The sequence below is a fragment of the Serratia sp. Je.1.23.a genome (assembly GCF_051129805.1).
GTDB classification, from domain to species: Bacteria; Pseudomonadota; Gammaproteobacteria; order Enterobacterales; family Enterobacteriaceae; genus Serratia; species Serratia liquefaciens.
The window spans coordinates 461,374-516,448 of record NZ_JBCPSR010000002.1 but is presented as its reverse complement, the minus strand read 5'-3'; the positions used below and the strand labels follow the sequence as shown (position 1 = coordinate 516,448).

Sequence of the window (55,075 nt, the reverse complement as noted above, 5' to 3'; positions counted from 1 at the left end):
GATCTCACCGTTGTGGTAAACCTCCTGCACGTCGTCGCAGTCTTCCAGCATGTCGATCAGGCGCAGCAGCTTAGGCGCGGTTTCTTCATCCATATCGGCTTTGGTCGATGGGATCATGGAAACTTCTGCCGACTCGGCGGTGAAACCGGCAGCGGTCAGCGCGTCTTTCACTTCACCCAGGTTTTCCCAGGCGGTGAAGACGTCGATAACGCCATCGTCGTAGCTGACGATATCTTCAGCGCCGGCTTCCAGCGCAGCTTCCATCACCACGTCTTCATCCAGGCCCGCTGCGTAAGTGATCACGCCCTTCTTGGTGAACAGGTAAGCCACGGAGCCGTCGGTGCCGAGGTTACCGCCACACTTGGTGAAGGCATGACGCACTTCCGCCACGGTACGGTTACGGTTGTCACTCAGGCACTCGATCATGACGGCAGTGCCGCCCGGACCGTAGCCTTCATAAATGATGGTTTCCATATTGGTATCATCATCACCGCCTACCCCACGCGCGATGGCACGGTTCAGGGTGTCGCGCGTCATGTTGTTGGACAGCGCCTTGTCGATCGCCGCACGCAGACGCGGGTTAGCCCCCGGATCGCCACCGCCCAGTTTCGCGGCGGTCACCAGCTCGCGAATAATTTTGGTGAAAATTTTACCGCGCTTGGAATCCTGCGCTGCTTTACGGTGCTTTGTGTTGGCCCACTTACTATGACCTGCCATAAAAAATCTCCGAAAAAAATTACTGGACTGAATTAATCACAAACTCTTCAATCGCCTGCTGATTGCTCCAGGACTTGGTCAACTTCACGGCTTCCGCCGCCTCAAGCCACTGGTAGGCGTGATGCTCGGTAATCACCGGATCGCGCTCTTCAGGCAAAGCCAGACAGAACCAGTGCTCTTTATTGCGCGTGGTTCCCGGGGCATAGCGATGTCGCAAATGGACAAAGAGTTCAAACTCCACACAGCGCTGGCAATCGAACAACGGCAGTTTCTCTGCTTCGATATCGATGCCGACTTCTTCCATGACCTCACGCCGTGCGGCATGCGGCGGCGACTCATCTTCCTCCAGGCTGCCGGTCACCGACTGCCAGAATTCGGTATCATCGCGCCGCTGTAACATCAGCACCCGACCACTGGATTTGGCATAAATCACTACCAGAATAGACTCGGGACGCTTGTAGTTCATTACTGGTTCTCTACATTTGAATCGTCAGTCGCTTTCTTTACCACGCTGATTGCCAGCTCCTGCAACGAAGCCGGGTTCGCGAAACTTGGTGCTTCGGTCATCAAGCAGGCCGCAGCGGTGGTTTTCGGGAAGGCGATCACGTCACGAATGTTGTCGGTGCCGGTCAGCAGCATCACCAGACGGTCCAGACCGAAAGCCAAACCGGCGTGCGGCGGCGTACCGTACTTCAACGCGTCCAACAGGAAACCGAATTTTTCGCGTTGCTCGTGTTCGTTAATACCCAGAATGCTGAATACCGTCTGCTGCATTTCGCTACGGTGAATACGCACGGAACCGCCACCCACTTCGTAGCCGTTAATCACCATGTCGTAGGCGTTGGCGATGGCATTGATTGGCGTGTTGGCCAGCTCTTCCGGGCTCATATCGCGCGGTGCGGTGAACGGGTGGTGCATCGCTGCCAGACCACCTTCGCCGTCTTCTTCGAACATCGGGAAGTCCACGACCCACAGCGGTGCCCAGCTGTCCAGCTTGGTCAGTTCCAAATCACGGCCCAGCTTCAGACGCAGCGCGCCCATCGCATCGGTGACAATCTTGAAGCTGTCGGCGCCGAAGAACAGAATGTCGCCGCTCTGCGCGTTGGTACGCGCCAGAATCGCTTCCAGCACTTCTGCGCTGAGGAATTTAGCAATCGGGCTCTGTACGCCTTCCATGCCGGCGGCGCGGTCATTGACCTTCAGCCAGGCCAGGCCTTTGGCACCATAGATGTTAACGAAAGCGCCGTACTCATCGATCAGCTTACGGGTCAGCTGCGCACCACCTGGTACACAGATCGCGGCAACGCGGCCTTTGGCATCGTTAGCCGGGCCGGAGAACACCTTGAATTCCACGTCCTTCACCAGATCGGCAACGTCCACCAGCTCCAGTGGGTTACGCAGGTCCGGCTTGTCCGAGCCATAGCGACGCATGGCTTCTTCGAAGGTCATGACCGGGAAATCACCCAGATCTACGCCCTTCACGTCCAGCCACAGTTCACGCGCCAGTTTCTCCATCACTTCACGCACCTGATCGGCGGTCATGAAAGAGGTTTCCACGTCGATCTGGGTAAATTCAGGCTGACGGTCGGCACGCAGGTCTTCGTCGCGGAAGCATTTGACGATTTGGTAGTAGCGGTCGAAACCCGACATCATCAACAGCTGTTTAAACAGCTGCGGAGATTGCGGCAACGCATAGAACTTGCCTTTATGTACGCGGCTCGGGACCAGATAGTCACGGGCGCCTTCCGGCGTGGCCTTGGTCAGCATCGGGGTTTCGATATCGAGGAAACCGTGGCTGTCCATAAAGCGGCGCACAAAGCTGGTGATTTTGGCACGGGTTTTCAGGCGATCGGCCATTTCCGGGCGACGCAAATCCAGGTAGCGGTATTTCAGGCGCGCTTCTTCGGTGTTGACCTGGTTGGAATCCAGCGGCAGTGGCTCGGAGCGGTTGATGATCTCCAGTGCATGGGCGAACACTTCTACTTCACCGGTAGCCATATCTTTATTGATCTGGCTGTCCGGACGGGCACGCACGGTGCCGACGATCTGGATGCAGAATTCATTGCGCAGGTCGTACGCCTTGTCGAACGCGGCCTTCTGGTCCGGATCGAAGAACACCTGCACGATGCCTTCGCGGTCGCGCATATCAATAAAGATCAGGCCGCCCAGATCGCGACGACGGTTGACCCAACCACACAAAGTGACTTCCTGGCCCACGTGAGACAGATTCAACTGCCCGCAATATTCAGTACGCATACGCTATCCTTTTGGCTTAAGCCGATGCCGCGCGGGCTTTTGGCGCCTGCCACGCGGCTGTTTTCTGATGAACTCAATACCCGTCATCTTTCAAGTTGCAGCGTTGTTATCTGCACTCTCTCACCCCAGTGACTTACTCAAGTAGGTGCCAGGGGTGAGATAGCTGGCTGGCTGCTACTCGAAAGCTATAGGGTATATTTACTTGCCCGGTTTGAAGTCGGTTGCATACCAACCGGTACCCTTTAACTGGAAACCGGTGGAAGAAATCAGCTTGGTTAACGCGGGCTGCCTACACGCCGGACAATCCGTCAGCGGCGCATCGGAAAATTTTTGCAACTTCTCTAACCGGTGGCTGCAAGCACCACATGCATATTCATAAATCGGCATAGGTCGTTGGAGTAAAGTGAGCTGAAAAAAGGCGATCATTATAAAGGAAATTCATGCGCCAGATAAGTGCGAACACAGCTTTGTTGCAGCACTAAATGGTGTGTTTTTGCCCGAAGTAACACATTGATTAACAAATTTCTCATTAACCGGTGATGCTTTTTTCACGTAGCCTGAATCGATGCTTGTTTAGCGCGCTATCTAAGCTGCGCGTATTTCATCCACCTTGTCACGAGATATTTCCATGTTGAAACTTGATGCTCATACCACCGCACTGGTGTTAATTGATTTGCAAAACGGCATCCTGCCCTTCGCCGGTGGCCCACACAGCGCCGAAAGCGTGGTGGCCAATGGCGCGCAGTTGGCGGCACATTTCCGTTCGCTGAGGGCACCGGTGATCCTGGTACGCGTCGGCTGGTCCGACTCTTTCGCCGAAGCGCTGAAACAGCCGGTGGACAAGCCGTCTCCCGCCCCTGCCGGCGGATTGCCTGCCAACTGGTGGGAATTTCCGGAATCCCTGGCGGTGAGCGACCGCGACATTCTGGTGACCAAGCGCCAATGGGGTGCGTTTTACGGCACCGATCTTGACTTGCAACTGCGTCGCCGTGGCATTAAATCGGTGGTGCTGGGCGGTATCTCCACCAATATTGGCGTGGAATCCACGGCTCGCGCGGCCTGGGAACACGGCTACGAGTTAGTGATAGCCGAAGATCTCTGCAGTGCGCAAAATGCTGAAATGCACCAGTTTGCTTTCGATAATATCTTCCCGCGGTTGGCGCGTGTTCGCAGCACCCGCGAAATTGTTGCCGCACTCGACCAGTAACGCTAACTTGTAGGGGCGCAGCCTGCTGCGCTCACCTTTGACTGCAGGGAAAATTAAGGAAGATGCAAGCTTGATGTATATCGGACTCCCACAGTGGCAACACCCGGCCTGGAATCGTATCGGGCTGCGCGATCTGGCGGATTACAGCCGCTATTTTAACTGCGTGGAAGGCAATACCACCTTCTACGCGTTACCTAAACTGGAAATAGTCCAGCGCTGGCGCGATATGACCACCGATGATTTTCGCTTCTGTTTCAAGTTCCCCGCCACCGTCAGCCATCAGGCTGCACTGCGTAATTGTGCCGCCGATCTGCAGGCATTTTACCACTGCCTGGGTCCGGTGCATCAGCGCATAGGCCAGCTGTGGCTGCAATTGCCAGCGGCGTTCGGCCCGGCGGAATTACCGGCGATGTGGCAGTTCTTCGACGCTTTGCCGAAAGAGTTTACCTATGGCGTGGAAGTGCGGCATCCGGCGTTTTTCGACAAAGGCGAGGAAGAGCTGCTGCTGAATCAGGGGTTACACCAGCGGGGTATCAACCGGGTGATCCTCGACAGCCGGCCGGTGCATCACGCCCTGCCCAACAGCGCCGCCGTGCGCGATGCCCAGCAGAAAAAGCCCAAGCTACCGGTGCATGCTCTGGTCACCGCCAACAATCCGCTGGTACGTTTCATCGGCGGCGATGTGCTGCAAGATAACCTGCGCTGGTTCGACGCCTGGCAACAGAAATTGCCCGTTTGGCAGCAACAGCACCAACCTTTTCTGTTTATACATACGCCGGATAATGGTGATTCCCCCCAGCAGGCACAGAAAATCTGGCAGCAGCTGTATCAGGCTATTCCGAATTTACCCCCACCGCCGGACTGGCCGGAGCAGGATGCGCTGTTTTGACCGATTAATCTGACCAATTACATCAGATTTTTCCTCGCGACAGTGATTGCAATGGCGGCTATGATGCTGGCTGCCAGTTTTGGTTAGGGAATGGAGTTAAAAATGGTAAGCGCGCTTTATGTAGTGCTCGGCGCATTGTTGTTGATCAAACTCTCTTATGACGTGGTTAGGTTAAGGATGCAATACCGTGTCGCCTACGGGGACGGCGGTTTTTATGAGCTGCAAACTGCAATCCGCGTTCACGGCAATGCCGTAGAATACATTCCTATCGCCGCAGTGCTGTTGGTGATCATGGAGATGAACGGCGCTGAAATATGGATGATCCATATTTGCGGTCTGATGCTGATGGCCGGCCGTTTGGTGCATTACTACGGTCTGCGTAACCGCGAGGTGCGCTGGCGTCGATCGGGCATGGCGGCCACCTACATTTCGCTGGTGTTAATGGTACTGGCCAATATTTTCTATCTGCCATGGGATCTTATTTTTAGCCTGCATTAATCCCCTGTTCGTCCTCAGGCGGCTACGCCGCCTGCTTCCGCTGCGCTTTTTGTCATTATCTGTTAGAATACGCCCCTTCGAATTCTGAACCGATTTTCCGCTATGCCAAACCGCGATACTCTTTTTTCTGCCCCGATCGCCAAATTGGGCGACTGGACCTTCGACGAACGCGTCGCTGAAGTGTTCCCTGACATGATCCAGCGTTCCGTTCCAGGCTATTCCAATATCATTTCCATGATTGGCATGCTGGCCGAGCGTTTCGTGCAGCCCGACAGTCGGGTTTACGACCTGGGATGTTCGCTGGGTGCAGCCACGCTGTCGATGCGGCGGAATATCAAGGTGGCGGGTTGCAACATCATCGCCGTCGACAACTCTCCGGCCATGGTCGAGCGCTGCCGCCGTCATATTGATGCCTTCCGCGCCGACACCCCGGTAGACGTTATCGAAGCCGATATCCTTGATATCAACATCGAAAACGCCTCGATGGTAGTCCTGAACTTTACCCTGCAATTCCTCGAACCCGCCGACCGCCTGCGCCTGCTGGAACAGGTTTACCGCGGTCTGCGCCCTGGCGGCGCACTGGTACTGTCGGAGAAGTTCAGCTTTGAAGATGCCGATGTCGGCGAATTGCTGTTCAACATGCATCACGATTTCAAACGTGCCAACGGTTACAGCGAGTTGGAAATCAGCCAGAAGCGCAGCATGCTGGAAAACGTCATGCTGACTGACTCCGTGGACGCCCACAAAGCCCGTCTGAAACAGGCCGGTTTTGAGCATGCGGAAGTCTGGTTCCAGTGCTTTAACTTCGGTTCACTGATCGCGTTGAAAGCGGGAGCCGCAGCATGATTGAGTTTGGCGATTTTTATCAACGCATCGCGAAAAGCAACCTCAGCCACTGGCTGGATACCCTGCCGGCACAGCTCAGCGCCTGGCAGCGCGAGTCACTACACGGTAAATTCAAGCAGTGGTTTAATTCGGTTGAACATTTACCGGCACTGACCCCCACCCAGCTTGATTTGTTGCACGGCGTCCGTGCCGAGATGGAACCCCCTTTGTCGCCGGGCCAGTTGGAAGGCATTGAAAAGATGCTGCGCACCATGATGCCGTGGCGCAAAGGCCCGTTCTCATTGTATGGCATCGATATCGACACCGAATGGCATTCCGACTGGAAGTGGGATCGCGTATTACCGCACATTTCGCCGTTGGCCGGTCGTACCATTCTCGACGTCGGCTGCGGCAGCGGTTATCACCTGTGGCGCATGGTTGGCGCGGGTGCGCATTTGGCGGTGGGCATAGATCCGATGCAGCTGTTCCTGTGCCAATTCGAAGCGGTGCGTAAGCTGTTGGGCGGCGATCAACGCGCCCACCTGTTGCCGCTCGGTATTGAGCAACTGCCTGAGCTGGCCGCGTTCGACACGGTATTTTCAATGGGCGTGCTGTACCATCGCCGCTCGCCGCTGGACCATTTGTATCAGTTGAAAAACCAGTTGGTTTCCGAAGGCGAGCTGGTATTGGAAACGCTGGTGGTGGAAGGCGATCGCCATCAGGTTCTGGTACCCGGTGATCGCTACGCGCAAATGCGTAACGTCTACTTTATTCCGTCAGCCGAAGCATTGAAATGCTGGCTGGAGAAGTGCGGTTTCGTCGACGTTAAAATCGCCGACATGTGCGTCACCAGCACCGAAGAGCAACGCCGCACAGATTGGATGACCAGTGAGTCACTGGCCGAATTCCTTGATCCACAAGACCCGAGCAAAACTGTCGAAGGCTACCCCGCGCCCTTGCGTGCCGTACTGGTAGCCAGGAAGCCCTAAAGTGAAAAACGTCATCACCTCGTACCTATCGGGGTGATGACGTTACGCCCGTTATTTTCGCCAGGCCTCCAGCAAGTCCTTTTCCAGCACGCCGCTGGATTTGCATTCAAAGGGTTTCACTTTGTCATTGCCATCCGCAGCCGTCAGCCCGGCAACCCCGCTAACCTGCACCATGACATGACTTCCCTCCCCGGCGCTATAAATCTGCACCAGTATTCGATATTCCTCCGTCAGATTTGACGGGGTCGCCTGGTCGGTGCAATCCAGATAAAGCCCCGCCAGTTCGGCCTCGCTCCCGGCAGCCCCGATAACGCCAAGGCGACTGTCGGTCAACGTTGGGGTTATCCCTTTCGCGCTTAAAATGGCCAGGGTGCGCGTGAACAGCTCATCCGGTTTTCGGTTACCGATCAGGCTGCCGTCATTGGCTGCGGAAGGAACAGATGCATCACCTGTCGTGCCCTCGGCGGGTTGATTACCGGCTTTTGTCGGCCCATACACCGACACGCAACCTGTCAGCATCAGCAATGCGATAGCGGTTAGTCTTCTCATCGTCATTCACCTGTAATACATAGAGGCGCAGGCACTTAAACAACAAATCAGCGATACAATCATCAGATAACGCATGCCACTCTCCTTAGCGGTAATAAGCTGCGACGCAGCCGGACAATGCAAGACAGGCCATCAACAACAAAATCAAATAACACTTCATGACTCCTCCATAACCGTACAAATCCCTGTGTTTTATGCAGCCATGCGAGCTGGCTGACGACAGAGGTTATTACACTTGTTATGGCGCCGTCATTGGACGCCATCAGTGCCAGCGCTGACAGGACAAGGTCGTCGGGGATCATGGAAATAAAAAAGCCCCGGCAGGAAAACCGAGGCTTGCGGGTTAGCAATTCGTTTTAGGCGCTTTGCGCCAGGGGATCAACCAGTGCCAACGAGTTTTTCATCGCCTCTACCATATCGCCGTCTACGCAATAGTGGCTGAACTCGTCAAACTCGCTGTCTGAACACATGGTGACACCGGCTTTGCGATAGCGCATGGTCGAAGGCACCGCGTGGCCGGAGGAGCTGTGCAGCTCCTGAATACCGATATCGACAAACTTGTGCAGGTTGCTGAGCCGCACGCCGGCACCGGCCATAATCACCGGTCCCTGGCTGGCCTGCACCAGATCGCGCAGCAAGGGCAATCCCAATTCCGCATTTTGCTGCTGGCCTGAGGTGAGTATCCGCGCCACGCCCAACTGCGTCAGTTGATCGAGCGCCACCAGCGGATTTTGGCACATGTCGAAAGCGCGGTGGAACGTCACCGCCATATTACCGCTCAAACGCATCACTTCTTGCATGCGCGGCAGATCGATATGCCCTTCTTCATCCAGCATGCCCACCACCACACCGGGAAAGCCCATATCACGGATCTGGGCGATATCATGCTTGATCACGTCAAAATCCACCGCACCGTAGCAAAAATCCCCACCGCGTGGACGAACAATAGGGTGCACCGGCACACCGATCCTGTCGCGTGCCAGACGTAAAGAGCCATAGCTTGGCGTCAAGCCGCCCTCACTTTGGCTGGCACATAACTCTATACGATCGGCACCTGCCCGCTCGGCCGTCAGCGCGCAATCGACGCTATAGCAGCAAACTTCCAGTTTAATCATTGTCACCCCCAGATGACGGCTAACTTGCGACGGCCATTGTTAAATTTTCAATTTCTCATTTAGGCTCATAGTAAGCATAAGCCAGCTCAGGGTAGTAACTATGGCATTCAATTTTGATCTATGGGTAGACCGCAGTCACAGTGACAGCGTTAAGTGGGATAAATATCGCGGCCGCGACGTTATTCCGCTCTGGGTTGCCGATACCGACTTCCCGTCACCGCCGGCAATTATTGATGCCTTGCAGCAGCGCGTCGCTCATGCCGTATTCGGCTACGGTCATCCCTCCCCTGAGCTGATTGAGGTTTTTACCCGCCGTATGCTAGAGCGCTACGGCTGGCATATCAATCCTGAATGGCTGGTTTTCCTGCCTGGCCTGGTTTGCGGCCTGAATTTATGCGTGAGGGCTTTTACCACCGAGGGAGAAGGCACTCTGGCCCCCTCGCTAATCTATCCGCCGTTCCGCAAAGCAGCGAAATTTGCCGGCCGCACACAGCTACCGGTGCCGTTGACGCTGCAGGACCGGCGCTGGCTATTGGATTTCAGCGCTGTCGAAGCACAGCTCAGCGGTGCAGAGAAATTATTGATGCTGTGCAACCCGCAAAATCCCGGCGGCACCGTCTACCGCAGACAGGAGCTGTTGCAACAGCATGAGTTTGCCAAAAAACATAATCTGGTTGTTTGTTCAGATGAAATTCATTGCGATCTGTTGCTTGAACCGGGTTGTGAACACATCCCCTTCGCCACGTTGAATGATGATGCCGCCCAGCGCAGCGTCACGCTGATGTCGCCGTCAAAAACCTTCAATATCGCCGGTCTTGGTGCCTCAATGGCAATTATTCCCAACCCGGAGCTGCGCAAGAAGCTGGTCCGTGCGCGCAGCGGTATTGTGCCGGAGGTGGATGTGCTCGCATTGGTTGCTGCGCAGGCCGCTTACCAACATGGGCAAGAGTGGCTGGACGAACTGTTGGTTTATCTACGCGCAAACCGTGATTGGGTGATCGAGCGTATTAATGCCATGCCAGGGCTGGCACTGCAGCCCATCGAAGCCACCTATCTGGCCTGGATAGACTGCAGCCAGCTGCCGGTCGATAACCCGCACGCCTTCTTTGAACAGGCCGGCGTAGGATTAAGCCCGGGTCTGGATTTTGGCAACCGGCGCTTTGTCCGGTTGAATTTTGGTTGTCGGCGCGAACTGCTCAGCCAGGCGCTAGACCGCATGCTGCTGGCCACCCGCTCGCTGCAGCCCAATTAACCCTGCTCGCTGGCGACAATGTCCCTGATGGAATAAGGATGGAATTTGATCGTCACGGTGCCGTCGGTGATCGCCAGCGTTGGGTTCGGTAAACGTTCGCCTTCTCCCTTTGGTGAGCTTTGTTTCAGTTTGATGCCCGGAGCCAGCAGCGCTTCATCCGGCAAGTGGGCCAACGCACGCGCATAAAGCGTGGCCGGTTCGCCGCTAAGCACCAGCTCTACGTGTTCCCAACCTTCGTGCGGATAGCGCTTTTCGCCGGGGTAAGGCAGTTCGACACAATCAATTAACCAAGGCCCCACCTTAAGTGGCTGCTGAAGGTCAAACAGGCAAATAGGACGGCCATTGATCATCGCCTCCGACAGCAGCGAACCACACTGCTCTAACCCCAGTCGCCAGCGTTCAGCGGTAGTGTTTTGATGGCAGCGCAGCGAAACGTGGTCTGCAGTGAATTCGGACAGATCCAGATGCAGTTTTTCAGCAAACTGGCTCAGCGCCTGCTCAAAACGCGGTAGATCCAGCGCTAAATCGTGAAGTTCGGCAATAGCCGGGAAGCTAGTCATAGGGTCCTCGAAACAACAAAAGCGGTTTTCAGGGGGGTAATTTACACGCCTGAGATGCCGCTAGCCACAGGGCCAGTCCAGCAAACTGCGTTTTTTTAGCAGAAGATGCCATCGCTGATTAACTTTTCGCTTTAGAAGACGTGAAAACGCACAAAAAATAACTTACCCTGTTCTTATTACTGCACGGGTTAGCATTTCCTGAATTTTAATTTCAGATAATGGCTATGGAATTAGTTTATAGTTTTTTCTTATGAACTGAACCATGAGAGTACTACTAACTTATTAAGCGCAAAAACACATCAAAATTGGCGTTAAAAAATGCTTAATAAATAGTTAATCCTCACGTAGTAAAAACCAATGAAAAACTTAATGGAATGAACATCAAAAAGACAATGCACTGTTATTATTAAAATTATCATAATAAAAGCATGAGAATCCTCCTAAACGAGGCATCGACAATTGCTTGAAAATATCAATTGAGCTACTTTAGTGAAAATTGAGCCAGAGATAATCAATCATGTTTCTTTTAATAATCTCCCTATTGCTGGTCGTTATTGCCGTTTACGCGATCTTTCGCCACTTTAAATCGCGCCGCAATAATACGTTGGACGCTGGCCGCCGAAACAAAAAACACTAACCCTGCTATTTTATTTTCCCACAGACATCGTCTTTTTCTCGTTTTTCCCTTCAGCTTTGCCTTCCGCAACATTGGCGCTTTGCGGCGCCAGGCATAATCAAACTGCGACTTTCGCCTTCCCCCGCGCCAACTGCTGACGTCACTCATCAGATCGGTTACAATTGCAGGCTGTTTTGTGGTGGGTCGGCGTGTTGACGCGTGGCCAGTAAAACCACCTTTGAATCCCACAGGGGCATGGCATACGGCCCCTCGTTCGTCATTAAGGTAACCCGGTGAATATTCAGGTTCTTCTTTCAGATAAAGTCAGCCAGGCGCTGATTGCCGCAGGCGCGCCAGCCGATTGCGAAGCGCAGGTCCGTCAGTCCGCCAAAGCGCAGTTCGGCGACTATCAGGCTAATGGTGTGATGTCCGTCGCCAAGAAACTCGGCATGCCGCCGCGCCAATTGGCAGAAAAAGTGGTGCAACTGCTTGATCTCGGCGACGTTGCCAGCAAAGTGGAAATCGCCGGTCCCGGCTTTATCAATATCTTCCTGAACAGCGACTGGGTCGCGCAGCAAACTGATTTGGTGCTTGGCGCGCCAAAACTGGGTATTGCGCCCGTCAAACCGCAAACCATCGTGATTGACTACTCAGCGCCCAACGTGGCGAAAGAAATGCACGTCGGTCACCTGCGCTCCACCATTATCGGTGACGCTGCGGCACGCACTCAGGAATTCCTGGGGCATAAAGTGATCCGCGCCAACCACGTGGGTGACTGGGGTACCCAGTTCGGCATGCTGATTGCCTATCTGGAAAAAATGCAGAACGAAAACGCCAGCGATATGGGCCTGTCCGATCTGGAGCAGTTCTATCGTGAAGCAAAGAAACACTATGATGAAGACGCCGAGTTCGCCGAACGCGCCCGTGCCTACGTGGTAAAACTGCAAGGCGGCGATCAATACTGCCTGAAGATGTGGCGCAAACTGGTCGATATCACCATGGCGCAGAATCAGCTGACCTATAACCGCCTGAACGTCACCCTTACCGAAGACGATGTTATGGGTGAGAGCCTGTACAACGCGATGCTGCCGGGCATCGTGGCCGATCTTAAGGCCAAGGGGCTGGCGGTAGAAAGCGAAGGCGCCACCGTGGTATTCCTCGACGAATACAAGAATAAAGACGGCGAGCCTATGGGTGTCATCATCCAGAAGAAAGATGGCGGCTACCTGTACACCACCACCGACATCGCCTGTGCAAAATACCGTTATGAAACGCTGGGCGCCGACCGCGTGCTCTACTACATCGACTCACGCCAGCATCAACATTTGATGCAGGCCTGGACCATCGTGCGTAAAGCCGGTTATATCCCAGACTCCCTCTCGCTGGAACACCACATGTTCGGCATGATGCTGGGTAAAGACGGCAAGCCGTTCAAAACCCGTTCAGGCGGCACGGTGAAACTGTCCGATCTGCTGGATGAAGCGGTCGATCGTGCAGGTAAACTGATCGCCGAGAAAAACCCGGACATGCCAGCGGAAGAGATGCAAAGCCTGGCCAATGCCGTGGGCATTGGTGCGGTTAAATACGCCGACCTGTCGAAAAGCCGCACCACCGACTATATCTTCGACTGGGACAACATGCTGGCGTTTGAGGGCAATACCGCACCTTACATGCAGTATGCTTACACCCGTGTGGCTTCCGTATTCAAACGTGCCGGTGTCGACGAAAGTAATCTGACCCTGCCGCTGGTGATGACCGAAGAGCGCGAAATTGCGCTGGCGACCCGCCTGCTACAGTTTGAAGAAGTGATCACCACCGTGGCACGCGAAGGTACCCCGCACGTGATGTGTAGCTACCTGTACGATCTTGCGGGCCTGTTCTCCGGCTTCTACGAACACTGCCAGATCCTGAATGCAGACAGCGAAGAAGCGCGCCAGAGCCGCCTGAAGCTGGCACTGTTAACTGCCAAAACGCTGAAAATCGGTCTGGATACGCTGGGTATCGAAACCGTCGAACGTATGTAAGTCATCACGCTGAATACGAGAAAGGGTCGCCGAGGCGACCCTTTTTATGTTCTGAAAGTGGGAAAGCCCAGTTACGCCACTCGCCGAGCAAAATCGCGTGGACGGAAACCCAAGCCTGCCAATACGCCGAAGTAAGCCACAATACCTGCGACCACAACCACTGCCAGACGCAGCAGGCGTGCCAGCATATTGCCCTGATCCCAGGCAGGCATCAGCCACATCACCCCGACCAATACTACCGACATCACGATCACCGCAATCACCAGTTTAGTCAGGAACAGAGCCCAACCCGGTTGCGGGTGGAAAATCTTCTGCTTGCGCAACTGCCAATACAGCAGCGAAGCGTTAATACAGGCTCCCAGACCAATCGACAGCGAAAGCCCCGCATGCTTTAACGGACCGATAAACATCAGGTTCATCACCTGGGTTAAGATCAACGTGATAATGGCAATCTTAACCGGCGTTTTAATGTCCTGACGCGAATAGAACCCTGGCGCCAACACCTTCACGACGATCAATCCCATCAGTCCCACCGAATAGGCCACCAGCGCACGCTGGGTCATGGCGGCATCGAAGGCGTTGAACTTGCCGTACTGGAACAAAGAGACGGTCAGCGGCTTGGCCAGAATGCCCAGAGCTATGGCGCTCGGCAGCGCCAGCAGGAAGCACAGGCGCAGCCCCCAATCCATCAAACGCGAATATTCATCGTGGTTGCCGCTGGAAAAACTTTTCGCCAGCGACGGCAACAGGATGGTTCCCAGTGCCACGCCCAGCACGCCGGAGGGAAACTCCATCAGGCGGTCGGCATAGTACATCCAAGACACTGAACCGGAGACCAGGAAGGAGGCGAAAATGGTATTGATGATCAGTGAGATCTGGCTGACCGAGACGCCGAAAATGGCTGGCCCCATCTGACGCATCACTCGCCATACGCCCGCGTCACCAAGTTTGAGGCGCGGCAGCACCAGCATGCCGATCTTCTTCAGATGCGGGAGCTGGTAGCCCAATTGCAGCACGCCGCCCACGACGACCGCCCAGGCCAGCGCCATCACCGGCGGATTGAAGTAAGGTGCGGCAAACAGCGCGAACCCAATCATGCTGACGTTAAGCAACGTCGGCGCAAACGCCGGGATCGAAAAACGGTTCCAGGTATTGAGGATTGACCCCACCAATGACGCCAGCGAGATCAGCAAAATATACGGAAAGGTCACCCGCAGCAGCGACGAGGTCAACGCGAATTTGTCCGGCGAATCGACAAAGCCCGGCGCGGTAATGTAAATCACCCATGGGGCGGCCAGCATCCCCAACACCGTCACCACGGCCAACACCAGCGTCAGCAGTCCGGAAACGTAAGCGATAAAGGTACGCGTTGCTTCTTCTCCCTGCTGGCTTTTGTATTCGGCCAGGATCGGGACAAAGGCTTGCGAAAAGGCCCCCTCGGCGAAGATGCGCCGCAGCAGGTTAGGCAGTTTGAACGCCACGAAAAAGGCGTCCGTTGCCATACCGGCACCAAATACCCGCGCCACGATGGCGTCACGGGCAAAGCCCAGCACCCGTGAAAACATCGTCATAGAGCTGACGGCTGCCAGTGATTTTAGTAGGTTCATGTGGTTTTTTGATGTGCCCTGTAAATGTCGACGCCTGCATCAGCAGGCGTCAGTAAAACTATCGGCTAAGTTTACCCGTACGTCGCAGAATAGCTACTCTGATATGTTACATGGAGTTATGTTACAAATTGGCGTCTCGCAACAGGCGTTCAATCACCCGCTGGGCAGCGATCGCCTGCTCTCCGGCAGTTTCCGGCAGCGTTTGGTTACTGACGGAGGCCAGGAAATGACGGATCGCGCCGTCAAAACCGCGCTGCGCCAGCGTGGTTTGCCAGCCGGGTGCCGGCTGTTCCAGCACGCCTTGTGAATCTTCCCGCAGCCACTGACGCATATCGTTTACTTGATAGATTGCGCCGTCCGTTACCGCCTGTACGCTTTCGCGCTGGCTGCCGGCCCGACGATGCATACTGGTGGTCACCAGCGTTTCTCCGCATTCAAAATGGTGTTCGGCATAAACCAACTCACCGACATCGTTAATGCGCAGGCTACCGCTAAGCCGTTGCCCAGCGTCGCCACCCAACCACAGTGCGGTGTCCACCACGTGCAGGTAATCGTCCAGCAGGGTAAAGCGCGCATCGTTGGGTCCGACGCTGTCGGCACGATGTTTATCCATACGAATCGACGCCGGTTGGTTCATATCCTGCTTCAACTGACGGTACAGCGGTGCAAAGCGACGGTTAAAGCCAACCATCAGCGCCTTGCCCTGTTTTTCAGCCAGAGCCAGTAGCTGTTCGCCCTGTTCCACGGTCTCCGCCAGCGGTTTGTCGACATAAACGTGAACGCCATATCGCAGCAGCTCGCCAATCACCTGAAAATGGCTGGCGGTGCTGCTGTGAACGAACACCGCATCACACTGCTGCGCCAGGCTGTCGAGCCCCGAAAAACAGGCCATGCGATAGCTGTCGCAAATGGGCTGTGCCTTTTGCTGATTCGGGGAGAAACCGCCGACTAACGTCCAGTCTGCCGCCTGGCTGAGGATTGGCAGATAAGCCTTTTGAGCAATACCGCCCAACCCCACCACGCCAACGCGTAATTTACTCATGCGATCCCCGCTCCAATAACGCCTGCACTTGCTGTTTAAGCTGCGCCACTTCGTTTTCCAGCGTACTCACTCGCTCGTGTAAATCACTGTCATTGGCCGTTGATGCTTCCGCAGGTGCCTCGTCAATCTGGCCGCTGAACAAATGCATAAATCGACTTTCACGCTTGCCTGGCTCCCGCGCCAGCCGCACCACAAAGGGGCCATCCTCACGCGCACTCAGCTGCGCCAGCACCTGCTCCACTTCGGTAACATCATTAAATTCATGCATGCGGTTGGTTCGGGTACGCAATTCCCCAGGGGTTTGTGCGCCACGCAGCAGTAAAGTGGCGATCACCGCCAATTCAGCGGCGCTCAGCTTGAGCTGACCAAACTCTGAATTGCAAAAACGCTGTTCATATTTGACCACCCGATTGCCGAAACCGCTCAGGGTGCGCAAAAAGTGTTTCTTTAACAGCAGATCCAGCACCTGCTGAACTTCGTTTTCAGCAAGATCCATCACCGGTTCGCGGTTGGTTTTCTGATTGCAGGCCAGGGTGATGGCATTGAGAGAAAGGGGATACTGGTCCGGGGTGGTTACCTGCTTTTCCAGCATGCAGCCAATTATCCTGGCTTCTTTAGCACTTAATTCATATTTCATTATTTTGCCTCAGCGTGGCGGTAGCCATTCTTTATTGGTTAAAGCTGTCAGTACGTGATCCTGCCACTGCCCGTCGATCAGCAGATAATCCTTGGCATAACCCTCACGTTCGAATCCCAGGCGGGTCAGCAGTGCGCCACTGCGCTGATTGTGCGGCATATAGTTAGCCATGATGCGGTGCATACGCTGCTGGCGCAGCATATAGCGGATGGAGGACTGCAACGCTTCAAACATCAGCCCCTGGCCCTGCCATTTCTCGGCCAGCGAATACCCGAGGAAACAGGCATGGAATGAGCCGCGCAGCACGTTGCTGAAGTTGGCCACGCCGCGCACTTCATTTTCTTCCGGATCGAGCAGGATAAAATAGTAGGCGCTGCCCTGCTTTTGCATTTCGGTGATCATCCCCAGCCGCGCTTGCCAGCCGGAAGGATAACAGTGGCTTTCATCCCGAACCGGTTCCCAGGGTTTAAGGAAGCTTCGGTTTTCGGCATAGTATTCCGCCAGCCGGTAGGCATCGCGTTCATGCACTAAACGGACAACCAGTCGGTCGGTGGTGAGGCGTACTTTTGGTGATGCAGAGCGGTAGCCAAACATCATTTCCCCCGCGGTCAGAACGGTTCGATAAGAAGTATTTATTGGGCGCACGTTTGGACAATAATCCGGCGACGAACCTATTCTGAGCCATTATTTCTCAACCATCGGCGCAGAACCGCACTTACCCTCATTTAATATAACCGCAGCCTGCCCCAGAGGTAAAATCCCGGCAGCTCAGTAAATAAGCGATTAGTCATTTTACGACTATTTTCGTGCCGTTTTGCCGCGCAGGTAACGTATTGACGATAAAAAAATATTATCTATCCCGCCCCTATCGGCAATACGGGATTGGGTACACACTAGAGCGGTTGCACTCCTCTCCCTCTTAATTGCTCGTGGTGAAGCATGTCTCTGGTATCGCAAGCGCGGAGCTTGGGTAAATATTTTCTATTACTCGATAATCTGTTGGTGGTTTTAGGCTTTTTTGTGGTCTTCCCGCTTATTTCGATTCGCTTTGTCGATCAGCTTGGCTGGGCGGCGGTGGTGGTCGGCGCAGCGCTGGGTTTACGCCAGTTGATCCAGCAAGGTCTGGGGATCTTCGGGGGCGCGATAGCCGACCGATTCGGCGCCAAACCGATGATTGTCACCGGCATGTTGATGCGCGCGGCAGGCTTCGCCACCATGGCGATGGCCGACCAACCCTGGATACTGTGGTTCTCCTGCGCCCTGTCCGCCCTCGGCGGCACGCTGTTTGATCCACCGCGTACCGCATTGGTGATTAAGCTTACCCGCCCGCATGAACGCGGTCGTTTTTATTCCTTGTTGATGATGCAAGACAGCGCCGGTGCGGTCATCGGCGCCCTGATCGGCAGTTGGTTGCTGCAGTATGATTTCCACTTTGTGTGCTGGGTCGGCGCGGGCATTTTTGTGCTAGCGGCAGGCTGGAATGCCTGGTTGCTGCCGGCATACCGAATATCCACCATTCGCGCGCCCATGAAGGAAGGCATGATGCGTGTCCTGCGCGATCGCCGCTTCCTGACCTATGTACTGACCCTGACCGGTTACTACATGCTGTCGGTACAGGTGATGTTGATGCTGCCAATTGTCGTCAATGAAATCGCTGGTTCACCGACGGCGGTGAAATGGATGTATGCCATTGAGGCCGCACTGTCGCTGTCACTACTCTACCCGCTGGCGCGCTGGAGCGAAAAACGTTTCCGTCTGGAGCAGCGGCTGATGGCCGGGCTGTTGCTGATGACCCTCAGCCTGATCCCGGTCGGGCTGGCTACCAGTCTTCAGGGCGTATTTACCCTGATTTGCTGTTTCTATCTCGGCTCCATCATCGCCGAACCAGCGCGTGAAACCCTCAGTGCTTCGCTAGCGGATCCGCGCGCACGCGGCAGTTATATGGGATTCAGCCGGCTTGGTCTGGCGCTGGGCGGCGCTGTGGGTTATACCGGCGGCGGTTGGATGTACGACACCGGCCATGCGGTTGGCATGCCGGAACTGCCCTGGATACTGCTTGGCATCGTGGGACTGATAACCCTATTCGCCCTTTATTGGCAGTTCAATCCACGCAGCATCGCATCGGAAGCGCTGCCCGGCGGCTGAGATTTTTCTCTAAGTTGCCAGAAAATCAGCCGAATTACCCACAGCTGCTATCCTGATAGTAAAAACATAAACGGGAGAAGTTGGCGATGAGTGAAGAAGACAAATTACCGCAGCTGTTGGAACACATGGTACTGAACCTGCGCATGATCTACGCGCGGTCAACATTGGTAGAAAAAGCGCTGGCCCACGTCATCGCTGACAATGCCACTTTAAAGAGCGACATCATCAAACAGCTGCAGATAGTCAACGCCAGCAACGAGCGTGATAAAATCGATTTGGAAGAAGCACGCATACATTTGATAGAAGTGATTAATTCCGTTCCGACAAAAAAATAATCCCTGCTTTGGCCCGCGCAGTCTGTACGGGCCAAACACCAATTACGCACCTTCCAACAATAACTTTTCGCGACAGCCTCAGTATGCTGTGATAACTATTGCTGTTGAAACCTGACAACCGGAGCAAGCATGAAACTGTTTATCTACGATCATTGCCCATTCTGCGTTAAAGCCCGCATGATTTTCGGCCTGAAAAACCTGCCCGTCCGCCTGGTCACCCTCCTCAGCGATGATGAAGCGACGCCTGTCGGCATGATTGGCAAAAAAATGGCGCCGATTTTACAAAAGGATGACGGCAGCTATCTTCCTGAAAGCATGGATATCGTGCATTACGTTGATAACCTCGACGGCAAGCCGCTGCTGACCGGTAAAACCAACCCGGCGATCGCCGACTGGCTGCAGCGGGTCGGTGGTTACAGCATCAACCTACTGCTGCCGCGCTTTGCCAATGCCGACTTCGAAGAGTTCGCCACTGACAGTGCACGCCAGTACTTTAGCGACAAAAAGCAGGCCTCGATCGGGGATTTTTCCGAGCACCTTGCCGACAGTGCCGATCTGATTGCCCAACTGGAGGACGACTTGCAAACACTTTCCGGCCTGGTGGTCTCCGCAGACGCGGTGAATGGCACGTTGTCGGAAGATGATATCCACCTGTTCCCCCTGCTGCGTTCGCTGTCGATCGTCGCCGGGCTTACGCTGCCGGAAAACGTAGAAGCTTATCGCAACCGTATGGCGCAACGCAGTGACGTCCCACTGCTGTTCGATATGGAACAGTAACCCCCGCGATAAGGATATAGCGCGCAAATGTTGAAAATGGTGCTGGTCACTGCCCGCGATCGGGCACGGCTGAAAGAAATCTCCACCGTGCTGATCCGTTATGGATTGCAGGATGTGATTCGTCTGCTGGGTCTGAGCAATCTGTTAAGCGGTGCTGAAGGCGGCAGTGAAAGGCAAGACGGTCAAACATTGCCGCAGCGCCTGCGTGCGGCGCTGGAAGCCTTGGGGCCGACCTTTGTTAAGTTCGGCCAGATCCTGGCTACCCGTTCAGATCTGTTGGACGCAAGCTGGACCGACGAACTTGACCGTCTGCACAGTCAGGCAAGCACCCTTTCGTGGGAACAACTGGCACCACAGATCCGGGCAGACTTGAAGGGTGACCCGCACAGCCTGTTCGCCGAATTTGACGAAACCCCGCTGGCCGCTGCCTCGATGGCGCAAATTTACCGCGCCCGCCTGCACAGCGGCGAAGCGGTGGTGATTAAGGTGTTACGTCCCGGCCTGGCAAAAACCATTCAAGCTGACTTGCGCCTGCTGACCTATCTGGCGGAAACCGTGGAGCAACAGAGCCCGGCGCTGGCTCATTATCGTCCACGGCAGATGGTCAGAGCCCTGGCAACCGCGCTGACGCATGAACTGGACCTGACTCACGAGGGTAACAACTGCGAACGGGTCGCCCAACAGTTTGCCCAGCAGCCCAACGTGGTCATTCCGAAGATTTACTGGCAATGGTCGTCTCAGCGCCTGCTGGTGCAGGAATTTCTACCGGGTATCGCACCGGAAAATCCGCAGCAACTGACGGCGGCAGGATTAGATGGCCCATTACTCGCTCAGCGCGGCGCACAGGCCTTTATGAAAATGGTGCTGGAGCACCGTCTTTATCATGCCGATCCGCATCCGGGTAACGTAATGGCGTTAGCGGATAATCGCGTCGGTTTTATCGATTTCGGTATGGTCGGGCAGCTTTCCGAACGGCGACGTAATCAATTGCTGCTGTTGCTGCAGGCCATCGCCGAACGAGAATCCGCCGGCATCGTCAACACCTTGATCGCCTGGTCGGACAGCGATCCTTTGGATCTGCTGGATCTGGAGTTGGCGGCGCAAAACTTTCTCGATAAACAGGCCTCTGCCACTCTCACACTGGGCAAGGCGCTGACCGATTTGTTGGTGATGGTGCGTGAGCATCAGTTGGCACTGCCGCCAGACCTGGTGTTGCTGTTCAAGGCGTTAATCACGGCCGACGGCGTGTTGCATCGGCTGGATCCCCATTTCGATATCATCGCCACCCTGAAACCTATGCTGCAACAGGTGATGCTGCAGCGTTATACCCCGGAGGCGGTACGTCGGCGCATGCTGGCATTGGGCGGCGAGGCATTGGACGCCAGTGAAGAGTTGCCGCAAACCTTGCGGCTGCTGATGCGCCGTCTCAAAGGCGGGAAAATCAGCGCCGATATCAACGTCAAGAATATTGATCAATTGAGCAAGGCACTGGAGCGAGCCGCCATCACCCTGGCCATTGCTATTGTCACCGCCGCCTTCGCGTTGGGCCTGGCGCCCTATCTGATGCACTCTTCCCTGCGGTTGTGGGGTATTCCACTGTTTCCGGCGCTGGGCGCGCTGGCCTGCCTGGGTGGTGTCTTGCTGCTGGTACTGCGTCTGCGGCGCTGAACAGTTTCAGCGTTATCCGATAGGTAGCCAGGCATTTCACGCGCACTATCACCCTGCTCGCTGACATCAACGGTTTCCTTCGCAGACAGCGAGCGTTTATAATGACAAATCAATAATCTGCAGCATTTTCGTTGGCAGTAGCTATGAGGCACACATGAAAAAGATCCTGATGGGCGCAGCCGCCCTGCTGTTCGCCGGCGCATTGGTCGGCTGCAATCAGCTGACCCAGTACACGCTCAGCGAGCAGGAAGTGAATGATTACCTGCAAAAGCACAACGATTACCAGAAGCAGATCGGCGTGCCAGGGCTGTTGGACGCCAATATCGTGCTGACTCAGCTAAAGAGCCAAATTGGGCGTAGCGAACCGGGCAAGGTTACCCTTTCCGGCGATGCGAAAGTGAATATCACTTCCATTCTCGGCCCGCAGACCGCGGACCTGAAGCTGACGCTGAAGGCACAGCCGGTGTATGACCGTGAACAAGGCGCGGTGTTCCTCAAAGACATGGAGTTGACCGACTACAGCGTGCAGCCGGAGAAAATGCAGACGGTGATGAAGGCCCTGACCCCTTATCTGAATCAATCGCTGAAATCCTATTTCGATCAAAAGCCGGCCTATGTGCTGAACCCGGATAACAGTAAAACAGAAGCCATGGCCAAGAAACTGGCTAAAGGGTTGGAAGTGAAGCCGGGTGAACTGGTTATTCCATTTACCGACTGACGCTGACACTAAAAAAACAAAAAGCCCGCTGTTAACGCGGGCTTGATATTTTTCAGACGTTAATACGCCGGAAAACGGTGAGATTATTGCGGTTCGCTATAGGTGATTTTACCGGCGTTGCAGTCTAGGGTGACATTGTAGGTTTTATCCAGCTTGGTGCCCCGTACCGTTAACGGCACCTGCCATACCGCGTCCTTGCCGGTAATCGCCTCCGGACTGATCCAGGCTATCGGGGTAGCGGTACCCAGCAGCTTTTTATCCGACTCCCAGCGCGTAATGCGGTTCTGCAGGTAATCGCGTTTCACCTGAGCGGCGACGTCTGCCGGTTGCAGACCCGCGCATTGTGCCACCTTCGCGCTGCGTTGTTCCTGCGCCTGCACCGTGGTGGTAAAACCTACCGTGGCCAACAGTGCTACGGCCAAACTCAGTCCCGTTGCTTTCATATTCCCTCCAGTTGTGATTTACGCTACCCGCGGGCGCCAGCCCTTGGCTCACAACTGGTCTGGCAAAAGATCAGCGTTTGGCGAAGGTGATGACGAACAGCTCATCGAGCCCCGGATAGATTTCCTTGATCACCTGCTTCAGTTCGCTGAGCGACATGTTTTCTTGCTGGGCGTGCTGCTCGGTTAACGCATCCAAACGCACCGGCGTAACCGACAGCACTTCAATCATGCAGAAGAAAACACCGTCTTCATTGCGGCTAACGCGTAAAACCTCACCGGGTTGAAAGTGAGACTCACTGGCGTCCCGAATGGTAATGGTCTTGCGCCCGGCCAAAATGTCTTGCTCAAAGCGAGTGAAGAAAGTTATTTCACGGCTCATTCTAGATCCTTTTTCATCACATTACCGCAACATAAGTCATTATGCTGCCTGCTTTTCTGACGCAGATCCCTCTTTTGGGGTAGCAGCAGGTTTTTCCGTTTTCACTTTGGCAGCTTTCTTCGGTGTTTCAGTCGGCGTCGCGCCGCGCAAAATCTGCCCCAGCGCATCTTTGTTTTCCGCCAGGAAGAAGCTCAGGCCTTCTCGCTGTTCGTCATCCAGCTCAAGCGGAGCCTGCTGCAGCCACTCACCCAGGCTGTCGGCCAGATCCAGCATTTTGTCGTAAGCGTCGGCATCTTTCTTGGTCGCGAAAGTCATCTTTTCCTCACCGTTTCTCACCACCACATATTTAACTTCAACCGCCATGTGTGCATTCCTCAAAGGTTAGAATACTGTATTTATAACCAGTATAAGGTGATTATACGCAGGGATGCAAGCGCACCCCTGACGCGACTTATTTCAACAACCGCACCTTGCAGTTCTTACCCTTGATTTTGCCTTGCTGCAGCTGCTGCAGCGCCTTACGCGCGCTGGCCTTGCGGATCGCCACGTAGGCATGCACCGGGAACATGTCGATTTTACCCACTTCCGCCGCCGTCAACCCGGCCTCGCCGGTCAGTGCGCCGAGAATATCGCCAGGACGGATCTTGGCTTTACGCCCGCCGTCGATGCACAGGGTGACCATTTCGGCTTCCAGCGTGGTGTTTCCCGCACCGCTTAACTCGGACACCGGGGCCCAGTTAACTCTGATCTGCAGATACTCTTCAATCGCATGCGCGCGCGTCATTTCCTGTGGCGTACACAGGCTGATCGCCAGGCCGCTCAAGCCGGCACGGCCGGTACGGCCGATGCGGTGCACGTGCACTTCCGGATCGAACGCCAGCTCGTAGTTGACCACCAACTCCAGCTCTTTAATATCCAGACCGCGCGCAGCAACGTCAGTTGCTACCAGCACCCGGCAACTGCGGTTGGCAAAACGCACCAGCACCTGGTCACGATCGCGCTGTTCCAGATCGCCATGCAGCGCCAGGACATTAATGCCTCGCGCTTCCAGCGCTTCGTACACGCTCTGGCAATCGCGTTTGGTGTTGCAGAACACCACGCAAGAAGAAGGTTGGTAATGACGAATCGCCGACACCAATACCGCCGGGCGTTGATCGCGGGTCGTTTCGTAGAAACGTTGTTCGATGGTGGTTTGCTCTTCACCGTCATCCACTTCCACATTCAGCGGCTCGCGCTGCACGCGAGCGCTGATGCGTTCGATCCCGCTCGGATAGGTTGCAGAGAACAGCAGGGTCTGACGTTGCGGCGGCGTGTAGCTGATCACATCGTCGATATCGTCGGCAAAGCCCATGTCCAGCATGCGGTCGGCTTCGTCCAGCACCAGCACCTTCAGTTCATCCAGCACCAGCGTTTTCTTGCGCAGGTGTTCCTGAATACGCCCCGGCGTGCCCACCACGATATGCGGCGCGTGCACCAGCGAATCGAGCTGCGGCCCCATCGGTTGGCCCCCGCACAGGGTCAGAATTTTGATGTTCTGAGTGAAGCGCGCCAGACGACGCAGTTCTTTGCTCACCTGGTCCGCCAGCTCACGCGTCGGGCACAGGATCAGTGCCTGAGCGGCCACTTGGGAAACGTTGATTTTGTCCAGCAGGCCAATGCCGAACGCCGCCGTTTTACCGCTGCCGGTTTTTGCTTTGGCACGTACGTCCTGCCCTTTCAGGATGGCGGGCAATGCGGCAGCCTGCACCGGCGTCATTTCGGCATACCCCAGTTCGTTGAGGTTGGCCAACTGTTCGGCTGGCAGCGGCAGGGAAGAAAAAGAAACTGTGCTCACGGCGATAACTCTTATATGGCAAATGGAATGGCGGCGCGCCCACGGCAGCACCGAATCAACCGCAGATGATAACAGAGATAGTCAGGATTACGGATTTCACGCATAAAAAAAGCCATCAGTCGGGGTTTTACCCCAGAAACCGACAACGCGTTTGCCACCGGCTGCACACGCAAACGTTTTCGTATATACTGCTCGCCCACAATCAGACCGCGTTACTCTCCACAGATCCAGGTACGAGACTATGTTAACTATTGGAACCGCCCTGCGCCCCTCCGCCACCCGCGTTATGCTGCTCGGCTCCGGCGAGCTGGGTAAAGAAGTTGCCATCGAATGCCAGCGTTTGGGGCTGGAAGTGATTGCAGTAGATCGTTACGCCAATGCCCCGGCCATGCACGTGGCCCATCGCAGCCACGTTATTAACATGCTGGACGGCAATGCGCTGAAAGCCGTGATTGAACAGGAACGTCCTGACTACATCGTGCCGGAGATCGAAGCTATCGCCACCGGCATGCTGGTTGAACTGGAGCAACAAGGGCACCGTGTGGTGCCGTGCGCAGAAGCGACGCGCCTGACCATGAACCGCGAAGGCATCCGTCGCCTGGCGGCAGAAACGCTCGGCCTGCCGACCTCCAGCTACCGTTTTGCCGACGGTGAAGAAGCCTTCCATCAGGCCGTCGACGAAATCGGCTACCCATGCATCATCAAACCTGTCATGAGCTCTTCCGGCAAGGGACAAAGCCTGATCCGCAGCCCGGAGCAGCTGAAAACCGCCTGGGATTACGCCCAACAGGGTGGCCGTGCCGGCGGGGGACGGGTGATTGTCGAAGGCCTGGTGAAGTTCGATTTTGAAATTACTCTGCTGACCATCAGCGCCGTCGATGGCGTACATTTCTGCGCACCGATCGGACACCGTCAGGAAGACGGGGATTACCGTGAGTCCTGGCAGCCGCAGCAGATGAGCGAACTGGCGCTCAGCCGCGCGCAGGCCATTGCGGAAAACGTGGTGAAGGCACTGGGTGGATTTGGCCTGTTCGGCGTCGAGCTGTTTGTCTGTGGCGACGAAGTGATTTTCAGCGAGGTTTCACCGCGCCCACACGATACCGGCATGGTGACCCTGATTTCACAAGACCTGTCTGAATTTGCACTGCACGTGCGTGCTTTCCTCGGTCTGCCGATTGGCGCAATCCGTCAGTTCGGCCCTTCTGCCTCGGCGGTGATCCTGCCACAGCTTACCAGTAGCGACCTGCGTTTCAGCGGGCTGGATCGTGCATTGACCGGCCACAATCAGCTGCGTTTGTTCGGCAAACCGGAAATTGAAGGTCAACGTCGGATGGGCGTCGCGTTGGCGACAGCTGAAAATATCGAGTTGGCGGTAGAGTCGGCCAAGCAGGCTGCTGCTGCGGTGGTCATTGAAGGTTAAGGCTTTGGGGCCGGCTTGCCGGCCCCTGCAACATCAATAGTTTTCGTCTTCTTCCGAGTCATCATCACCCTGGTCTTCCGGGCGTTCCTGATACTCTTCATCGTCATCTTCGTCATCGAACATCACGCTAACCTGGTCACCCTGATGTTTTTCGCGGATTTCCTGCGCGACGCGCGCGATGGCTTCACCACTGCTCATGCCTTGTTCCATCAGCTGATGGATACGATCCGCAGCTTCCTGCTGCTCTAGATGGCTTAACGACGGCATACCTGCAAGCATGTGTTTCTCTCCGGTAAAATGGAGGGCGAGTATACCCCTTAAACCGGCGGATCCCAATGCCTGTTATTCAGCGGCCGGTTGTGAGCAATGATCGCCGTGCCGCCACTGTTTCAGGCGATGCAACCAGAGCATAACGTGCCAGCCCTGCTTAAGGCCGCGCGCGTTGGTGGACATCGCTCGATCGATACCGCGCTGGTAGAACTCATCGGTGATCCGGCACTGCGCCGCCAGTTCAGGCTCGCGGCGAATGCTGTGACAAATTCCCAAGGCTTCACGGGTGATCTGCCAGTGAAAAGCTGGACGGATACTGATTTTCCGCGCATAGCGCTGGTTCAACGCCACCAGCATCTCCACTATTTTCATATAATGGCGTTGATATTCAACGTTGGCCTGGCCTGTCCGCCGACGGTTGCTGATCGATTTATCGTGCACTCGCTGGCGATACAACGTTTTACTGAGATATTTTACCCGCTGCGCATTAAACATCACCTCGGTGGTCCAGGGAATATCCTGGTGGTGCAAACCCGGTTCAAAATACAACCGATGCTGTTTAATAAAATCAAGGCGATATACCGCCAGCCAGACCACATGAATAAATTTTCTCGATTTGAGCGCGCGTTCCAACCATTTTACTCCGCTAATAACGCCGGTGTCACCCAAGCGGTTTTGCGGAATAATCGGTTGCAGTTCATCGTGGTCGGTGAAATAACGTTCACCGTTGCACTGCATGACATCCAATTGATTTTCTTCAGCCATTTCAATCAGGGTTGCATACATTTCCGGCGCCAGTAAATCATCCGCGTCGGGGAATGCCACATATTTTCCGCGTGCTACAGCCAACCCGGCATTGCGCGCACAGGATACGCCCGCATTGAGCTGGTCAATAACGGTAATATGAGGATGCCGTTGGGCATAGCGGTGGGCGATATCACCAGAGCCATCGGTGGATCCGTCGTTGACGATGATCACCTCCAGGCGCCGCTCCTGTTGGGCTAACAGCGAGGCCAAAAACGGCTCAAACAGTTCACCCACGTTATGTAACGGGACGATGACACTCAGCATTAGGGGCATAGGCAGCTCTTCGCAAAAAGTAACGAATGAATATCTCTATTTTTTAAAAATATCAGGGTGCAATTAAATTAGACCGCAGTGCCCGGCGATAAAACGGGTCTAAATGCGTCTTGTTACTGTTTATAGTTTTATACGAAACATGCTCTTTTTAGGCATTTATCGTTCGGGAACCGGTATTATCAGGCAATGTCATAAGTTCGCCTGATATTTTTGTGATCTCAATCAAAAGTAATAACGCAATAAAACTAATTACGACGATTTAATTTATAAAACCCGATTCCAATGGATAAGATATATCCGAGTCATTAATTGATAACGCAGTTTTTAACATATTGGATTATAGTTGAAGTCGCAAAAAATGCTTCATTTGCAAATTTGTTGATTCATTGTTTATGTGAAGTGTGCTTTGTCCACACATGCCAGGACATGCGCCTATCGGCCGAATATGGCAGAATAGCCATCATAAACAGCCGCCCCGTCAGTCAGGTTTATTGAGGCCCATGAGCGCAACCGCACCCAATCTAAAATCTTTGCCCTATACCCCCACCGCCCTGCTGGAGCTGTTTGCTCCCCTTGCTCAACAACCTTGGGCCATGTTGCTACACTCCGGCTTTGCCGAACATTCGCATAATCGTTTCGATATTTTGGTCGCGGCCCCCAAGGTCACTCTGACTACCCGAGGGCAAATCACAGAAATCTGCCGCGGGATGGAGGAGCAGCAATCACAGGAAGATCCTTTCCAGTTGCTGCAACAGCAGTTGGAACAACAAAACCAACATCCGGCAGCAAATACCGACTTGCCATTCCAGGGCGGCGCTCTGGGGCTATTCGGTTACGATCTGGGCCGCAGAGTGGAAAAACTGCCGCAAATGGCACAGGCGGATATCACCTTGCCGGACATGGCGGTTGGCATTTACGACTGGGCGCTGATTGCCGATCACCATAAGAAGACGCTAACGCTGCTCAGCTATGGCGATACTGAACAACGCTGGCAGTGGTTATGCAGTCAGCAATCTGAACCTCAGCAAGACTTCACCTTGACCAGCCGCTGGCAAGCCAACATGACACGGCAGCAATATGGTGAAAAATTCCAGCGCATCCAGCAGTATTTGCGTAGCGGCGATTGCTACCAAATCAATCTGGCTCAACGCTTTTCCGCAGATTATCAGGGCGATGAATGGCAAGCTTTTCAGCAACTGAACGCCAGCAATCGAGCCCCCTTCTCTGCCTTTTTACGTCTGCCGGACAACGCCGTACTGAGCGTTTCGCCCGAGCGTTTTTTGTGGCTGGAGAACCAGCAGATCCAAACCCGCCCTATCAAGGGCACGCTGCCGCGGCTGGCCGATGCCGAGCAAGATGCGCAGCAGGCGCAACGGTTAGCGAATTCCGCCAAAGATCGCGCGGAAAACCTGATGATTGTCGATCTGCTGCGCAACGATATCGGCCGCGTCGCCGAACCGGGCAGCGTCAAAGTTCCCGAACTGTTCGTGGTGGAGCCTTTCCCGGCGGTACATCATCTGGTCAGCACCATTACCGCCCTCCTGCCTGAACGCACGCCGGCAACTGAGCTGTTGCGCGCCTGCTTCCCGGGCGGATCTATTACCGGCGCACCCAAGGTACGGGCGATGGAAATTATCGAAGAGCTGGAGCCACAGCGGCGTAATGCCTACTGCGGCAGTATCGGCTATATCAGCGCCTGTGGCACCATGGACACCAACATCACCATCCGCACTTTGATCACCGAAAGCGGCCGCATTTACTGTTCGGCCGGTGGCGGCATCGTAGCCGACAGCCAGGAACAGGCGGAATATCAGGAAACCTTCGATAAAGTCGACCGCATCCTACCGCAACTGGGGGAGTTTATCGCTTCGTGAGCCAACCGACTTATCCGACTTCGCTGGCGGCATTTATCAGTCGCTTCCAGCTGCAATTGCCGCAGGCGTCACAGATTTCGCATAACGTTCGCCCTGCGGCGGTGCTGATACCCATTATCTGCCGGCCCGAGCCCACGCTGCTGCTCACCCGCCGTGCCGACTCACTACGAAAACATCCGGGCCAGGTGGCATTTCCCGGCGGTAAAACCGATGCCGAAGACGGTTCGGCGATTATTACCGCCCTGCGTGAGGCCCAGGAGGAAGTGGCAATCCCGCCCCAGGCAGTGACCATCCTTGGCCAACTGGCACCGCTCGACAGCAGCACCGGTTTCCAGGTCACTCCGGTTGTCGGGCTGATTTCTCCCGACGTGCAATTTAGCGCTAATGAAGACGAAGTGGCTGACGTTTTCGAAATGCCTTTGCACGAAGCGCTGACCCTCTCACGCTATTACCCGCTGGATATTCAGCGCGCCGGTCATTCGCACCGTATTTATCTCTCCTGGTACCAGAGCCAATTTGTCTGGGGATTGACCGCCGCGATCATTCGCCGCCTGGCGCAACAGGTCAGCATTTAGCCCCAATTCCGTGACGCCGATCACAAGCCAAACGGTTACCTGCACCAGCGGCACGGGTAAAGCGATCGGCATCACTTCATTTGTTTGCTTTTTCAACTACCGTTCTGGCTATCAGAGTTTTAAAAAAACTGTAAACCCTCTCTTCAACCTTACGAAATACCTGTAAAATACCGCCGTCCGGAATAAACCACTATTTCAGCAGGGTTTAAGCCGGCCGCGTTCAGCAGTGGAAGCTGGCGCGATTGCCATTAACCGAGTTTAGGTAGCGGCTGTTCTACGACTGGCCGAGCGCCTGCGGCAATCATAAACAGGACTGACACCAAGGATTATTTTATTTCATGCGAAAAAGGCAACCGAACCCGTACGGCCCTTTTACAATATCGCTGTTCCCTGCACGGTTTTTAACCGATGCAGCCATAACAATATGCCTCTAAGGAGTTTTAGCGTGATTAGCGTTTTCGACATGTTTAAGATCGGCATCGGCCCGTCCAGCTCTCATACGGTTGGACCGATGAAAGCCGGCAAACAGTTTGTCGACGATCTGGTAAATAAAGGCCTGATGCCTTCTATCACGCGTGTTGCCGTAGACGTTTACGGCTCACTCTCATTGACCGGTAAAGGTCACCATACCGATATCGCTATCATCCTCGGCCTGGCAGGCAACATGCCGGATACCGTTGATATCGATAGCATCCCGGGTTTTATTCGCGATGTAGAACAACGTCAAAGACTGATGCTGGCCAGCGGCCTGCATGAGGTAGATTTCCCGCGTGACGGCGGCATGGTGTTCCGCAGCGATAACCTGCCGCTGCATGAGAACGGTATGCAAATCCACGCCTTCGCCGGGGATAAACAAGTTTACAGCAAGACTTACTATTCTATCGGCGGTGGTTTTATCGTCGATGAAGAGAATTTCGGCAAAACCGACGCGCACGAATTGAGCGTTCCTTACCCGTTCAATTTTGCGCGTGAAATGCTGGAGCATTGTCGTGAAACCGGGCTGTCACTGTCCGGCATGGTGATGCAGAACGAACTGGCGCTGCACAGCAAGCAGGAGATCGAAACCTACTTCGGCAATATCTGGCAGACCATGCGCGCCTGTATCGACCGTGGCCTGAACACCGAAGGCGTGCTGCCTGGTCCGCTGCGCGTACCGCGTCGTGCTTCCGCATTACGTCGCCTGCTGGTCTCTTCCGACAAATTGTCCAGCGATCCGATGAACGTCATTGACTGGGTCAATATGTTCGCGCTGGCGGTCAACGAAGAGAACGCCGCCGGTGGCCGCGTGGTCACCGCCCCGACCAACGGTGCCTGCGGCATCGTACCGGCCGTGCTGGCTTACTATGACCACTTTATCGAATCCGTCAGCCCGGATATTTACATCCGTTACTTTATGGCAGCGGGCGCGGTCGGTGCGCTGTACAAAATGAACGCGTCTATCTCTGGCGCCGAAGTGGGCTGCCAAGGCGAAGTAGGCGTGGCCTGTTCCATGGCAGCGGCCGGTTTGGCCGAACTGCTGGGCGGCAGCCCGGAACAGGTTTGCATCGCAGCGGAAATCGGCATGGAGCACAACCTGGGGTTGACCTGTGACCCGGTTGCCGGTCAGGTTCAGGTGCCTTGCATCGAGCGTAATGCCATTGCTTCGGTGAAGGCGATCAACTCGGCGCGCATGGCGCTGCGCCGTACCAGTGAGCCTCGCGTGTCACTGGATAAGGTGATCGAGACCATGTATGAAACCGGTAAAGACATGAACGCTAAATACCGCGAAACCTCGCGTGGCGGTCTGGCAATAAAAGTGCAGTGCGATTAACCCCAAACCCCGCCTTTATGGCGGGGTTTTTCTTGCCAGAATTTGTTGATAATCAAATCGCCAATGCCAATTAAGTGACAATGTCACAGTAAAATATGTCGGCAACGTCACATCGATCCTGCGGTTAACCCACAATTTCCCCCTCTGTTTCGCCAAATTTAAATAATTTACTGGGTTACCATCACTCTTGTATAACGACAGGCTAGAATTAGCCGAGTATCATTTTGGACTGTTTGGCCTGACGGTGATTCTGGGCTGGCTTACCGAACAAGGATTTAGCGATGTTGATGACCCAACTTACCGTGACCAAATACCGCTATTACCGTTGGCTGCTAGCCGGGGCGGTCGGGTTGGCTATTCTGCTGTTGTCGCTTTACACCCGTTATTATCAGGAAATCGGCACCATCGAACACAATCGACAGGTGCTTGCCAATCGCACCGTCGCCAAGATCAACAATCTGCTCCTGCCGGCTGAGCAACAGGCCAAACGCTCCATGCCCCTGCTGACCTCCACTTGTGAAACCGTCATGCCCACACTGCGCTTTCGCGCCGCGCAAAACCAGGCGCTTCGGGCAATGCTGCTGGTCAAGGATGGTGTTATTTACTGTTCTAGCCTGTTTGGTTCCCGCAAGTATGTTTTCAGCGCTATTTTGCCCGCAATAGCAAACGATGGCGCGAAGCTGGCGCTGCGCCCTTCGCTGTCGGTCGCCAAAGGCGTCCCCACCCTGATCATGTGGACGCCAGAGGCGGATAATGATCGCCGTAACGGCGTCTTGCACGTCTTCAATATTGAACTGCTGGCAAACTTTCTGCTCGAGCCTCAGGAACCCTATGCGCAGCGGGTGGTGCTGAACGTCGGAGATTACAGTTTGGAATACGGTCGCCGCGAGATCCTGCGCAGCGATAGCCTGATAACCGATTTGCGCTATACCGCGAAATCTACGCAATACCCGTTCTCTGTCTCGCTGTTCGGTCCTCAGGCCGGCATGCTGGCGCTGGCGGCACTGCCGCGCCATGTTCCGCTGTCGTTGTTGATCAGCCTGCTGGCAGCCTACGTGGTGTACCTGCTCACCGCGAATCGCATGAGCCTTTCGTACCATATAGGACATGCCATTTCTCATCGCGAATTCCGCGTTTACTGTCAGCCGATCATCAACGCTGAAACCGGTCGCTGCGTTGGGGTTGAAACCCTGCTGCGCTGGAAAAACAAACGCCAGGGCTGGATCTCCCCCGACGTGTTCATCCCGTTGGCGGAACAGCATGGGTTAATCATTCCCCTGACCCGCTACCTGATAAGCACCGTAGTGGAAAATCTGCAGTTATTCCCGCCGCGTCCGTCGTTTTATATCAGCATCAACGTCGCCGCCGAGCATTTCAACGCGGTGACCATCATCGATGACATTCGCCGTCTGTGGCTGCCTGCCGAACCGATGCCGTCGCTGATGCTGGAGCTGACCGAACGCACCGCGCTGTCGGAAATTCAGTATGAGCAAATCAAAACGCTGAAGGAAATGGGCATTATGCTGGCGATCGATGACTTTGGCACCGGGCACAGCTCGCTCAGCTACCTGAAAAAACTCAGCCCGGACGTATTGAAGATCGATCGCGGTTTTACCGCCGCCATCGGTACCGATGCCATTAACGCCACGGTCACCGATACCATTATTACGTTGGCACAGCGTCTGAAATTAAAACTGGTGGCTGAAGGGGTAGAAACCGCCGAACAGGTTGAATATTTGCGCTCGCACGACGTGAATGCCCTGCAAGGCTTCTACTTTGCCAAGCCAATGCCAATCCATGTTTTCCCGCTGTGGCTACAGCAGTACGAATCGCGGTTACGGACGGGGAATCAGCGGGAAGAACAAAAAGCAGGGCTGGAAAAAAAACCGGAGGCATGATGCCTCCGGCTTGTGTGTTACTGATGTTCCTCGTCGTGAGGATCCACTTTGGTGATGCGCACCAGCTCAATGCGGTACTCTGACACCTCAATGACTTCGAAGCGCAGCCGGTTAAGCTCCACCACGTCCCCCACCACCGGCATTTGGCCGTAATGGGCCAGCAGGAACCCAGCCAAGGTGGCGTAATCTGCCGTCGGGCTAACCAGATCTTCGCAGTTTAGCGCCTGCTCCAGCGAGTGCATATCGGCACCGCCTTTTACCAGCCAGCTGTCGGCTTCCACCACGATATCCGGCGTCTCGTCCTCATCGGGGAACTCACCGGCAATGGCTTCCAGCACGTCCAAAGGCGTCACCAGCCCCTGGACGACGCCGAACTCATTGGTGACCACCACCAGTCGCCCCTTGGCGCGACGCAGCACTGCCAACAGATTAATCACGTCCATGGTTTCCGGCACCACGATCGGCGGTGTACGCGCGGCAAACTCGGCGATGTCTTCGCCCCGTTCTACCGCCACCAGCAGATCCTTGGCGCGCACCACGCCGATAATTTCATCCAACGAGTCACGACAAACCGGGAACAGGCTGTGTGGAGTATCCAACAGCTGTTCGCGCACCTCTTCGCGGGAACGATCGCAATCCACCCATGAAATTTCGGTACGCGGCGTCATCACGCTACGCAGTGAACGCGAGGCCAGCGTCAACACGCCGCTGATCATATAGCGTTCTTCTTCCGCAAAAGTTTCATTTACCGGCAACGGTGCCGCTTCATCCGTCTGCTGCGCACGCTGTTGCCCCATCAGACGCATAATCGCCTCGGCGGTGCGTTCACGCATCGGGCGATGGGCCTGGTGCTTGATAAAGTTACGGCGCGCGATTTGGTTAAACAGCTCAATCAGGATCGAGAAGCCAATCGCAGCGTACAGATAGCCTTTCGGAATATGCATGCCAAAGCCTTCGGCGATCAGGCTCAAGCCGATCATCAACAGGAAGCTCAGACACAGCACCACGATAGTCGGGTGCGCATTCACGAAGTTAGTCAGCGGTTTGGAGGCCACCAACATCACCACCATAGCGATAACCACGGCGGTCATCATCACCGGCAGGTCGTTCACCATCCCCACGGCGGTAATCACCGCGTCGAGCGAGAACACTGCGTCAAGGATCACAATTTGCACCACCACCGCCCAGAACTTGGCGTAACCGCGGTTGGCACCATCCTGATGCGTCTGCCCTTCCAGCCGTTCGTGCAATTCCATGGTGGCCTTGAACAACAGGAAAACACCACCGAACAGCAGGATCAGATCGCGGCCGGAGAAGCTGAAGTCCGCGACGCTAAACAGCGGCGTGGTCAGCGTAACCATCCAGGAAATCACCGACAACAGGCCCAGACGCATAAACAGCGCCAGCGACAATCCGAGGATACGCGCTTTATCACGCTGCTTCGGCGGCAGCTTATCGGCCAAAATGGCGATAAACACCAGGTTGTCAATACCCAGTACAATTTCCAACACGACAAGTGTCAGTAACCCAGCCCAAATTGAGGGGTCCATTAAAAATTCCATATCAGACTCCGAAAAAAAGACAGGATTGCCGAGCTGTGCTCAGGCGTGAGAATGCCGACGCAGGATTAGCGCTGACAACAACAGCAAGATAACGGGATTGTAGTACCGGGGAATGGCCGAGCGGCCGTGTGATGTTTGCAACGCCAGCAGGTGGCGGGTGGAACCTTGAAAAACAGTAACTTCGGTGACAGTCCATAGGGTGGGCTGAGGCCCTTCACTCCTAAATATGAAAGAGGAAATACTCTAGCAGGAAATTTTTAGCCGGCAAAGAAGCTTTTTTACCTTCTGCATTCTCTTGTAACAGCTCTGTTGTTTAATTCCTCAAACGCTGCGTTAGGACTTATCCGAGCGTTCAATAACAGAGCAACGTCACAAAATTTATTTTTTCACTCACTAAAATAAATGGCGCTAACGTGGAACAACGCGCACAGGCATTTGAAACTGCGCGAGAAATGTTAAGAGCGGGTTTCCAGATTTCTACCATAATGTATCTGAACCGCGGAAGTGACTGCCAGGAAGCAAATGAACTAAAGACCGACACAATCCGTGCACGAAGTTCAATGAGGAGGTAGCGAGTGGCAATAGCTATTATCATCGGCACACACGGGACCGCAGCGGAACAATTGCTGAAAACGACGGAGATGCTATTGGGCGAACAGGACAACGTCGCTTTTATAGATTTCGTCCCCGGAGAAAATGCCGAAACGTTAATCGAGAAATACAACGGGAAAATCAGCGGACTCGACACCAGTGGTGGCGTCCTGTTCCTGGTGGATACCTGGGGCGGCAGCCCGTTCAATGCGGCCAGCCGCATCGCCGTCGATAAAGAAAATTATGAGGTCGTCACCGGGGTTAACATTCCCATGCTGGTGGAAACCTTCATGGCACGAGACGACAACCCCAGCTTCGACGAATTGGTCGCCCTGGCGTTGGAAACCGGCCGTGAGGGCGTGAAAGCGCTGAAAAAACCGGCAGAAGAGAGTGTTAAGCCCGCGGCACCGCAGAGTTCTCCCGCCGCCAAACCCGCTGCCCCACAAGCGCCGCTGGGGCCCAATGACCATATGAAAATCGGCCTGGCCCGTATCGATGACCGCCTGATCCACGGCCAGGTAGCGACCCGCTGGACCAAGGAAACCGACGTCAGCCGCATTATCGTGGTCAGCGACGAAGTTGCCGCCGACCACGTTCGCAAAACCTTGCTGACCCAGGTTGCCCCGCCGGGCGTCACCGCACACGTGGTTGACGTAGCGAAAGCCATTCGCGTGTGGAACAACCCGAAATACGCCGGCGATCGCGTGATGTTGCTGTTTACCAATCCGACCGACGTCTGGCGCCTGGTGGAAGCCGGTGTGGATATCAAGTCGGTGAATATCGGTGGCATGGCGTTCCGCCAGGGCAAAACGCAGGTGAACAATGCCGTGTCGGTTGACGAAAAAGATATCGAAGCGTTTAAGAAATTAAACGAGCGCGGTATTGAATTGGAAGTGCGTAAAGTCTCGTCCGACAGCCGGTTAAAAATGATGGACCTGATTAACAAACTCAATTAATGGCGACAGCCAGTAATTATTTTACTCAGAGATCTTTGGTCATAGGAGAAGTGCAATGGAGATTACCACTCTTCAGATTGTACTGATATTTATCGTTGCCTGTATCGCCGGGATGGGTTCCGTTCTCGACGAGTTTCAATTTCACCGTCCGCTGGTCGCCTGTACCCTGATCGGTTTTATCCTCGGTGATATGAAAACCGGTATCATCATCGGCGGTACGCTGGAGATGATCGCCCTGGGCTGGATGAACATCGGTGCGGCGGTTGCGCCAGATGCAGCATTGGCGTCCATCATTTCCACCATTTTGGTTATTGCCGGCGGACAAAGCGTCGGTGCCGGTATCGCCCTGGCCATCCCGCTGGCGGCAGCCGGACAAGTTCTGACCATCATCGTGCGTACCCTGACCGTCGCCTTCCAGCACGCAGCGGACAGCGCGGCAGAACGCGGCAGTTTACGCGCCATCACCTGGTTGCATATTTCCGCCCTGCTGTTGCAGGCGATGCGTATCGCTATCCCAGCGGTTATCGTCGCTATCTCGGTCGGCACCTCTGGCGTTCACGCGCTGCTTAACTCGATCCCGGAAGTCGTCACCAGCGGCCTGAACATCGCCGGCGGGATGATCGTGGTGGTCGGTTACGCCATGGTGATCAACATGATGCGTGCCGGTTATCTGATGCCATTCTTCTACCTCGGCTTCGTTACCGCCGCCTTCACCAACTTTAACCTGGTCGCGCTCGGCGTTATCGGCGTGGTGATGGCCGTGCTGTATATCCAGCTCAGCCCGAAATACAACAAGTCACAAGTTGTGCAAGCCGGCCCGGCTAACGCCAACGACCTCGATAACGAACTGGACTAGGAATAGGTGAGAGAAATGGTTGATACAACAGCTCAAAAGAAACTCACGCCAGCCGATATTCGCGGTGTGTTTATGCGTTCGAACCTGTTCCAGGGTTCATGGAACTTCGAACGTATGCAGGCGCTGGGTTTTTGCTTCTCCATGGTGCCGGTGATCCGTCGCCTGTACCCGGAAAATAACGACGATCGCAAACAAGCGATTAAACGCCATCTGGAGTTCTTCAACACCCACCCTTACGTGGCGGCGCCGGTGCTTGGCGTGACCATGGCGATGGAAGAGCAACGCGCTAACGGCGCGCCGATCGACGATGCAGCAATCAACGGCATCAAGGTCGGCTTGATGGGGCCTCTGGCCGGCGTAGGCGACCCGATTTTCTGGGGGACCGTTCGTCCGGTATTCGCCGCGCTTGGTGCCGGTATCGCCATGAGCGGCAGCCTGCTGGGTCCGATTTTATTCTTCGTCCTGTTCAACCTGGTGCGCCTGTTGACCCGCTATTACGGCGTGGCCTACGGCTACCGCAAAGGGGTGGATATCGTTAACGACATGGGCGGTGGCTTCCTGCAAAAACTGACGGAAGGAGCGTCGATTCTCGGCCTGTTTGTCATGGGGGCATTGGTTAACAAGTGGACGCACGTGAATATCCCGTTGGTGGTGTCTAAAATCACCGACCAGACCGGGCATACCACGGTGACCACGGTGCAGACTATCCTCGACCAGTTGATGCCGGGCCTGGTGCCGTTACTGCTGACCTTTGGCTGTATGTGGCTGCTGCGCAGGAAAGTGAATGCGCTGTGGATTATCATCGGCTTCTTCGCCATCGGTATCTTTGGTTACTGGGTTGGCCTGCTGGGCCTGTAAGACGATTATCAGCCGGGGGGAAACCCCCGGTTTTTTTATTTGTGGAGCTAGAAGATGTCGCTGACCGATGGCGTATTACTGATTTTCACCGCGCTGATGCTGGTGTATGCGATTTACGACGAATTCGGGATGAACCTGCTGAAGGGCAAAACGCTGCTCAAGGTACAGCTAAAACGACGTAACCGGATTGATTGTCTGATCTTTGTCGGTCTGATTGCCATTCTGATTTATCGTAATGTCACGACACAGGGTGCTGCATTAACCACCTATCTGCTTATTTCTTTAGCACTGATCGCCGTCTACATATCCTATATTCGCTGGCCCAAGATGTTGTTTAAAGCGCAGGGTTTCTTTTATGCCAATGCGTTTATCGAATATAACCGCATTAAGGCCATGAATTTATCCGAGGATGGCATTCTGGTCATCGATCTGGAGCGGCGCAGACTGCTGATTCAGGTCACGCAATTAGACAATCTGGAAAAAATATATCACTTTTTTGTTGAAAATCAGTGATTAAAAATAACGCCAACAGAACCTCTGTTCTCGCCACGCGCTGAATGTGGATAATTAATCACCAGCGCATAAGGCTACCTGATTATTATTTATGCAACATTATTGCACTCGCCTACATTATATTCCGTCTTGCATATTTCATTAATGAAAATAATTATCAATTCCAAATAAATATCCATGGGGAATAAGGGTTGTTGCCAACGGAAATAATATGGTATGGTTGCGCCGTCATTGGGGAGTAGCCGGTTTCTGGACAATTAAACGCCAGAAACGCCCGTATCAACATACTCGTTTTAATCATTAAAACGTGGTGCGGGCAGCCAGGTAAGGTTGGCGAGACCATAGACACGTAACTCCGTCGTATGGTTGGGGGTGGGTTACGTGTATATGGAGCCGCCCGGCCGAGGCTATTTTACATGAACTTGTCAGCTACACTCATTCTCGCTTTTGGCATGTCTATGGATGCGTTTGCCGCATCGATCGGCAAAGGTGCCAGCCTGCATCAGCCCCGTTTTCGTGAAGCGCTACGCACCGGACTCATCTTCGGCGTGGTTGAAGCCATTACGCCGATTATCGGTTGGGGCATCGGCCTGTTCGCCAGTCAATACATCATGGAATGGGATCACTGGGTCGCCTTCTCGCTGCTGTTTATTCTCGGTATGCGCATGATTGTCGAAGGCGTCAGAAACCGCCCTGAAGAAGAAGAGAAAGTGAAGCGTCACGGATTCTGGCTGCTGGTGGCCACGGCTATCGCCACCAGTCTGGACGCTATGGCTATCGGCGTCGGCCTGGCGTTCCTGCAGGTAAACATTGTGCACACCGCCATGGCTATCGGCATGGCCACCATGATTATGGCGACGCTGGGCATGATGATTGGCCGCTTTATTGGGCCATTACTCGGTAAACGCGCTGAGATCCTTGGCGGCGTGGTGCTGATCGCCATCGGCGTCAATATTCTGCTGGAGCATTTGGGCTACCTCGCCTGAACCGACAGCACCCAAAGAAAACCTGCCAACGGCAGGTTTTTTTGTTTCTGCCCACCTTAGTCGGTCAGGTCATCGCTGGCCCGCACTCTGTCGGGCGGCATTAAGCATGCCGGCGGCGATAGAGCGCAATAACGAAATCTGTTTCGCAGAGGAAGGTCTCACTGGCGCTCAGGCGCTGCTGGACCTCCGGAGAGGCCCGCCAGGCAAAAGGCGTCATCTGCAGCAGATTGGCCGCCTGCTCGCCCGGCAGCGTCATCGGGTAGGCCAGCGATTCGACCCGCTCACAGTCAAAGCCTGCGAACTGCTCATTCTGTTCAGCATGCAGTTGCACCTGCTGATAAACCTGCTCTTTTAACTGATACAGATGGCGTGGACCAGGCGATACCGTCACCACGACGCCACCGGGTTTCACCACCCGGGCCAGTTCTTCCGCCTTGCAGGGCGCATAAATACGCAGAATGGCGTCTAAAGAAGCGTCGGCGAACGGCAGACGATGGCTCGACGCTACGCAGAATGACACCGCAGGATAACGCTTGGCCGCATAGCGGATTGCCACCTTGGCGACATCCAGCCCATACAGGGTCATATTGCGTTGTTGCGTCAATCTGGCAGCCACTTCCGCCGTGTAGTACCCCTCGCCGCAGCCGATATCCAGCAGCGCCTGTGCGTCGGGCGCCAGCGCCTCATCCAACAGCTCGGCTACCCGCTGCTGCAAAGGCCGATAAAAACCGCCATCCAGGAACGCGCGCCGCGCCTGCATCATTTCCGTACTGTCGCCGGGTTGCTTCGAACGCTTGTGCTGTACCGGCAGCAGGTTGACGTAGCCCTCTTTGGCGCAGTCAAACTGATGGTTAGCGTCGCAACGCCATTGCGGTGAGGAAAAATGAAGCGGCTGATGGCACAGAGGGCACTGATAAGACATGGCTTGGGTTCCAGAGAGATACGGCGCGGCTAGTCTAAAGAAGGCTTCGGTGTGATGCAAGGCGCATCCCATGGGGGCTAGCCAAGCAGGAAAAAAACTGACTACACTGACGCTAAGTTTTCTGACGCAGGTAAAGACGTTTATGACCGACTATTCCCCGCTTCTCAACCGCGTTCCCGCTATTCGACACGGTTTCGGCAATAAGAGCGCGTTGCTGCCTGGGCATCTGCAGCCCTATCGCGCCACCTTGCCGGAAAAAAAACAGGTACACGGCACGCGCATTGTCGACGTAACGCAGGCAGCACAGGCGTGTGGTGAGGCCGATGGGTTCTATACCTGCCAGCCGGGCATTCTGCTCAGCGTGTTAACGGCAGACTGCCTGCCGGTGATTTTCAGCCGCCATGACGGCTCGGCCATTGCAGCCGTGCATGCCGGCTGGCGTGGGCTGCTGGATGGCGTTCTGGAGCAGCTGGCGGCGCGTATCGCACAAGATGACTCAACCCACCAACTGGGTCGCATCCATCGGCCCTGCGGCCGGCCCATGCTGTTATGAGGTGAATGAAGAACTGGTCGAACGGTTCAAACAGCAGTTGCCGCTGCCCGCCAGCTTAATCAGCCCCCACTATCGTCACCTGGATCTGGCCGCAATCGCCGAATCCAAACTTCGCGAGCTGGGGTTCGCCGCCGTTGACCGTGCCGGCAGTTGCACTATCTGCACGCCAAATACCGACCCGCTCCAGCCACAGCGGTTTAAATACACCAGCTATCGGCGCAACAGTCACCGTCGCGAACAGGATCCCACCCATCCCGGCATCACCGGACGCAATCAGTACGCGGCCATTATTATCACCGGCGAATAGCAGAAACGAAAAAACCCGCACCAAGGCGGGTTTTTTGTACAGCTGACGCTGATTAGATTGCAGTAACGTTTACTGCAGATGGGCCTTTCTGGCCATCTTGGATTTCGAACTCAACGTTCTGGCCTTCAGCCAGGGTTTTGAAGCCGTTACCCTGGATTGCAGAGAAGTGTACGAACACGTCTTTGCTGCCGTCAGCTGGAGTGATGAAACCGAAACCTTTAGATTCGTTGAACCACTTAACTTGACCTTTGATCTTTGCCATCTTGAGTATTTCCTTTGGATTGTTTAAACCGCCCGTAGGCGTTACATAGACAAACTAGAGTCGTTACTGCTTGAGGCACTAAGATAAGGATCGGCAGAGAAGCGGTATTCAACGCTAACGTTTTTACTCAGAACTTCTTTACTGAAAATGCCACACATATACAGAACTGTACCTCGTTTTACCCAGATGCGTTATCACATACTCTGTATTCGATGGCAAGCCATTTTTAATCACTGATGGAGCTGTCGCACATATTTGAAACGGTCGAGAGCAATATAAGCTTAAATAGGCTAAAAGATGTTGAAGCCTTAGCTATTTTCTGCTTAACACTTACACCGCGCTACACTCCGCATCCTGACTGAATTTTAACAATTCTTTCATCCGACTGACCCATGAATGTTGCAACATATAACCCCAGCCAGACGCTTAGAACGTTAAAAAATTTGAATCTTTATGGAATTTCTTATACGACATTTGAATATCGGTGAACGGGCGTATTGGAGACCGGCTGATCCGACCATTGGGTTGCCATCCGGACGGCTCAACGCTGGCATAGCCCACTCTTCGGCAATCCCTCCGCCTGCGACAGCACAATAATACCAGGGTAAATTATTGCCACGCTCGCCAACTGACCATAATTCATGCAACCCACGCCCTACCATGAAAATCAAATAGCGTGCCACTTTTGGGTGCATAAGCATGCAAAATCAGAATTTACGCACCGTGGTCGTGCATCCACAGAGAAATACATCCTCCGTAACGCCGTTAAATAACGCCAATAACCTTGAGGTCAGTGCGAACCTATAGCGAAATTAAATCTTAAAAACCGAGCGGGTATTTATGCGATCAAGAGCAATTGCGAGTTGACGTATTTATTTTATCTTTTGTCACGCGCCTACCCTATTCAAGTCAACCGGTTAGGCCTGGTTGTGGATATTGCCGTCCGGCAAGCTGCCCACATCGCTACAACCTGCGGTGGGACTGGCTTGTGGACGGCTACGGGGGCGACGCCAGCCCCGCTTGCCACGAATTAACGCTTAAGAGTTAGGTTCAAGCAGAATGCGCTCACCAATTTTAATTGGCCGGAACCGGTGTTGCTCTATCCCGGCCGAACTCAACGCCAGTTTTAATTGCTGCGGCGGCTCATCCAATGACTCATCGGCTAATTCAAAAACACCCCAATGGATTGGAATGACCTGCGGCGCATTTAATTGCTGATACAGCGTCACCGACTGTTGCGGATCCATATGTTGTTCCTGCATGAACCAACGTGGTGCATAAGCGCCTATCGGCAACGCCGCCACGTCAAAGGGCCCTAAACGCGCGCCAATGTCCGCCAGCCGCTCCGAATAGCCGCTGTCGCCCGAAAAATAGAATCGAAGTGCCGGATGATGAATCACCCAACCGCACCATAAAGAGCGATTGCGGTCCCACAGGGTGCGCATACTCCAGTGGCGCGCCGGCGTACTGTGAAACGTCAGGTCACCCAACTGCAGGCTATCCCACCAGTCCAGCTCCTCGACCCGTTGCAGGCGATAGCGCCGGAACCAACTTTTCAGCCCCAACGGGACGATAAAGGTCGCATGCGGAAAACGACGCGCCAACTGCCTGATGGTGCGCCGATCGAGATGGTCATAATGGTTATGCGAGATCAATACCACGTCCACCGTCGGTAACTGCTGCACCGTCAGCGGCGTTGGGGTCTTGCGCTTTGGGCCATAAAAACTCAACGGCGATGCGCGCTGCGACAACACCGGGTCAATCAGAATGTAACGCCCTTCAAGACGCAGCAGCATTGAGGCATGCCCCAACCACCAGATACCGTTGTCGCTGCCGCTGAGGTCTGCCTGCTGCCACCAGCGTTGGGTAAACTGTAGGTACCCCATTTGCGGCGGCTTGGGCAGGCCCTGCTGCTTGCGCTCATCCTGCCAGCGCTTCAAATCCCCTTCCCGGCGCAGAGTAGGCTCCGGGTTACGAAAGCCTTGCGGCGTATGATGCGCTTTGCCGGCATCATAGTAACGATTGGTTATCTTCAAGTTGCTCTCCCGACCACTGCGGACACCCTGCACGGGCAGTTTCGATAACATAACAAAATAGACGATTGGTGCGCTTTGTGAACTGTGCTCACCTCAGGGGGGACCTTTTCGCCCATTGTGGTGTCACACTCCCTGTGAGAATGCCAGGGCCGCCTAGAGCCTGTTAAGCATCTCTTAAGATCCTTGTGTTTTACTTATAGGACATTCAGAAAAGGAGAAGTTATGAGCCGTTCTACATCACGCAAATCACGTGTTCGCATGGGCCGTATCCGTAGCGCGATGCTGGCACAGATGCAGTATTGGAAAATGTATGTCGCGATGAAACTGCGCCGCGTACGCGTACCGGCACCCCTGGTGCTGTTGTTTGGCGCGATGGTGAGTTTTTTCATGCTGGCCGTATTGATGCTTAGCGTGGTCGCTATCGATGTCATCACCACGGTATTCCTGCTGTGCAGGAAGCTGTTGGGGTTGGGCCGCTCCGCACCGGGCAATGCCTTTATGCCACGCGGCTAAATGAAAATGGGAGGCGCAAGGGCGCCTCCGTTAAACCTTAACGCCTAACGTTAGCGCCCTTGCGGCGCGTCAGCTTGAACCCTACCCACAACAGCAAGATCCACACCGGCATCAGCAACACCGAGATACGGATCCCCTCGCTGAAATACATGATGACCAGGATTAGACTGAGGAACACCAGGCACAAATAGTTGCCAAACGGGTACCACAGCGCCTTAAAGCTCGGGATTACACCCTGACGGTTTTTCGCCGCTCGGAAGCGTAAATGCGCCAGGCAAATCATCACCCAGTTGATCACCAGCGTGGACACCACCAGCGCCATCAGCAATTCAAACGCCTTGCCGGGCATCACATAGTTGATCAGTACACCGACAGAGGTCACCAGCGCCGACAGCGCAATCGACAGCACCGGCACGCCGCGCTTGTTCACCCGCGTCAACGCCTTGGGCGCATTGCCCTGCGTAGCCAGGCCGAACAGCATGCGGCTGTTGGCATAGACGCCGCTGTTGTACACCGACAGCGCTGCCGTCAGGACCACCACGTTAAGCAGGGTCGCCACCAGGCTGCTGTCCAACGCATGGAAAATCATCACGAACGGGCTACCGCCTTCCACCACTTTGTCCCACGGATAAAGCGACAGCAGGACCGTTAGCGAACCGATATAAAAAATCAGGATGCGGTACACCACCTGATTGGTGGCCTTCGGGATGCTGCGGCGCGGATCGGCGGCTTCGGCCGCAGTGATGCCGACCATCTCCAGGCCGCCGAACGAGAACATGATCACCGCCATCGCCATCACCAGCCCGCTGATGCCGTGCGGCATAAAGCCCCCCTGCTCCCACAGGTTGTTGAGGCTGGCTTGCGGACCGCCGTTGCCGCTGGCCAGCAGCCAGGCACCAAACAGGATCATACCGACGATCGCCACCACCTTGATGATGGCAAACCAAAACTCGGTCTCGCCATACAGTCGGACATTAACCAGGTTGATCAAATTGATCAGGACAAAAAATATCGCGGCGGAAACCCAGGTTGGGATGTCCGGCCACCAGTACTGAATATAAATACCGACGGCGGTCAGTTCGGCCATGCCGACCAAAATGAACATCGCCCAGTAGTTCCAGCCGGAAAGAAAGCCGGCGAAATCGCCCCAATATTTATATGCGAAGTGGCTGAACGACCCGGCAACCGGCTCCTCGACCACCATCTCCCCCAGTTGGCGCATGATCAGGAAGGCAATGAATCCGCCGATGGCATAGCCCAGCAATACCGATGGGCCGGCCATTTTAATGGTCTGCGCAATGCCGAGAAACAGGCCGGTGCCAATAGCGCCGCCCAGGGCGATAAGTTGTATATGTCTGTTTTTTAAACCGCGTTTTAGCGGGGTATCCTGCTGCTGACCGCCCATCTTATCCTCATATGGCGTGGGAACCTGGCGCTATTGCACAAGGTTTCGCCATTCAATAAATGTATCTGCGGGCGGCTTTTTAACACTTAACCCCGTGAGCATCAAGGAGTAGCACCCCGGCGACGTCGGCCAAGGCGCTATTTTATGCTGGGATTAACGGCAGTAAGGGCAGGTTTTTAGCTGGACAGACCGCAAAGTTTGGTCAGGTTGCGGGCACCAATCATCAGCGTGGCGACGTAGGACTGGCGGCGTGTTACCACCTCTACCGCCACGCGATCGTTTTGATATTTTATCAGGTAGGTTGACGGCCAGCCCTGTCGGCGCTGACCAAAGCTTTCGGCATGACGATCGATTGCCGCATGGGCAATCACCAGATGAGACAAGTTTTTATCACCTTTAATAATGCGCTTCATAAACAGGCTCCGCCAGAGACAGTTCTGTTGTCATAAAAAGGGAAAAATCATCAGTAATTCTGGTGTTTCAACGGACCATTTCGTTGGTTTGCTGGCTCAGCAGGAAGCAGATCATTGCCGCACGCAGCGGGCTGCTGCTGTCCGCCTGCCATTCGCCGCGTTGGGTGATCATACGCGCCTGCCACTGCGGGTTGTCGCCCTGGCTGTCGGCATTCAGGCTGATTTTATTGGCGCAGATAATCGGCCAGGCATCGGAGGGGTTCTTGCAATAGTCTTTACCTTTCACACCGCCGTAGGGATACCATTTGTCCGGATTTTCTCCGGTGATCAGCGCAATGCTGCGGTTCACCTCGGCGTCGCTTTCTTCATACCATTTAATCATCGGCTTTATCCATCTTTCGTAGAGTTGGCGCTACATTACGATGCCAATACGACAGATTTATGACAACGCGAGGGCTTTCCACATTATCTCCACTAATGTTTTTTCGGCTTTATCTTTTCCTGGGCGCTGATTACACTTTTTCTCTGTTTTGTTGCGCAGGAATACCGGCATGTTAACTGGCCTCAACCATCTGACGCTTGCAGTAAGCGACGTCAACCGCAGCTTCAATTTTTATAGCAACCTGTTGGGTTTTGTCCCACATGCTCGCTGGCAAACTGGCGCCTACCTGTCTCTGGGGGAACTGTGGCTGTGTTTGTCATGGGACGACGCGCGAGCCGTAAATTCAGCGAAGGATTACACCCATTACGCGTTCAGCGTGGCACCGACAGATTTCGCCAAGGTTGCTTCGCGGCTGCGCCAGGCTGGGGTTGATGAGTGGAAAACTAACCGTAGCGAGGGGGAATCGCTGTACTTTCTTGACCCGGACGGACACCAATTGGAAATTCACGGCGGCGACCTGGCCAGTCGGTTGGCGGCGTGCCGCGCAGCGCCATATCAGGGAATGGAGTTTTTCTAAGCGATGCGGGTGGCGTAAACTTGGGCACGCCACCCGGCAGAAAGTTTGATTAACGCTCGGGGATAAAACCTTTGAAATCCAGCGCCGGGCTGAGATCGTCATCGTCGATTACGCTATCGCCACGCGCGCTTTGCGCCAGGCTTTTCAATAATGCAGTCTGCTGACGCTGCTGCTCGGCAATTTCCTGCAGCAGACGGACCTGTTCATTGGCACGCACACTGGCACGATTCACCAGGAACCAGACCCATAATCCCACCAACAGCGCCAGCGCCGCGAGGGCCAGCGAAAGCAGGCTATTCGAACCAAAACCTAAATCGTACATGGACAACCCTATCTACTGCTAAAAACAGGCGCACATCTTAACACTCCGGGTGCGGGCACGAACATCTTGATAGTAAATTGTTATGCACCGCTGCGCATCTCACCAGGGAATGAAACGAGTAACGGAACACACCCCCAACGCAAAGGAGCCTCCCTCATCGCAGTAGCTATCCAGCGCCAGCAGGTAAAAAAACAGACAGGCCGCAAGGAACGCCACTATCACGAGGACTTTTTTTCGCAACAAATTTAGCAGCCTCATTGTTATCTTGATAATCTGTTCGTCATGCTACCACAGCTAACTTAAACGAAGTTTAACCTGTCGTTTAGAAACCGTTTTGACGATGACTTTTCAGATTGTTACCGTTGCAGCCTGCGTCGGCGCGTGGCTATATCGCAACGACGATAAATAAACGGGAGTTATAATGAGTAAGCTGATTAAGGGGTTACTGCTACTGGCAGTGGTGTATGGCGTATTTTTGTTTTCGGGATACGGCGTATTGGTTGGCAGCAACAAGAACGTGGCTGGCCTGGGGTTGCAGTGTAAATATATGACCGCACGCAATGTGGTGATTGCTCAGTATCTGCACGGGGACAACGGCGTCATTGGCGTGGCCGACTGTCCGCTGTTCAAAAAAGTCGAAACGGTGGTGGATTGATCACCACCGCCCGAAACCGTCGCCAGGCGGCGGTTTCCCCCATCAGTTGCGGGTAAACTTCATCTCAATCAGCGCAATCGCTTTTTCGATCGCCCTGCGGGTCACGGGATCGGCGCCGGCAGGATGAGTGGAGAAATCGATGCTTTTCAGCTGGCTTGCCATCTTGTCACGCACCTCGGTCGGCGCGATAACGTCGATAACATCCAGAATCTGTTTGATCACCAGTTGGCAGGCAACCAGGTCGGAGGCCAATTCCTGATCGTTGCTCAGCATGTCTGACATAATTACTTTCCTTCTTGATTCAGTCGCCGCACAGAATAGCATGTCACCTGGCGCTTTGCCGCCCCCAGGCCGTTTGCCGCTGAATTTCAACGTTATTGCGCATCGGGTGCCAAAATGGCTGGTCGTATTGGCCTATACTTAAGGTTTAAGCGACGCGCTTACCGGCGCATCCTTCAGCCACACCCCAACAGGAGAAAGTTATGGCAAACCACAATGTGAAATCCTGGGCAGCCGTACGTGAAACCTCCGTCGAGATCGCGGAGGCAATTTTTGAGCTGGCAAAAAACGATGAGGTTCTGGCACAAAAAATCTGGGAGGAAGGCAGTGACGAAGCGTTGCAAATGGCTTTCGCCAAAACCAGTGCCGACCAGCTGTACTGGGGCGAAGAAACCGTAGAGCGAAAAAACGTCTAATCCACGCAACTCAGCAATAAAAAGCCCGGGTCACTGCTGCGCCCAGGCTTTTTCGGTTTTCGGTCAACCCCGACTTGGGGTCATGTTGTTCCCTGAAATCACGGCTCTTCACCTCCCACACCTTCCGCATTATTCATTCTCATCACCGGCGTCACCATAAAAGCGGCAACGCCCACAATCACAACCAGAGTAATAATCACTGTCATTAACATGCGATCACCCCTTCAACGCTGAATTGTCACGGCTGACTCTGCTTTGGCGGTTATTCTTTGCGACCAGAACCACTGCGATATCAGCGGTAGCGGGCAACCTCAGATTAGCCGTTTTTCCTTCCGCCTGACAAGCTGCTTGACGATGGTTTTTCCGAATAATTTCGCCTGGGTGACGGCGGTCTTTTTGTCCATGGCGGCAAGTTGTGTATACTTCAGCGCTATGTAGATCTCACACAGACGCACTGATGATACAAGAACACCACCTCTCATTAGTCTGCGCCCTCAGTAAATGGGTCGAAACTCACCTTGGAAGAGTGATCCATCTTGAAGAGCTGGCCGAATATTCCGGCTACTCCCTGTGGCACATGCAGAAGCTGTTCAAAGAAGCGACCGGGATTTCGCTGGGTAAGTATATTCGCGAACGCAGGTTGGCCGGGGCGGTTTACCAGTTGCGCACCAGTGACGCCTCCATCTTCGACATCGCTCTGGATTTCGGTTTTGGCTCGCAATCGCATTTCACTTATATGTTCAGAAAGCGCTTCAACATCACGCCTTATGATTTCCGTCAGGATTTAAGCGTCGACCTGCATATCGCCCCGCCGCTGCACGTCATTCATCAAAAAACCGCCTGACTCTCTTTCCCGCCGCCGCTAACGGCGGGCTAATGTGCCCACAGCACCACTAAAATAGCGACCAGCGCGGGCAGCGCCTGTACACGGAGAATCTTGCGGCTTGCGGTCAGCCCACCAAACATGCCCGCCACCAGCACACACCCAAGAAAGAACAGTTGCACCGCCGGCTCCTCACGCCAGACGCCCCAGGCTAATCCCGCCGCCAGAAAACCGTTGTATAACCCTTGATTGGCCGCCAGCACCCGCGTGGCGGCAGCAAACTCCGCGGTGGTGGCGAACACTCGCCTGCCGGTAGGCTTCTGCCATAGGAACATTTCCAGGATCAGGATATACAAATGGATCGCTGCAATAAGCAACACCACTATATTAGAAAGAATTATCATTGTTATTAGCAGGGTTAATCAGATATTGGGTTTTATAAGTATAACCTCACTGAGAATATTGCGAATATATCGACATAAAAAAACCCGCCGTAGCGGGTTTATTGCATAATCATTCAGAGTTAGTTCAGAGCAACAACCAGCATGGCTGCAATAGAGATCCAGAACGCCGCCGTTGCAATAACAACATGGGATAATCTTGCACGATAGAGTACTTGGCTCATAATAACCTCACAGGCTTCTGACTAGCGGTGGTTAACATCACTTCTTGAGAGTTATCTTAATCCACTGCTCCGACCATTTATTTGCGCCAGATCACTATTCCCCAGATAAACTATATCGGTACGAAAACATGGAATTTCGATCACATTAATTTAACGTTAATAGAGCGAAATGAATAAAAATATCCCGCTGTTATAGCACGAAGGTATCAATCATCGTTCCAGGGCAGGCGTGGCGCGGTCATGCGGGGACCGCAATAGCCGACGACATCGGGAAAACGTGAATTCCCCTGCTCCCAATCACGCTGCGCACGGCTAATCTCTTGTTTGCTGTGGCCGACAAAATTCCACCAAATGAGAATCTCTTCGGTTAATGGCAAGCTACCGATTAATAATGCACGACTTCCTTTCTTGGCACGTAACTCGATACGGTTAAGATTTATACCTAAATAGGCGAATTCATCAGGTGAAAATTTTTCATCATTAACCTCAAATGCACCAATAAGGGGCAATAAACCTATTTCAAAATCTTTTCGCAGAGGTAATTGCAAATAACCATCAGCCTGCCATTCCAAATCCATGGCGATTAACGGTGAAAAAGTCGACACCGGAGAACGATATTGTTCGAACTCCCCTATCAGCAAAGTATGCTTCACTTCGTCGTGCAGCCAGCACGGCAAGTCGGGATAATGATCGAAGCGCGGGGCCATGTCGGCATGTTCTGCGGGCAAGGCAATCCACAATTGTACAGCATGCAAACGCCGTTGCTCACCGGTTGACTGTTCGGTATGCGCTATACCGCGTCCTGCGGTCATCAGATTGACCTGTCCGGGCCGTATCACCTGTTCGCTGCCCAGGCTATCCCGGTGCAGAACTTCCCCTTCAATCATCCAGGTAAAGGTTTGCAGACCGATATGCGGATGTGGGCCAACGTCCATCCCCTGCGAGGAACCGCTGAATACCGACGGGCCTGCATGGTCGAGAAAGCACCATGCGCCTAGCGTACGCCGTTCACGGGTGGGCAAGGCACGGCTTATCGGGATACCACCAACTTCGGCGTTACGTACGGCAATACGTTGGATCTGACGGATGCCGTCAACCACAGGACAATCACGGGAAGAGGATGAATAGGTTGGGCGGGAATTGCTCATGATTAACGCCTCCAGAACGACACACGGGTTGAGTGAGTAGCTGGACGCCAGCTTATCATGAGCAAGCGACCAGAACGCAACCCGGGAGGCAGAAGGCTACGACGCCTTTATATAGCAGCCTTTGATGTCGACCTCATCGCGCGCATGCTTGAGATCGGAAAAGTAAGTCACACCAAAAAGAATCGATACCACTAACAACACGGAAACCAGTAAACCGATAACGGCCAACAGCTTGGTTTCATCGTGGAGATTGTGCTCCATTTTATCTCCTGTATTGAACGACATCACGTCAGCCATAGCGTGACTGAAAGCGTAAAAATGATCAGGGAACAGGACGCTATCGCCAGCACAATGACAGCGAATTGTGCGTCTCCCAAAGTTTCACGGTAGTTTTTATCTTGTGAGGTATTACGTTGTTGTTTCACAGAATCTATCTTAACTCATCACGCGTTAACGTTTTAGTGAAGGGTGATTGATAAAAGCCCGCCATTGCGGGTTTGTCAGATTCCGCGCCCAATGCCACTCAGACCTCAAGAGTGGCAAGACGCTATCAACTTTCCTCACCAGGGTCAACACTCCCCCAGAACTGAGATGACCAAGATTACGATGCATTCAAAAGTCTTATTAAGACAATAAAATAATTAGGCTAACTTATGCAAGTAAACATAAAAAAAGCCCGATAACAGATCGGGCCAGGCAGTGTCGTGCCGCTGTGGGTATTACTGCGGAATACGCAGTACCTGCCCCGGATAGATTTTGTCCGGGCTGGACAGCATTGGCTTGTTCGCTTCGAAAATCTTGTTATACAGATTCGCGTTGCCATACACTTCTTTCGAGACCGCACTCAGGGTGTCGCCCTTCTTCACGGTATAGAAACGGCTTTCCGCGGCGGCTTGTTCAACCGCTACTTTGTCTTCCACGCCGCTGATACCTGCCACGTTACCGATGGCCACCAGGATCTTCTCTTTCAACTCCTGACTGACCGCATCCCCGGTTACTACGGCTTTACCGTCAACCACCTGCACATCAACCTTATCGATACCCGGCAAGCCGGTTTTATTGAGATGGTCCTTCAGTTTGGCGCTTTGATCTTCGGCTGTCGCATTGCCGGTCACTGTGTCCCACAGTTTCTCGCCCGCTTCTTTGACGAAGTTAAACAAACCCATATTCACTCCTTTCGATGGTTAGCATGTTGCATTGACTTAAGACTTATTAAGCTTAGCACCGCAAGAGGGATATTCAATTGGTCCAACAGTATTAAGCGGTTAGAGTAATCCGAAAGTGCCAACTTTCATTGCCAATCTGTCCTTTTATGCAGCACCTGACATGAAACAATCGCTGAAGTTACCTACAATAAGAGCATGGAAGGATTAGGAGGAAGGATATAAGAAGCGATGTACGCCTTGGTGATGTTTGTCTGTTATCTGGACGGCGGCTGCGCCGATATCGTGGTTGACGTGCTGCGTGACGAACGCCAGTGCCTGATCAGTATGAAAGAACAAAACCTGCGCCACGCCGGCTGCTTCCCGTTTGAAGATTTTATCGATGGCTTTTGGCTACCCGCCAACGAATATGCGCCGATGTAAATCGCCAAAAGACTTTTATACTACTTTCCTCTGAGGAATTTCTGAATTCACCGGAAAGCCGGCATGCCGACGATGCTTTATGCCACTATTTTGCTAAATTGCCTCACCCGAACGATATGGAGATGGCGCGATGCCCGTTTCTACCTTCTCAAACGAACACTACGAAGCCCTGTTACGCGACGTCAGCCTGGTGGTCGGCGGCGCGGTCATTCAACTGATCAATCTCAACAAAAAAGTTTCCGGCAATAATATTCTGGCCCATTTGGTTAACGAGATTGAACATGAAACCAATCAGCAACGCTTTGCTACATTGCGTTCCGCCATCGAAGTGATGGGGCAAGCCCCCAAAGGTTAACAACCCAATAAAAAAGGCAGAGCTTTCGCTCTGCCTGATTACCGTTTTATCCCGACACAGGAAGAAGGTAATGGTGTTGAAACTTAGAAACGATAGGTCAGGTTCACTGCCACGACGTCGTCGGTGCTCAGCTTCAGTTTGTTATCGTCGTTCAACTGGTTGATTTTGTAGTCAACGTAGGTGTACATGTTTTTGTTGAAGTAGTAAGTCGCACCCACTTCCACGTATTTCACCAGATCAACATCGCCAATCCCTTCGATATCCTTGCCTTTAGACTGCACGTAGGCCAGAGAAGGACGCAGACCGTTTTCGAACTGGTACTGGGCCACAACTTCGAAGTTCTGCGTTTTGTTGGCGAAGCCAGATACGCCATTGCCGCTGATTGGCGTCATGTTGCGCGTATCGGCGTACATGGCAGCCAGGTAAACCTGGTTGGCGTCGTATTTAATCGCTGTGGTCCAGGCCGTTGCGCTGTCGCCTTTACCGTAAACAGATTTTTTCTGATCGCTGGTGCGGTTGGAATCCGAGAATGCCGCCGCTACGCCGATACCGGAGCCGCCGATGTCCTGGTAATCCAGGGACATGCCGTAGCCGTCGCCGTTTTGTTTGGTCACACCGCGGCTGTCGCTGTCGTTTTTGCCCTGGTACTGCAATGCCAGGTTCAGGCCTTCCACCAAGCCGAAGAAGTCGCGGTTACGGTAGGTAGCCAGGCCGTTGGAGCGCGCGGTCATAAAGTTGTCGGTGTAGCTGTAGGAGTCGCCGCCGTATTCCGGCAGCATGTCGGTATAGGCTTCTGCGTCGTACACCACGCCGTAGTTACGGCCGTAGTCGAATGAACCGTAGTTGGCGAATTTCAGGCCGGCAAAGCCCAGACGGGTTTTGGTGCCGGCAGTGCCCTGCGCTTCGTCGTGGTTGGCCTGGACGTTGTATTCCCACTGGCCGTAACCGGTCAGTTGGTCATTGATTTGCGTTTCGCCTTTAAAACCGAAGCGGACATAAGTCTTGTCGCCATCTTCGGATTTGTCATCGCTGAAAACATGTTTGGCGGCTACGCGACCGTACAGGTCGAGTTTATTGCCATCTTTATTATAAATTTCTGCCGCGTTGGCAAAGGAGGTCATTGCCCCTAAGGCAATAGCTAAGGCTAATACACTGCGTTTCATCA

General features: G+C 54.1%; 63 protein-coding genes, 1 pseudogene and 1 riboswitch (2 of these 65 running past the window's edge). Of the genes and pseudogenes, 30 read left to right on the top strand and 34 right to left on the bottom strand.

The genetic code is table 11. The annotated features are described in order from the left end of the window. The 4 genes from AAZT04_RS10215 to AAZT04_RS10200 all read right to left on the bottom strand — a co-directional run. Positions 1-717: the 5' portion of a YebC/PmpR family DNA-binding transcriptional regulator gene (locus AAZT04_RS10215; RefSeq protein ID WP_020827264.1), read on the bottom strand. It extends 27 nt beyond the left edge of the window; the window shows 717 of its 744 coding nt (coding positions 1-717); it begins with the start codon at positions 715-717; its stop codon lies off the left edge, out of view. A gap of 19 nt (positions 718-736) precedes the next feature. Next, a complete protein-coding gene (gene nudB, locus AAZT04_RS10210) occupies positions 737-1,183 on the bottom strand; it encodes a dihydroneopterin triphosphate diphosphatase (protein ID WP_020827265.1) in 447 nt (148 codons plus the stop codon). Continuing rightward, complete coding sequence (gene aspS, locus AAZT04_RS10205; protein ID WP_020827266.1) at positions 1,183-2,973, bottom strand: aspartate--tRNA ligase; 1,791 nt, start codon at positions 2,971-2,973, stop codon at positions 1,183-1,185. Before aspS ends, nudB begins: the two co-directional genes overlap by 1 nt. A gap of 198 nt (positions 2,974-3,171) precedes the next feature. Beyond that, on the bottom strand, positions 3,172-3,360 hold the full coding sequence (locus AAZT04_RS10200) for an FmdB family zinc ribbon protein (protein WP_041415442.1): 189 nt from the start codon (positions 3,358-3,360) through the stop codon (positions 3,172-3,174). A gap of 241 nt (positions 3,361-3,601) precedes the next feature. Here AAZT04_RS10200 and AAZT04_RS10195 point away from each other — a divergent pair, with 241 nt between their 5' ends. From AAZT04_RS10195 to cmoB, 5 genes are all read left to right on the top strand, one after another. Further along, a complete protein-coding gene (locus AAZT04_RS10195) occupies positions 3,602-4,180 on the top strand; it encodes a hydrolase (protein ID WP_048760123.1) in 579 nt (192 codons plus the stop codon). Positions 4,181-4,253: 73 nt separating this feature from the next. Then, positions 4,254-5,069 (top strand): DUF72 domain-containing protein, encoded by an 816-nt coding sequence (locus AAZT04_RS10190; protein ID WP_020827269.1) that lies wholly within the window; start codon positions 4,254-4,256, stop codon positions 5,067-5,069. A gap of 102 nt (positions 5,070-5,171) precedes the next feature. Next, positions 5,172-5,567, top strand: coding sequence for an MAPEG family protein (locus tag AAZT04_RS10185; RefSeq protein ID WP_020827270.1), 396 nt, complete (start codon positions 5,172-5,174; stop codon positions 5,565-5,567). A 102-nt stretch (positions 5,568-5,669) separates the two neighbouring features. Continuing rightward, positions 5,670-6,413 (top strand): carboxy-S-adenosyl-L-methionine synthase CmoA, encoded by a 744-nt coding sequence (gene cmoA, locus AAZT04_RS10180; protein WP_046373343.1) that lies wholly within the window; start codon positions 5,670-5,672, stop codon positions 6,411-6,413. Next, positions 6,410-7,381: a tRNA 5-methoxyuridine(34)/uridine 5-oxyacetic acid(34) synthase CmoB gene (cmoB, locus tag AAZT04_RS10175; RefSeq protein WP_020827272.1), complete on the top strand. Its 972-nt coding sequence runs from the start codon at positions 6,410-6,412 to the stop codon at positions 7,379-7,381. The genes cmoA and cmoB overlap by 4 nt, the downstream gene beginning before the upstream one ends. A 51-nt stretch (positions 7,382-7,432) precedes the next feature. Here the strand turns inward: cmoB and AAZT04_RS10170 are convergent, their stop codons facing one another. Together AAZT04_RS10170 and cutC are read right to left on the bottom strand one after the other, a co-directional pair. Next, positions 7,433-7,930, bottom strand: a complete 498-nt coding sequence (locus AAZT04_RS10170) for a hypothetical protein (RefSeq protein WP_065424718.1) — start codon at positions 7,928-7,930, stop codon at positions 7,433-7,435. A 356-nt stretch (positions 7,931-8,286) separates the two neighbouring features. Then, positions 8,287-9,045: a copper homeostasis protein CutC gene (gene cutC, locus AAZT04_RS10165; RefSeq protein WP_048760127.1), complete on the bottom strand. Its 759-nt coding sequence runs from the start codon at positions 9,043-9,045 to the stop codon at positions 8,287-8,289. A 100-nt stretch (positions 9,046-9,145) separates the two neighbouring features. On the opposite strand from cutC, the gene AAZT04_RS10160 reads away from it, so the two are divergent. Continuing rightward, positions 9,146-10,297 carry a MalY/PatB family protein gene (locus tag AAZT04_RS10160; protein WP_129982729.1) on the top strand — a complete coding sequence of 384 codons (1,152 nt, stop codon included), beginning with the start codon at positions 9,146-9,148 and terminating at the stop codon, positions 10,295-10,297. Here the strand turns inward: AAZT04_RS10160 and AAZT04_RS10155 are convergent. Further along, the gene (locus AAZT04_RS10155) at positions 10,294-10,857 is read right to left on the bottom strand and encodes a VOC family protein (protein ID WP_048760130.1); all 564 of its coding nucleotides are present in this window, start codon (positions 10,855-10,857) and stop codon (positions 10,294-10,296) included. The two genes, AAZT04_RS10160 and AAZT04_RS10155, sit on opposite strands and share 4 nt — an antisense overlap. A gap of 538 nt (positions 10,858-11,395) precedes the next feature. Beyond that, positions 11,396-11,641 carry a hypothetical protein gene (locus tag AAZT04_RS10150; protein ID WP_165367011.1) on the bottom strand — a complete coding sequence of 82 codons (246 nt, stop codon included), beginning with the start codon at positions 11,639-11,641 and terminating at the stop codon, positions 11,396-11,398. A 125-nt stretch (positions 11,642-11,766) separates the two neighbouring features. Here AAZT04_RS10150 and argS point away from each other — a divergent pair, with 125 nt between their 5' ends. Beyond that, complete coding sequence (gene argS, locus AAZT04_RS10145; protein ID WP_020827278.1) at positions 11,767-13,497, top strand: arginine--tRNA ligase; 1,731 nt, start codon at positions 11,767-11,769, stop codon at positions 13,495-13,497. A gap of 71 nt (positions 13,498-13,568) precedes the next feature. Here the strand turns inward: argS and murJ are convergent, their stop codons facing one another. The 4 genes from murJ to rimJ all read right to left on the bottom strand — a co-directional run bounded on the left by murJ (position 13,569) and on the right by rimJ (position 17,377). Then, the gene (murJ, locus tag AAZT04_RS10140; RefSeq protein WP_041414637.1) at positions 13,569-15,104 is read right to left on the bottom strand and encodes a murein biosynthesis integral membrane protein MurJ; all 1,536 of its coding nucleotides are present in this window, start codon (positions 15,102-15,104) and stop codon (positions 13,569-13,571) included. Between the two features lie 121 nt (positions 15,105-15,225). Beyond that, positions 15,226-16,146, bottom strand: coding sequence for a Gfo/Idh/MocA family protein (locus AAZT04_RS10135; RefSeq protein WP_048760132.1), 921 nt, complete (start codon positions 16,144-16,146; stop codon positions 15,226-15,228). Continuing rightward, positions 16,139-16,783 (bottom strand): YceH family protein, encoded by a 645-nt coding sequence (locus AAZT04_RS10130; RefSeq protein ID WP_434679910.1) that lies wholly within the window; start codon positions 16,781-16,783, stop codon positions 16,139-16,141. The genes AAZT04_RS10135 and AAZT04_RS10130 overlap by 8 nt, the downstream gene beginning before the upstream one ends. Positions 16,784-16,792: 9 nt before the next feature. Further along, a complete protein-coding gene (rimJ, locus tag AAZT04_RS10125; RefSeq protein ID WP_020827282.1) occupies positions 16,793-17,377 on the bottom strand; it encodes a ribosomal protein S5-alanine N-acetyltransferase in 585 nt (194 codons plus the stop codon). A gap of 345 nt (positions 17,378-17,722) precedes the next feature. Between rimJ and mdtH the strand changes: the two genes are divergently transcribed. The 5 genes from mdtH (at position 17,723) to AAZT04_RS10100 (ending at position 22,426) form a co-directional block, all read left to right on the top strand. Further along, on the top strand, positions 17,723-18,928 hold the full coding sequence (gene mdtH, locus AAZT04_RS10120; RefSeq protein WP_048760135.1) for a multidrug efflux MFS transporter MdtH: 1,206 nt from the start codon (positions 17,723-17,725) through the stop codon (positions 18,926-18,928). A gap of 86 nt (positions 18,929-19,014) precedes the next feature. Then, a complete protein-coding gene (locus AAZT04_RS10115; protein WP_434679908.1) occupies positions 19,015-19,263 on the top strand; it encodes a hypothetical protein in 249 nt (82 codons plus the stop codon). 129 nt (positions 19,264-19,392) lie between these two features. Next, positions 19,393-20,040 carry a glutaredoxin 2 gene (gene grxB, locus AAZT04_RS10110; RefSeq protein WP_048760137.1) on the top strand — a complete coding sequence of 216 codons (648 nt, stop codon included), beginning with the start codon at positions 19,393-19,395 and terminating at the stop codon, positions 20,038-20,040. A 27-nt stretch (positions 20,041-20,067) separates the two neighbouring features. Continuing rightward, on the top strand, positions 20,068-21,708 hold the full coding sequence (locus AAZT04_RS10105) for an ABC1 kinase family protein (protein WP_048760139.1): 1,641 nt from the start codon (positions 20,068-20,070) through the stop codon (positions 21,706-21,708). A 154-nt stretch (positions 21,709-21,862) separates the two neighbouring features. Beyond that, complete coding sequence (locus AAZT04_RS10100; protein WP_020827287.1) at positions 21,863-22,426, top strand: lipoprotein; 564 nt, start codon at positions 21,863-21,865, stop codon at positions 22,424-22,426. Positions 22,427-22,509: 83 nt separating this feature from the next. Here AAZT04_RS10100 and yebF read toward each other — a convergent pair whose 3' ends face one another. From yebF to dbpA, 4 genes are all read right to left on the bottom strand, one after another. Then, positions 22,510-22,869, bottom strand: coding sequence for a protein YebF (yebF, locus tag AAZT04_RS10095; RefSeq protein ID WP_048760142.1), 360 nt, complete (start codon positions 22,867-22,869; stop codon positions 22,510-22,512). 70 nt (positions 22,870-22,939) lie between these two features. Next, the gene (gene yqfB / locus AAZT04_RS10090; RefSeq protein ID WP_020827289.1) at positions 22,940-23,248 is read right to left on the bottom strand and encodes a N(4)-acetylcytidine aminohydrolase; all 309 of its coding nucleotides are present in this window, start codon (positions 23,246-23,248) and stop codon (positions 22,940-22,942) included. 39 nt (positions 23,249-23,287) lie between these two features. Next, on the bottom strand, positions 23,288-23,611 hold the full coding sequence (locus AAZT04_RS10085; protein WP_048760144.1) for a YebG family protein: 324 nt from the start codon (positions 23,609-23,611) through the stop codon (positions 23,288-23,290). Between the two features lie 88 nt (positions 23,612-23,699). Next, on the bottom strand, positions 23,700-25,082 hold the full coding sequence (gene dbpA / locus AAZT04_RS10080) for an ATP-dependent RNA helicase DbpA (RefSeq protein WP_048760146.1): 1,383 nt from the start codon (positions 25,080-25,082) through the stop codon (positions 23,700-23,702). A gap of 241 nt (positions 25,083-25,323) precedes the next feature. Here dbpA and purT point away from each other — a divergent pair, with 241 nt between their 5' ends. Continuing rightward, the gene (gene purT / locus AAZT04_RS10075; protein ID WP_258089555.1) at positions 25,324-26,502 is read left to right on the top strand and encodes a formate-dependent phosphoribosylglycinamide formyltransferase; all 1,179 of its coding nucleotides are present in this window, start codon (positions 25,324-25,326) and stop codon (positions 26,500-26,502) included. Positions 26,503-26,535: 33 nt separating this feature from the next. Here purT and AAZT04_RS10070 read toward each other — a convergent pair whose 3' ends face one another. Beyond that, complete coding sequence (locus AAZT04_RS10070) at positions 26,536-26,781, bottom strand: YoaH family protein (protein ID WP_044551884.1); 246 nt, start codon at positions 26,779-26,781, stop codon at positions 26,536-26,538. A gap of 63 nt (positions 26,782-26,844) precedes the next feature. Beyond that, positions 26,845-27,852 (bottom strand): glycosyltransferase, encoded by a 1,008-nt coding sequence (locus AAZT04_RS10065; protein WP_115058642.1) that lies wholly within the window; start codon positions 27,850-27,852, stop codon positions 26,845-26,847. Between the two features lie 500 nt (positions 27,853-28,352). On the opposite strand from AAZT04_RS10065, the gene pabB reads away from it, so the two are divergent. From pabB to AAZT04_RS10045, 4 genes are all read left to right on the top strand, one after another. After that, entirely contained in the window at positions 28,353-29,726 is a 1,374-nt protein-coding gene (gene pabB / locus AAZT04_RS10060) for an aminodeoxychorismate synthase component 1 (protein WP_434679902.1), read from the top strand. After that, positions 29,723-30,301 carry a CoA pyrophosphatase gene (locus tag AAZT04_RS10055; RefSeq protein ID WP_046373330.1) on the top strand — a complete coding sequence of 193 codons (579 nt, stop codon included), beginning with the start codon at positions 29,723-29,725 and terminating at the stop codon, positions 30,299-30,301. Before pabB ends, AAZT04_RS10055 begins: the two co-directional genes overlap by 4 nt. Before the next feature lie 445 nt (positions 30,302-30,746). Further along, positions 30,747-32,111 (top strand): L-serine ammonia-lyase, encoded by a 1,365-nt coding sequence (gene sdaA / locus AAZT04_RS10050; protein ID WP_041414647.1) that lies wholly within the window; start codon positions 30,747-30,749, stop codon positions 32,109-32,111. 281 nt (positions 32,112-32,392) lie between these two features. Next, positions 32,393-34,009 (top strand): EAL domain-containing protein, encoded by a 1,617-nt coding sequence (locus AAZT04_RS10045; RefSeq protein ID WP_128864722.1) that lies wholly within the window; start codon positions 32,393-32,395, stop codon positions 34,007-34,009. A 17-nt stretch (positions 34,010-34,026) separates the two neighbouring features. Here the strand turns inward: AAZT04_RS10045 and AAZT04_RS10040 are convergent, their stop codons facing one another. Then, positions 34,027-35,571: a TerC family protein gene (locus tag AAZT04_RS10040; RefSeq protein ID WP_041414649.1), complete on the bottom strand. Its 1,545-nt coding sequence runs from the start codon at positions 35,569-35,571 to the stop codon at positions 34,027-34,029. A 575-nt stretch (positions 35,572-36,146) separates the two neighbouring features. On the opposite strand from AAZT04_RS10040, the gene manX reads away from it, so the two are divergent. The 5 genes from manX (at position 36,147) to mntP (ending at position 40,331) form a co-directional block, all read left to right on the top strand. Beyond that, complete coding sequence (manX, locus tag AAZT04_RS10035) at positions 36,147-37,118, top strand: PTS mannose transporter subunit IIAB (RefSeq protein ID WP_046373327.1); 972 nt, start codon at positions 36,147-36,149, stop codon at positions 37,116-37,118. Between the two features lie 55 nt (positions 37,119-37,173). Further along, the gene (locus AAZT04_RS10030; RefSeq protein WP_017893113.1) at positions 37,174-37,974 is read left to right on the top strand and encodes a PTS mannose/fructose/sorbose transporter subunit IIC; all 801 of its coding nucleotides are present in this window, start codon (positions 37,174-37,176) and stop codon (positions 37,972-37,974) included. Between the two features lie 15 nt (positions 37,975-37,989). Next, complete coding sequence (locus AAZT04_RS10025; protein ID WP_012145539.1) at positions 37,990-38,832, top strand: PTS mannose transporter subunit IID; 843 nt, start codon at positions 37,990-37,992, stop codon at positions 38,830-38,832. Positions 38,833-38,886: 54 nt separating this feature from the next. After that, complete coding sequence (locus AAZT04_RS10020) at positions 38,887-39,345, top strand: DUF986 family protein (RefSeq protein WP_434679898.1); 459 nt, start codon at positions 38,887-38,889, stop codon at positions 39,343-39,345. A 221-nt stretch (positions 39,346-39,566) separates the two neighbouring features. Continuing rightward, positions 39,567-39,750, top strand: a riboswitch (yybP-ykoY riboswitch). Positions 39,751-39,761: 11 nt separating this feature from the next. Further along, positions 39,762-40,331: a manganese efflux pump MntP gene (gene mntP / locus AAZT04_RS10015; protein WP_041414651.1), complete on the top strand. Its 570-nt coding sequence runs from the start codon at positions 39,762-39,764 to the stop codon at positions 40,329-40,331. A gap of 100 nt (positions 40,332-40,431) precedes the next feature. Here mntP and rlmA read toward each other — a convergent pair whose 3' ends face one another. Further along, positions 40,432-41,253 (bottom strand): 23S rRNA (guanine(745)-N(1))-methyltransferase, encoded by an 822-nt coding sequence (gene rlmA / locus AAZT04_RS10010; RefSeq protein WP_217331347.1) that lies wholly within the window; start codon positions 41,251-41,253, stop codon positions 40,432-40,434. Positions 41,254-41,395: 142 nt separating this feature from the next. Here rlmA and pgeF point away from each other — a divergent pair. Continuing rightward, positions 41,396-42,113, top strand: a pseudogene (pgeF, locus tag AAZT04_RS10005) (peptidoglycan editing factor PgeF). A gap of 52 nt (positions 42,114-42,165) precedes the next feature. On the opposite strand, the gene cspE reads toward pgeF, so the two are convergent. The 3 genes from cspE to AAZT04_RS09990 form a co-directional block, all read right to left on the bottom strand. Continuing rightward, positions 42,166-42,375: a transcription antiterminator/RNA stability regulator CspE gene (gene cspE / locus AAZT04_RS10000; RefSeq protein ID WP_002221949.1), complete on the bottom strand. Its 210-nt coding sequence runs from the start codon at positions 42,373-42,375 to the stop codon at positions 42,166-42,168. Between the two features lie 41 nt (positions 42,376-42,416). Further along, positions 42,417-42,533 carry a DUF2627 domain-containing protein gene (locus AAZT04_RS09995; protein WP_071593021.1) on the bottom strand — a complete coding sequence of 39 codons (117 nt, stop codon included), beginning with the start codon at positions 42,531-42,533 and terminating at the stop codon, positions 42,417-42,419. A gap of 879 nt (positions 42,534-43,412) precedes the next feature. Further along, positions 43,413-44,411 carry an MBL fold metallo-hydrolase gene (locus AAZT04_RS09990; protein WP_129940737.1) on the bottom strand — a complete coding sequence of 333 codons (999 nt, stop codon included), beginning with the start codon at positions 44,409-44,411 and terminating at the stop codon, positions 43,413-43,415. Positions 44,412-44,633: 222 nt separating this feature from the next. On the opposite strand from AAZT04_RS09990, the gene AAZT04_RS09985 reads away from it, so the two are divergent. Further along, the gene (locus tag AAZT04_RS09985; RefSeq protein WP_020827306.1) at positions 44,634-44,924 is read left to right on the top strand and encodes a hypothetical protein; all 291 of its coding nucleotides are present in this window, start codon (positions 44,634-44,636) and stop codon (positions 44,922-44,924) included. Positions 44,925-44,961: 37 nt separating this feature from the next. On the opposite strand, the gene AAZT04_RS09980 is transcribed toward AAZT04_RS09985, so the two are convergent. From AAZT04_RS09980 to AAZT04_RS09970, 3 genes are all read right to left on the bottom strand, one after another. After that, on the bottom strand, positions 44,962-46,329 hold the full coding sequence (locus AAZT04_RS09980; RefSeq protein ID WP_129940738.1) for an amino acid permease: 1,368 nt from the start codon (positions 46,327-46,329) through the stop codon (positions 44,962-44,964). A 176-nt stretch (positions 46,330-46,505) separates the two neighbouring features. After that, positions 46,506-46,742 (bottom strand): DUF4060 family protein, encoded by a 237-nt coding sequence (locus AAZT04_RS09975; RefSeq protein ID WP_020827308.1) that lies wholly within the window; start codon positions 46,740-46,742, stop codon positions 46,506-46,508. Positions 46,743-46,809: 67 nt separating this feature from the next. Then, the gene (locus AAZT04_RS09970; protein ID WP_020827309.1) at positions 46,810-47,124 is read right to left on the bottom strand and encodes a phage protein NinX family protein; all 315 of its coding nucleotides are present in this window, start codon (positions 47,122-47,124) and stop codon (positions 46,810-46,812) included. Between the two features lie 169 nt (positions 47,125-47,293). Between AAZT04_RS09970 and fos the strand changes: the two genes are divergently transcribed. After that, entirely contained in the window at positions 47,294-47,701 is a 408-nt protein-coding gene (gene fos, locus AAZT04_RS09965) for a fosfomycin resistance glutathione transferase (protein WP_434679894.1), read from the top strand. Between the two features lie 49 nt (positions 47,702-47,750). Here the strand turns inward: fos and AAZT04_RS09960 are convergent, their stop codons facing one another. Both AAZT04_RS09960 and AAZT04_RS09955 read right to left on the bottom strand, forming a co-directional pair. Continuing rightward, on the bottom strand, positions 47,751-48,023 hold the full coding sequence (locus tag AAZT04_RS09960) for a YebO family protein (protein ID WP_020827311.1): 273 nt from the start codon (positions 48,021-48,023) through the stop codon (positions 47,751-47,753). A 99-nt stretch (positions 48,024-48,122) separates the two neighbouring features. Next, positions 48,123-48,281, bottom strand: coding sequence for a PhoP/PhoQ regulator MgrB (locus tag AAZT04_RS09955; RefSeq protein WP_044551945.1), 159 nt, complete (start codon positions 48,279-48,281; stop codon positions 48,123-48,125). Between the two features lie 163 nt (positions 48,282-48,444). Between AAZT04_RS09955 and AAZT04_RS09950 the strand changes: the two genes are divergently transcribed. Beyond that, positions 48,445-48,678 carry a YobH family protein gene (locus AAZT04_RS09950; protein WP_020827312.1) on the top strand — a complete coding sequence of 78 codons (234 nt, stop codon included), beginning with the start codon at positions 48,445-48,447 and terminating at the stop codon, positions 48,676-48,678. Positions 48,679-48,720: 42 nt separating this feature from the next. On the opposite strand, the gene AAZT04_RS09945 is transcribed toward AAZT04_RS09950, so the two are convergent. After that, a complete protein-coding gene (locus AAZT04_RS09945) occupies positions 48,721-48,960 on the bottom strand; it encodes a DUF2766 family protein (protein ID WP_004945684.1) in 240 nt (79 codons plus the stop codon). A gap of 200 nt (positions 48,961-49,160) precedes the next feature. Between AAZT04_RS09945 and AAZT04_RS09940 the strand changes: the two genes are divergently transcribed. Together AAZT04_RS09940 and AAZT04_RS09935 are read left to right on the top strand one after the other, a co-directional pair. Continuing rightward, positions 49,161-49,373 carry a YccJ family protein gene (locus AAZT04_RS09940; RefSeq protein WP_262032968.1) on the top strand — a complete coding sequence of 71 codons (213 nt, stop codon included), beginning with the start codon at positions 49,161-49,163 and terminating at the stop codon, positions 49,371-49,373. Between the two features lie 457 nt (positions 49,374-49,830). Beyond that, positions 49,831-50,217 (top strand): helix-turn-helix domain-containing protein, encoded by a 387-nt coding sequence (locus AAZT04_RS09935; RefSeq protein WP_041414657.1) that lies wholly within the window; start codon positions 49,831-49,833, stop codon positions 50,215-50,217. A gap of 29 nt (positions 50,218-50,246) precedes the next feature. Here the strand turns inward: AAZT04_RS09935 and AAZT04_RS09930 are convergent, their stop codons facing one another. The 4 genes from AAZT04_RS09930 to lysM form a co-directional block, all read right to left on the bottom strand. Then, a complete protein-coding gene (locus AAZT04_RS09930; RefSeq protein ID WP_048760158.1) occupies positions 50,247-50,600 on the bottom strand; it encodes a DUF1304 domain-containing protein in 354 nt (117 codons plus the stop codon). Positions 50,601-51,027: 427 nt separating this feature from the next. Then, a complete protein-coding gene (locus AAZT04_RS09925; protein ID WP_434679889.1) occupies positions 51,028-51,969 on the bottom strand; it encodes a pirin family protein in 942 nt (313 codons plus the stop codon). A gap of 96 nt (positions 51,970-52,065) precedes the next feature. Then, positions 52,066-52,230, bottom strand: coding sequence for a hypothetical protein (locus tag AAZT04_RS09920; RefSeq protein WP_020827317.1), 165 nt, complete (start codon positions 52,228-52,230; stop codon positions 52,066-52,068). A 458-nt stretch (positions 52,231-52,688) separates the two neighbouring features. Continuing rightward, a complete protein-coding gene (gene lysM / locus AAZT04_RS09915; protein ID WP_020827318.1) occupies positions 52,689-53,135 on the bottom strand; it encodes a peptidoglycan-binding protein LysM in 447 nt (148 codons plus the stop codon). 228 nt (positions 53,136-53,363) lie between these two features. Between lysM and AAZT04_RS09910 the strand changes: the two genes are divergently transcribed. Both AAZT04_RS09910 and AAZT04_RS09905 read left to right on the top strand, forming a co-directional pair. Beyond that, positions 53,364-53,555, top strand: coding sequence for a YebW family protein (locus tag AAZT04_RS09910; RefSeq protein ID WP_012145560.1), 192 nt, complete (start codon positions 53,364-53,366; stop codon positions 53,553-53,555). A gap of 130 nt (positions 53,556-53,685) precedes the next feature. After that, positions 53,686-53,910 carry a biofilm development regulator YmgB/AriR family protein gene (locus AAZT04_RS09905; RefSeq protein ID WP_020827319.1) on the top strand — a complete coding sequence of 75 codons (225 nt, stop codon included), beginning with the start codon at positions 53,686-53,688 and terminating at the stop codon, positions 53,908-53,910. Between the two features lie 83 nt (positions 53,911-53,993). Here the strand turns inward: AAZT04_RS09905 and ompC are convergent, their stop codons facing one another. Then, positions 53,994-55,075: the 3' portion of a porin OmpC gene (gene ompC / locus AAZT04_RS09900; protein ID WP_046373317.1), read on the bottom strand. The gene runs 1 nt beyond the window's last position; only the last 1,082 of its 1,083 coding nucleotides appear in the window; only part of the start codon is in view: it crosses the right edge, with 2 bases visible at positions 55,074-55,075; it ends in the stop codon at positions 53,994-53,996.

Coding starts and splice junctions, on each gene's coding strand:
- AAZT04_RS09945 (WP_004945684.1), bottom strand. CDS start 48,960: ATGTCAGACATGCTGAGCAACGATCAGGAATTGGCCTCCGACCTGGTT.
- AAZT04_RS10070 (WP_044551884.1), bottom strand. CDS start 26,781: ATGCTTGCAGGTATGCCGTCGTTAAGCCATCTAGAGCAGCAGGAAGCT.
- yqfB (WP_020827289.1), bottom strand. CDS start 23,248: ATGAGCCGTGAAATAACTTTCTTCACTCGCTTTGAGCAAGACATTTTG.
- cmoB (WP_020827272.1), top strand. CDS start 6,410: ATGATTGAGTTTGGCGATTTTTATCAACGCATCGCGAAAAGCAACCTC.
- cutC (WP_048760127.1), bottom strand. CDS start 9,045: ATGATTAAACTGGAAGTTTGCTGCTATAGCGTCGATTGCGCGCTGACG.
- grxB (WP_048760137.1), top strand. CDS start 19,393: ATGAAACTGTTTATCTACGATCATTGCCCATTCTGCGTTAAAGCCCGC.
- AAZT04_RS09980 (WP_129940738.1), bottom strand. CDS start 46,329: ATGGGCGGTCAGCAGCAGGATACCCCGCTAAAACGCGGTTTAAAAAAC.
- AAZT04_RS10160 (WP_129982729.1), top strand. CDS start 9,146: ATGGCATTCAATTTTGATCTATGGGTAGACCGCAGTCACAGTGACAGC.
- AAZT04_RS09975 (WP_020827308.1), bottom strand. CDS start 46,742: ATGAAGCGCATTATTAAAGGTGATAAAAACTTGTCTCATCTGGTGATT.
- pabB (WP_434679902.1), top strand. CDS start 28,353: ATGAGCGCAACCGCACCCAATCTAAAATCTTTGCCCTATACCCCCACC.
- AAZT04_RS09920 (WP_020827317.1), bottom strand. CDS start 52,230: ATGGAGCACAATCTCCACGATGAAACCAAGCTGTTGGCCGTTATCGGT.
- murJ (WP_041414637.1), bottom strand. CDS start 15,104: ATGAACCTACTAAAATCACTGGCAGCCGTCAGCTCTATGACGATGTTT.
- AAZT04_RS10105 (WP_048760139.1), top strand. CDS start 20,068: ATGTTGAAAATGGTGCTGGTCACTGCCCGCGATCGGGCACGGCTGAAA.
- AAZT04_RS09925 (WP_434679889.1), bottom strand. CDS start 51,969: ATGAGCAATTCCCGCCCAACCTATTCATCCTCTTCCCGTGATTGTCCT.
- AAZT04_RS10195 (WP_048760123.1), top strand. CDS start 3,602: ATGTTGAAACTTGATGCTCATACCACCGCACTGGTGTTAATTGATTTG.
- AAZT04_RS10155 (WP_048760130.1), bottom strand. CDS start 10,857: ATGACTAGCTTCCCGGCTATTGCCGAACTTCACGATTTAGCGCTGGAT.
- AAZT04_RS09950 (WP_020827312.1), top strand. CDS start 48,445: ATGAGTAAGCTGATTAAGGGGTTACTGCTACTGGCAGTGGTGTATGGC.
- AAZT04_RS10020 (WP_434679898.1), top strand. CDS start 38,887: ATGTCGCTGACCGATGGCGTATTACTGATTTTCACCGCGCTGATGCTG.
- rlmA (WP_217331347.1), bottom strand. CDS start 41,253: ATGTCTTATCAGTGCCCTCTGTGCCATCAGCCGCTTCATTTTTCCTCA.
- AAZT04_RS09985 (WP_020827306.1), top strand. CDS start 44,634: ATGAGCCGTTCTACATCACGCAAATCACGTGTTCGCATGGGCCGTATC.
- cspE (WP_002221949.1), bottom strand. CDS start 42,375: ATGGCAAAGATCAAAGGTCAAGTTAAGTGGTTCAACGAATCTAAAGGT.
- AAZT04_RS09905 (WP_020827319.1), top strand. CDS start 53,686: ATGCCCGTTTCTACCTTCTCAAACGAACACTACGAAGCCCTGTTACGC.
- AAZT04_RS10190 (WP_020827269.1), top strand. CDS start 4,254: ATGTATATCGGACTCCCACAGTGGCAACACCCGGCCTGGAATCGTATC.
- AAZT04_RS10150 (WP_165367011.1), bottom strand. CDS start 11,641: ATGAGTGACGTCAGCAGTTGGCGCGGGGGAAGGCGAAAGTCGCAGTTT.
- lysM (WP_020827318.1), bottom strand. CDS start 53,135: ATGGGTTTGTTTAACTTCGTCAAAGAAGCGGGCGAGAAACTGTGGGAC.
- purT (WP_258089555.1), top strand. CDS start 25,324: ATGTTAACTATTGGAACCGCCCTGCGCCCCTCCGCCACCCGCGTTATG.
- nudB (WP_020827265.1), bottom strand. CDS start 1,183: ATGAACTACAAGCGTCCCGAGTCTATTCTGGTAGTGATTTATGCCAAA.
- AAZT04_RS10200 (WP_041415442.1), bottom strand. CDS start 3,360: ATGCCGATTTATGAATATGCATGTGGTGCTTGCAGCCACCGGTTAGAG.
- AAZT04_RS10100 (WP_020827287.1), top strand. CDS start 21,863: ATGAAAAAGATCCTGATGGGCGCAGCCGCCCTGCTGTTCGCCGGCGCA.
- AAZT04_RS10085 (WP_048760144.1), bottom strand. CDS start 23,611: ATGGCGGTTGAAGTTAAATATGTGGTGGTGAGAAACGGTGAGGAAAAG.
- AAZT04_RS10040 (WP_041414649.1), bottom strand. CDS start 35,571: ATGGAATTTTTAATGGACCCCTCAATTTGGGCTGGGTTACTGACACTT.
- AAZT04_RS09930 (WP_048760158.1), bottom strand. CDS start 50,600: ATGATAATTCTTTCTAATATAGTGGTGTTGCTTATTGCAGCGATCCAT.
- aspS (WP_020827266.1), bottom strand. CDS start 2,973: ATGCGTACTGAATATTGCGGGCAGTTGAATCTGTCTCACGTGGGCCAG.
- AAZT04_RS10130 (WP_434679910.1), bottom strand. CDS start 16,783: ATGAAATATGAATTAAGTGCTAAAGAAGCCAGGATAATTGGCTGCATG.
- fos (WP_434679894.1), top strand. CDS start 47,294: ATGTTAACTGGCCTCAACCATCTGACGCTTGCAGTAAGCGACGTCAAC.
- cmoA (WP_046373343.1), top strand. CDS start 5,670: ATGCCAAACCGCGATACTCTTTTTTCTGCCCCGATCGCCAAATTGGGC.
- AAZT04_RS09955 (WP_044551945.1), bottom strand. CDS start 48,281: ATGAGGCTGCTAAATTTGTTGCGAAAAAAAGTCCTCGTGATAGTGGCG.
- rimJ (WP_020827282.1), bottom strand. CDS start 17,377: ATGTTTGGCTACCGCTCTGCATCACCAAAAGTACGCCTCACCACCGAC.
- AAZT04_RS10065 (WP_115058642.1), bottom strand. CDS start 27,852: ATGCCCCTAATGCTGAGTGTCATCGTCCCGTTACATAACGTGGGTGAA.
- yebF (WP_048760142.1), bottom strand. CDS start 22,869: ATGAAAGCAACGGGACTGAGTTTGGCCGTAGCACTGTTGGCCACGGTA.
- AAZT04_RS09940 (WP_262032968.1), top strand. CDS start 49,161: ATGGCAAACCACAATGTGAAATCCTGGGCAGCCGTACGTGAAACCTCC.
- AAZT04_RS10025 (WP_012145539.1), top strand. CDS start 37,990: ATGGTTGATACAACAGCTCAAAAGAAACTCACGCCAGCCGATATTCGC.
- AAZT04_RS09970 (WP_020827309.1), bottom strand. CDS start 47,124: ATGATTAAATGGTATGAAGAAAGCGACGCCGAGGTGAACCGCAGCATT.
- mntP (WP_041414651.1), top strand. CDS start 39,762: ATGAACTTGTCAGCTACACTCATTCTCGCTTTTGGCATGTCTATGGAT.
- AAZT04_RS09995 (WP_071593021.1), bottom strand. CDS start 42,533: ATGTGTGGCATTTTCAGTAAAGAAGTTCTGAGTAAAAACGTTAGCGTT.
- AAZT04_RS09960 (WP_020827311.1), bottom strand. CDS start 48,023: ATGTACGATTTAGGTTTTGGTTCGAATAGCCTGCTTTCGCTGGCCCTC.
- AAZT04_RS10185 (WP_020827270.1), top strand. CDS start 5,172: ATGGTAAGCGCGCTTTATGTAGTGCTCGGCGCATTGTTGTTGATCAAA.
- AAZT04_RS10030 (WP_017893113.1), top strand. CDS start 37,174: ATGGAGATTACCACTCTTCAGATTGTACTGATATTTATCGTTGCCTGT.
- AAZT04_RS10045 (WP_128864722.1), top strand. CDS start 32,393: ATGTTGATGACCCAACTTACCGTGACCAAATACCGCTATTACCGTTGG.
- AAZT04_RS10135 (WP_048760132.1), bottom strand. CDS start 16,146: ATGAGTAAATTACGCGTTGGCGTGGTGGGGTTGGGCGGTATTGCTCAA.
- mdtH (WP_048760135.1), top strand. CDS start 17,723: ATGTCTCTGGTATCGCAAGCGCGGAGCTTGGGTAAATATTTTCTATTA.
- AAZT04_RS09910 (WP_012145560.1), top strand. CDS start 53,364: ATGTACGCCTTGGTGATGTTTGTCTGTTATCTGGACGGCGGCTGCGCC.
- AAZT04_RS10170 (WP_065424718.1), bottom strand. CDS start 7,930: ATGAGAAGACTAACCGCTATCGCATTGCTGATGCTGACAGGTTGCGTG.
- AAZT04_RS09935 (WP_041414657.1), top strand. CDS start 49,831: ATGATACAAGAACACCACCTCTCATTAGTCTGCGCCCTCAGTAAATGG.
- AAZT04_RS10115 (WP_434679908.1), top strand. CDS start 19,015: ATGAGTGAAGAAGACAAATTACCGCAGCTGTTGGAACACATGGTACTG.